The sequence below is a fragment of the Halomonas sp. NYA30 genome, assembly GCF_976980765.1.
Window position 1 is genome coordinate 4,469,719 of record NZ_OZ334477.1, and the last position, 56,717, is coordinate 4,526,435.

Consider the following 56,717-nt stretch of genomic DNA (forward strand, 5'->3'; position numbering starts at 1 on the left):
AGGTACTCCTTTTTCTCGACACTGTTTTAACCAACTATACAGCGTCGCGTCAGAGATGCCTTCTTCAGTGGCAACTGACACCACACTACGATTGTGGGGCGGCAGTAACTTTTTCAAGACAGCCGCTTTACGCTCTTTAGAATAACGTGGCACACGTGCTCCATGCCGCTCCCTCTGGATGTGATTTAGGCGATATTGCCAACTGGACAACTAGGCTGACAGAGGGGGCGTAGAGTCTCATGGTCATTGAAATCTTCGTAACCAGCCGCCACACCGAATACGCGTTGACGAACCATGATGTCGAGCTTATGACGAACCTGTTCCGGTGCGCGGGGATCATGAAGCACGGAGGCCAAGCGGTGCGTCAGACGATGTTGTTTATCGACTTCCCGTAGCAAGAGCAATCCAGCATCGGAGGTGATGTGGCCCCCAGAGAAATCGGCTTCAATTTGCCGGCGTGAGAGTGGCGAGAAGGTCAGTTTTTCAGGTACCATTTTGGAAGCGGCGGTTGGTGTTGGTTTTTGGTGTAAGGCCCTGAAACGTTAACACTTTCAGCCGCTTTCTTTTATACCCCGTGAGAAATCCAGGCTAGGGTTTGTTCATTGTTTGTGAAGCGCCCAGTTAACGAGCGCCATCTTGGCATGGCACCAAGATGTCCTATCAAGACATTAGTCATCACACTCAAGCGACCAACAAGATTGAACTGTTGAAAGATATAACCACTGCGTCGTCGGTAATCTCGACCTTGGTCCACAAAGCGCCCTTGACGCTGTAGCACGTGCCCTAGTACTTCGACTTGGCCTGGAGATTGCCGATCAGCTTTAGTCAAGCCAATAAGATGCCTTAACAAAGTTGATTTGCCTGATCCAGATGGGCCAATGAGTGTTACGATTTCTCCTTTATCAATGGTGAATTGAATCTGACTCAATGCCTCATGAGTTCCATAAGTTTTATTAATCCCTTCTACCTTAATGGTTATCGTCATGTGCTTATCTCATTGTTTAATATCGGTATGTCTTGTTGGCTAATGAAAAATTCGTATAGTATTCGGGTCTATATAGGTAGATTATTATTTAATAACAAAGTTTTATTTTTTAATTTTTTTTGATAAGCTGCTAAAGCAATTCCAGCGAATATAAAACATGAACCGAATACTCTGTTGATAAGCTTCATTCGTGGCTCAGACTTTATGAAGCTCTTTAAGTGGCTTGCCAACGCTGCGTAAAAAAGCATAACGGCTAGATCAACTATAAGAAGGGTTGCGGCCATTAAGAGAAGCTGAGTCTCATGTGATGTATTATTACTAGATAAAAACTGAGGGAATAGAACGACTAGGAATACTGTGGCCTTGGGGTTTGTTAAGTTAACAAATGCAGATTGCCAAAATTTCTTTCTTTGGTTTTCTACCTTGTTTTCAATTGTTACCGAATTTTCTGCTGATTTCCATTTTTGGATACCTAGCCATATTAAGTATAAAATGCCACCCCATTTTATTATTAAGAATGAAACTGTGGATGAGGCAATGATAGCTCCAAGGCCAATAGCTACAATAAAAATCTGTATGCCATACCCGAGCTGCAAACCAAAAATAGTAGGAATTGCGGATTTAAAGCCGTAGTTCATACTGCTGTTCATAGTTTTAATAGCTCCCGCGCCTGGCGATAAGCTAATCAAAATTGAAGCCATTAAAAATGTTAGCCATATACTAAAACTCATATTCACCTCTAGCTTATATCTGATGAAGTCTATTTATAGCTAGCATGATAGTGAAATTTTTCAAAATAATTACAATAAAAAGACTATCAAATTTTCTAAAAATGACTAGCTGAGAATTTTTCTAAAATTATTTTATGTGTCGTTTCAATTAATTTAATTTAAAACAGAAGATTAAGGTTTTTTGTATGCTTTTTTTAAGTTGTCGGCTAACAAGCAGGTAAGAAATTTCTTACATGTGTAGTCTTTAGCTTATGAAATTTTAAGATATAGCTTACAAAAAGCAGATTGAGGGCACGAGCGGGTTGAGATGCGCAGTAAAGAGTAATGTGGGTTATAAGCTTCAGTGAGCGCTATTGGCAGGTTTAAGCCGCTGTATTGCTGGCGGTGGGCGCTTCGCTTCCCACTAATCGATTTGCCGCCTCGCCTAGCGGGGCGAGCTGCTCTGTAATAAGACGGAGCTGGCTCTGAATAGGGCGATAAAGGGTGACGGTTTTTTCATCCGCCATAGCGGTGTTCTGCCCTTCCAATTGGGCTAACAGTTCAGCGGCTTGATCCGCTAGCGCCTCTATCGGCTGGCGTTTATTCAGCTGTTCTGCGATCTGGCCCAACAGCTCTCCAATGCGTTTTGCTACCGGCACCAGCGTGGCGTCGTCTTCATCGTCTGCCAACTGATGGCGGTGGGCGCCTAGCGCTGAAAGGTGGCTAAGCAGGGTGTTGGAGAGCACTAGAAAACGCAGCCCGTTATCCGCATCCAGCTTCCGGTAGTGCCCCGGCTCGTGGAGCATATTGGTGAGCAGGGTGGAGAGTGCCGCGTCAGCGTTATGAGCATTGCGCCGGGCTAGGCGATAGGCCAAGTCATCCTGCTTGCCTTCCTCGTACTGATGGATAATCTCTTCCAAGTAGCGGCGGTGGTTATTCAGCGCGTTGGCGGCCTCGCGGTAAAGCCTGCGCCCATGCCAGTCGGGCAAAATAAAAAACACCGCTAAGCCTGCGATCAGCGAACCAATCAGGGTATCGAATAACCTGGGTAAGATTAGGTCATAGCCGTCGCCCACTTGGTTAAAGCTGCAAAGTACCAGCAGGGTGATCGAGGCGGTGGCGACCACGTAGTGTTTTTCGCGATTAGCGAAGAACGCCACCCCAGCGGCCACGGCGATCATGCTCTGTACCAGCGGGTGCGGAAAGAGGCTGATCGACGCCCAGCCCACTACCAAGCCAAGTACCGTGCCCATTATCCGTTGGGACAAAAAACGCCGTGTGGTGGCAAAGTTGGGCCGGCAAACAAATAGGGTGGTGAGCAGAATCCAGAAACCCTGTTCGGGATCGATCCATTGCAGGACCCCGTAGCCAGTCATTAACGCAATCGAGAGCCGCACCGCATGGCGAAAGGTGGGCGAGCCAAGGGTAAAATTCAGGCGCACCCGCTTCCACGCTTCCAGCACGCTGGAGGGCGAGCGGTCATACAGTGAGCTATCGCGACGATCATCGCTGACACCAGGGTTATGGGCACTGGCAAGCTGGGTTTCCAACGTGGCCAGGTTCTCTGCTAGCGCGCTTAATGGATAAAGCAGCGGGCGCCACTCGGGCTTACCTCGGTCGCGTAAGTTCTCTATTGAAGCGTGTAAATCGGCCAGCGCCTCTTCGCTCTGCTGGTGGTCAAACGGCCGGTTGAGCAGCAGCGATTTCGCCAGTTGGCGGCAGGAGCGCCCCTGCTGATCCAGCAGCCGCTGGCAGCGAAATAGTACATCGTGGTGGAAAAATGCTTTGCTGAGCGCGCTGTAGGGGTAGTGGGTGGAGCTAGCCCGTTCGTGAATATCCTGGGCAATAAAGTAAATACGCAGGTAGCGGTTGAGCTTGCGGTCACCGCGCTGGCCTTCAAGCCGCCTAAAAATCATCTCTTTGGCTTGATTAAGGGCATCGACGACTTTGCCATTTTGGCGCGCTAGCGCTACCCGGCGGGCTTCCACGTCTACACCCCGCACCGGCTCAAACAGCGCCGATTTCAGAATCAAAAACTCGCCCAGCGCTTTGTACACCCGCGCCATGCTTTGCTTCACCGGCTGGCGCGAAAACAGCGCGCACCACACCACCGAGATTAATCCGTACCAGACGGCCCCAGCCAACAACAGCAGTTGGCGTGCAGCCACGTCCTCATCCACGCCGCCGTGCTGCTCGATGTTGATCATCGAGTAGATCGAGAGTATCAGCGTGCCCGAGGCAATGGTGGCGTAACGCTGCCCAATGGCGCCGAGCATAATCAGAGTGAAGGTTGAAACGCCCAGGCCAACCACAAACAGCCACGGCCAGGGAAACAGCCACTGGACAATAAAAGACGCCGACGTAAAACACACCAGCGTGACCAGCAGGGCTTGAAAACGGCCTTGCCAGCTGTCGTCAGTTTCCGACAGCGCGCAGGCGATAATGCCCAGAAACAATGGAATAACTAGCGCTACATCGCCCATTAAACCGCTAAACAGCAGCGCACCGCTGAAGGCTATAAACACGCGCAGGCTGTAGGCGAATTTATCCAGCGTCCAAAGGCGCCGTAGCGGTAAAGAAATGGGCATAGAGGCTCTTATAAGGGATGTTAGACTTTAGTATAAATGCGTCAGGGCTAGATGTCGCTACCTCGGCTCTCAACGTTTGAGCATATAAAGTCGCTATTAAATTTTTATCAGTCGAGATCGTAGGGCTGATGCTGTTCCATTAAGGCAATAACTCACACAAGAGCGGCTATTGGCTGTTATGTTCGGCGACTCTTAGTGTTAGCGGGTGTGGCGGCGAGTTGGTTGGGCTGTGAGGCGGCATTTTTAGCGCTGGCAGGAGGGCCGAGGTAGCCGTGAACGTGTAGGTGGCGAGCAAAGACCCCAGCAGCAGCACTTTGCTGCGGGGGTCATCGCGCTACAAATACTTGAGCAGCTTCTGCAGCTTGTTCATATCGGCGGAGTCGCCCACTAAACGCACGTTGCCACTCATCATGCCGTCAAGAAAGGCCTGCTGAGTTGGCTTTTTGAGCACTTTTAACGCGGTGGCTTGGTCTCGGAAACGCAGTTCAAGGTCTAAGTCGACGGGCAGCCCTTTACCGGTGCTGATGCCTTTCGGCGTCATACGGTAGTGGCGGGCTATACTTAGATCTTCCGTGGCAATTCCCCAGTCCAGGCCGCGCATGCGTTCTAACTGTTCACGAAAGCGCGGCTTGCGGCGCAGGGCACGTTTGAGCAATATGCCCAGCAGCCACAGCGTCAGCTTGAGCTTCATTAGGAAACGGCGTCCTTAAGTCCTTTACCTGGCTTAAAGGCAACATTTTTGCTGGCCGGAATTTGTAGTGGGGCACCGGTTTGTGGGTTTTTACCGGTGCGTGCTGCGCGCTCACGTACCGTAAAGGTACCGAAGCCGATCAGAGCGACATCTTCGCCCTTAGCAACGCTGTTAGTGATTTCATCCAAAATAACGTTCAGTACTTGGCCTGCTTTATCTTTTGACAGGTCGGCACTTTCAGCGATGGCAGCAGCGAGTTCTGGTTTGCGCATAAGAAATCTCCCTTTATTAAACAATCGAACTTTTGTTAAAGAATCGAGCGTAAAGCAAATACAGGTTATTGGGCGCGTCAACAGCACTAGGTTTGTTCTCTAGCCTAGTCGTGAACGCAACGAAAATCAGCCTAGCAGCGTAGGTGCTGCTCTGGAAAGCTCCACTTTCCTTCTCACGCAGCCCCCTGTCAACGCAAAACCAATCAAACGTCCGTCTTTATTTTCGGCTAGCGCACTGATATCACCACCTTCGCCTTCAATTCGCCAGCGTTCAGGTGGGGTGGTTGGCGGGTAGGCGACCACTGGCAGCAGAGGGGTTTTAACGACTATTGGCCAAGCGCCAAAGCTGACCGACGTGGGAGTGCCCGCAAGCGTTGCCGCCAATGCCTTGGCGCTCGCTTGCAACGGCTGCACGTACATTGCATTAACGCCATCGACGCAGGCGACATCGCCCAGGGCGTAAATATCGGGGTGTGAAGTGCGCAGTTGGCGGTCAACTTGTATGCCGCTCGGCGAGACGCTAAGACCCGCGGCTTCGGCAAGCGCCGTACGCGGCGTTAGGCCAGTTGCCATTAGTACGAGATCGGCGCTGATAGCTTCGCCGTTATCCAACCGTAATACGATGTCGTCACCGCTGCTGGGTGCTAGTGAATCTATCGTGCAGCCTAAGCAGAGCCGGATGCCTGCCTCATTGAAGGCATCGCCCAGGGCGTTACCCAGTGGCGCGGGCAGCAGGCGGGGCAGTAGCGTAGCTTCAGGCGCTATGACGCTGACGTGATGACCTCCGGCGTGCAGATCATTTGTAAATTCACAGCCGACCAGCCCGGCGCCAACAATCGCCACCCTTGCTGGGCCTTGGCCTAACGCCTGATGAAAGCGTCGGTAGTCGTCTAGGTCGTTAATGGTGAAGCAGCGTGGGGCTACGCTGGGATCGATGCTGAGTGGCACTTTGGGCGCAGCGCCGGTGGCTAGTACCAGTGTGTCGTAGCTTAGTTTTTCAGAGCTAAGTTTTTCAGAGCTTAGTTTTTTATAGTTGGGCACTTGTCCAACGTCGAGAAGAAGTGTCCGGTTATCCACATCTAGTGCCGCCACGGGGGTGTGGGTAATGATGCGTGCGTTTAACTCATCGCCCAGCTCGGCAGCGTTTCGCTGGGCCAGTTTGTCGGGCGCTAGGCCTTTAGCGAAGCCGGTGGAGAGTAACGGTTTGCTGTAATCGTCACCGCTGTCAGCACTAATCAACGTGATTGACCGCTGATCACCGAGACGGCGCAGTGCGCGGGCTAAGCCAATCCCGGCCATTCCCGTGCCAATAATGACCAGCGCAGCGTGGGATGAAGAGAGCTCTGGTTGTGAGGGGGGCATGCAGACACCAAAAAAGTCGCTGAAACAAAAGCCTGTTAGTGCTGCATGTTACACTAGCCGACCCGTTTATTGCCCTGGAGAACTTGATGACGCCTGCAGCTTTTCGGCAAACTCCTCACTTTTCGCGCTGGCGACCTGTTAGTGCGGCGCGACCTGCCATGAGTACTTCCTGGTGGCAGTGGGTTGCCTCAACCGACTCATTAACCGCCCGTTTAATAGTCGCAGGAGGTGAAAAGCAGTTTCGCGTTCGACTGCTACGCCAGGGCGTAGGCTGGCCGCGAGAGGATGAGGCACGGGCGTTGGGCATTGCTCCCAAACGCTACGCATGGCTGCGTGAAGTAGCGCTATGTTTAGATAATACACCGTGGGTGGTGGCGCGCTCCGTCGCCCCGCTCACGCAGTTAAAGGGCCAGCGTTTGGAAGGGTTAGGTGAGCGCTCGCTAGGCAGTTGGTTATTTCGTCAGCCAGGTTTAATTCGCGGGCCGCTTGAGGCCACCTCCCATCCCCCCTTATTTGCTTGTATGAACGGTATCGAAAGTGACTGTACCTGGGGCCGACGCTCGGTGTTTTATCACGGCGGGCTGTCGTTATTGGTGCAGGAGTATTTTTTGCGTGCGATGGCGGATGACCTTGATCTGCCATCGCGCTAGGCTAGCGCCTGCATCTTATTTTTCGTGAGGTAAGCATGGATCGTTCACTGTTGCGGCCGAAGGGATGGGCTCGCGTGGCAGATTTTATACAGCTGATGCGTTTGGATCGACCCATTGGCACTTGGCTGTTGATGTGGCCGACGCTTTGGGCGCTGTGGATTGCCGCTGAAGGGGTACCCGGCCGTGATGTGCTGCTGATTTTTGTGGCCGGTGTTTACGTCATGCGCGCGGCTGGCTGCGTGGTGAACGATTATGCTGATCGCCATTTCGATGGCCATGTGAAACGTACTAAGCATCGCCCGCTCGCCACAGGTCGAATCAGCGAAACCGAGGCTCAATTGCTGTTTATTGGTTTGGTGGCCGCAGCGTTTATTCTGGTGTTACTGACTAATTGGTTTACGGTTCTGCTCTCGCTGGGTGGGGTATTTCTGGCGGTTATTTACCCGTTCATGAAGCGTTATACCCACTTTCCCCAGGTGGTGCTGGGGGCGGCATTCTCATGGGCAATTCCAATGGCCTTTGGCGCCGTGCTGGGCCATGTGCCGTTGGAAGCGTGGCTGCTTTTCTGTGCAAACGTGCTATGGACGGTGGCGTACGACACGCAATATGCCATGGTCGATCGCGACGATGATTTAAAAATTGGCATTAAATCGACAGCCGTGCTGTTTGGCGACGCGGATCGCCTGATAATCGGCCTACTTCAGGTAGCCACCCTGGGGTTGCTGGCATGGGTAGGCTGGCGGGTCGGGTTAGGTGGGTTCTTTTGGCTAGGGCTCGCTGCAATGGCGGCGACTTTCCTGCATCAACAGCGCTTAATTCGTTATCAGGAGCGAGATCCCTGTTTCCAGGCGTTTCTGAATAATCACTGGTCGGGGCTGCTGCTTTTTGCTGGTATTGCGCTAAGTTGGTGGCCTGCGGTGGGTCAGTAACTGCCATTGTCATGTAACTGTCATCAAGTCATGGTGTTATCGTCACTGACATGTCATTGAACTGTTTTCTTTGAACTGGCTTTTTTGCACACCGTGAGGCTCTGGTATGACCGCCAAAACCGTTCTGATTGTCGATGATGAATCGTCGATTCGCGAGATGATCGCGGTAGCGCTGGAAATGGCTGACTACCGTGTGCTCGAAGCAGATAACGCCCAGGATGCTCATGCCATGGTGGTTGACCACCAACCTGATTTATTGCTGCTTGACTGGATGATGCCCGGCACTAGCGGTATTGAACTGGCTAGGCGGTTGAAGCGCGAAGAAGCCACCGCCGAGATCCCCATTATTATGCTCACCGCTAAAGGCGAAGAGGATAATAAAATCCAAGGGCTTGAAGCCGGTGCCGATGACTATATCACCAAGCCCTTTTCGCCCCGCGAATTGGTGGCACGGTTAAAAGCAGTGCTGCGCCGCGCGACGCCGCGTGGCGTTGAAGATCCGATTGAGATTAATGGCCTGCTGCTTGATCCGGTAAGCCACCGGGTAAGCGCTCACGGCAAAGCGTTGGAAATGGGACCGACCGAGTATCGTCTTCTGCAGTTTTTTATGACCCATCAAGAGCGCGCTTACACACGTAGCCAATTGCTTGACCAAGTATGGGGTGGCAATGTGTATGTCGAAGAGCGTACGGTCGATGTGCATATTCGCCGCTTACGAAAAGCGCTGGGCGATGTGCATCAAAACCTGATTCAAACGGTTCGGGGTACCGGATACCGTTTCTCTGCACGGGTGTAAATGTGCGCCTATGGAGCCGTGAACTGTGGCGTCTAGCGTGGCTGGCCACACTGGGTACTTGCTTAGGCTGGTTATTGGGCTCAGCAGGGCTAGGGCTTGCGGCAGGGCTTGCAGTATGTCTGTTTTATCACTTGCGGCAGCTACGCAAACTTTATTTATGGCTAACCCTACATCCTCACGATGAGCCTCCTGCCGCTCACGGTATGTGGGGTGAATTGTTTGATCGTTTATACCGCTATCAGAAAAGCCAGCGTATAACGCAAAGTCGGCTGCGCGCTACCTTGGCCCGTATTCAAGAGTCGTCTGAAGCGATGCGCGACAGTGTGGTCATGCTCGACCGCCACGGTGATCTGGAGTGGTGGAACAGCGCTGCAACGAACATGCTGGGGCTACAAACTGCCCATGATCGTGGTCAGCACATTACCAACCTACTGCGTGAGCCAAGCTTCATCCGCTACTTTAACGCGCGAGAGTATGGCGAGCCGCTAACGCTGACGTCGCCGATTGATGAGCGTCGAATCCTGCAGTATCAAATTACCCTGTACGGCGACGATGAACGGCTGGTAATGGCTCGGGATATCACGCGCTTGCACCGCCTGGAACAGATGCGGCGCGACTTTGTTGCCAACGTCTCTCACGAGCTGCGCACGCCGCTAACCGTCCTTTCCGGCTATCTGGAAACCTACAGCGATATTGCTGACCAGTTGCCTCCGCGTTTGGGTAAAAGCATCAACCAGATGCAGGAACAGACGCAGCGAATGCAAAATCTGGTCAATGATCTATTGCTGCTCTCCCGGTTGGAAATCGACCAGGGTGGGAAAGATCACCATCCGCTGTCGCTAGGGCCTTTGCTACAAAGCATTTGTGATGATGCGCTGGCGCTGTCGAATCAGCGTCATACCATTACTGTCGCGCTTGAAAGCGATGCACGCCTGCTGGGTAGTGAACAGGAGATTCGTAGCGCCATCTCTAACCTCGCCTTCAATGCCGTTCGCTATACGCCAGCAGGTAGCCACATCACCTTACGCTGGAAAGCTAGCGCGACTGGCGGCGGCTGTATTGATGTGGAAGACAATGGTGAAGGCATTGATCCCGTCCATATTCCCCGACTAACCGAACGTTTTTACCGTGTCGATAAAGGCCGTAGCACCGCAACTGGCGGCACTGGCTTAGGCTTGGCGATCGTTAAGCACGTACTATTACGCCACGATGCGCAATTACAGATTGAATCCCACCCTGGTAAAGGGGCGCTTTTTCGCTGCTCATTTCCCGCTTCACGTCTTGTATAGGGCTCCGTAAGCGACCTCTCGCACCATACCTGTAAAGGTGTGCAATATTGGCATGTAAGGTTGGTAAGAGTTTACTCATGTGCCATTTTTACACAGCTTTTAAGCTTGATATTTCTATTTTAACAAAGTGCTAGAGTTTGGTTGTATTTAAATAAATCATTGATTTATATGCTATTAATTATATTTTTTTGGTTTTTGGCATGCCCGCTGCATTGTTAAAGATAAGGAAGACGACCGCAGGAAATGCTGGCTTTTATAATAAGCCCTTCTTTCTTAACCAAGCGGTAATAAACAGCGATCGGAGGTGGAATATGATGTCCAAGGATTTACTCAAGAAAGCTGGCATTTTAGGTGTATCTTTTGGTTTGATGGCAAGCCCGTTAGCATTTGCTCAAACAGATGAAAATTCAGCTATTGATGAAAATCAGGGAATTACAGCTGAAGAGCAACCAATGGATCCCCAAGGCACTGATAGTTCAGACGGTCATAATACCAAAGACATGACTAATGATTTAACCCATGACGAAGGTGATGAAGCCAGCGACATGGATCCTCAGTCAAGCGGTCACTCAGATGATGCTGAGTATGACGACGATGAGCTTGTAGAAGAAAACAGCGGTAGCTAATTGTTAATTATCATTTAGATATCAAAGAATGTCCTTTCAACGGATGAAAGGGTGATTGACAGGATGTTATAAAGGCAAGGATGCTTTTCAGGTTCAAGGATGAATCACTAGGAAATCAAACGTTAGTCAGGGTTAATTCCAAGGTTGGAGTCCCGCACAAGGAGTGGAAGCTAACGTTAGTTATTACCTATAGTCTATTCTGATATCGGACCCCGCCAGTCGGGGTCTAATTTTTTTCTGCCTGCTTTTTGTGGGCATTTCGCTATTTTTACCTACCTACCTACCTACCTACCTACCTACCTACCTACCTACCTACCTACCTACCTACCTACCTTTTTGAGTGCATATCGGGAGCTATTCTCGCCCCTTTCATCCATGAGTAGTCTATTACTCGATAACGTAGACCGGCGCGATGAGGTTAGCTTTAAAAGTAATTTCTAACATTAGCGTTTGAGGATAAGTGTGCCATAAAGGCACAGACAATTTTGCGCATGTGTCATTTGTGCACATGTATTTTGCGCGATTTTGTTTTTAGTGGCTTAATATTGTGCGCAAACAATAATAAATAAGTAATTGTTTTTGTTTAATTTTATTAAATTTAGTAGAAGTTGGCACTGTATGTGCTTTATCAGGGCAGTGAGGTCACCGCAGAGAGAAGCAAGCCAGCAGGCCCTTCTTTCTTCACTTCAGCGGTATTAAGCAGTCATTTGGAGTAATTAACTATGTTTAACGTTCTTGTTAAAAAATCAGCTGTTGTAGGACTTGCATTCGGTTTGCTGGCGAGCCCAGTTGCATTCGCAAATTTTTCCATCAAAGCTAATCAAGATCTGTCTGTTAATGATGAACCAATTCAGGCTCAATCACAGCGCACACATGATCAAGCAGATTTTACCCCATCTGATTTAATGTACGACGAAGGTGATCGTCCTAATGTTATTAAGGCAGAATCCCATCGTACTAGTGTTCAAGCAGAATATACCGCTAAAGATTTGACGCATGACGTAGGCGATGGAAACGTTTGGTAACAAAAGTTTGCAATTAAGCAGGAATGTATTACGATTGAGGTGTGAGTTAACCACGCAGAAGCGTGTCACACCGATAGGGATATAGGTCGATTCAAGGAATGAATCAAACGACAATCAAAACGCTGGTCAGGGTTAAATTCCAAGGCTGGAGTCCCGCAAAAGGAAAGGAAGCTAGCGTTAGTTATTGTCCAGATATTGTGTCCTTAGACCCCGCTTATGCGGGGTCTAGCTTTTCTGGTATATCGAAATTTGTTTTCGGTTATCCGCTTCAAGATACTACGTGCTGTTGTGGTAGATATTGTCTCTCCCTGCTGCTTCACGCAGTATGAATGCCGTTACAGTGAACAAATTTTCGTAACTTGTTGTGCTGTGTGCTGTGTGCTGTGTGCTTCAGTTGCTTCAGTTGCTTCAGTTGCTTCTGTAACAGGAGTCACATACGCAATTATTGCACAAGTATTTTTGACAAAAATAGATTGCGAGAGTTTTAATTGTGTGTTTTTTCAAGCTATTGGTTTTTTATAAATTAATATTTTAATTTATTGTTTTGGTACGATGCGTGCTTTGGTAGCAACAAGTAGAGGGCTTGTACGAATAGTTCGTCGAACGTGGGCAGTTTTCATACAAGGCCTAACAAGCACTTGTAACAGTAAAGAAGTAATAGCCGCTCTTATGAATCATGAGTGGTATTTGGTGATAATCAGGAGAACGTCATGTTGTTGAAAGAAATGGGTAAAAAAGCAGCAGTTGCAGGTATTTCCTTTGGCTTAATCGCTAGCCCATTGGCAATGGCGCACTCATCCATTGAACTGAACAAAGATCGCTCAGCTGGGCAGGATGTGATCGATAAACCACGTACGTCTTCTGGCAATACCCGGCAACCTGCTACCCGTGACTTAACGCGTGATGATGGTGATAGCCTTGATTTTTCTCCCTCTAGCAGGGCATCGGATGCACCTGAGAGCAACGGGAGCAACCCCCGTGGGGCCAATATCAGCCCGGAAGACTTGACTCGGGAAGAGGGTGATAGCACTGACTGGTAATGAGTATTCGAATGTAGCGGCTAACATACAAAGCCCCGCTTAAGCGGGGCTTTGTAGTTTATCTCAATCACAAAATAGTTTTCAGTGGTGGTGATACCCATCCGCGGCTTCACTACCTTCCTGGGCGCTTTGTACCCAGACCTCAATGTCCACATCACCTTGTTCAGCAAAGGTTAGCGTGATGGGAAATCGGTCACCTTCTGTCAATGGTTCGCTTAACCCAATCAGCATTAAGTGAAAGCCACCGCCAGGACGCATGGTGTATGTTTCCCCAGCCTCAATAAGAAGCTCGCCCACATGACGCATCCGCATCATGTCGCCGTCCATTCGCATATCGTGAAGCTCCACTTTTTTGCTTGCAGGGCTGCTTGCGCCAATCAAGGTAACCGGGTCTGAAAAGGCGGTGATATCCACATAGGCGGCCCCATTGGCCGCACCCGGAGGGGTCGGTATGGCAAAGGGGTGTGCGATACGCATTGTGTTTGTTTGTACGTCGTGAGCTATCGCTACTGACGCCACCATAGAGAGAGTGCTGACTAAACACACACCCAGCCAAGCGATGGGTTTGAACATACGTTTATTCCTTTATTGTTGATTGAATGCAGGAGAGCGATTTAAAACGTAAAAGTAGCAAAGTAGCCGAGCATAAGTAATAAGCGCTACTGCGGCGCGATGCCACGGGCATCTCCATGCACATCTCTGTAGTGATCATCCCAGAGCAGTACGGCACCCGCTACGGCGCCGGGAATCAGAAAGAGATTGGCCAGCGGAATCCAGGTGATGAGCGTGACTAATCCCCCAAAGCTTAAGCTTTGCCACCAGCGTTTCGAGAGCCGTTGGCGCATATCGGCAAACGTCACCTTATTGTTATCCATTGGGTAGTCTAGATAAGTAATGGCCATGATCCAGGCGGAGAATAGCGCCCACAGCAGGGGGGATACTAAGTTCAGCCCTGGGATCCAGCTAAGCACAAACAGACCGGCGGCACGGGGCAAAATATAGGCGAGCTTAACAAATTCGCGGACAATGGCATCAATGGCTGTTTTAGTAAGGTTGCGGTCATCAATCGGTTCACGGCCAGTCATTTGGGTTTCGACTTTAGCGGCCAAAAAACCGTAAAAAGGCGCGGCGATCAGGCTGGTCACCAGCGTGAAGGTAAAAAACACCACTACTAACAGGCTAATCACGAAAAGAGGCCAGATAAGCCAGGAGAGCCAATCAAGCCAGGTTGGCACCATGTTCATCCAATGATCTAGCCAACCACCGAAGCGGTTGAGCACGAAGCTGAACATGCTGACGTAAACAATCAGGTTGACTAAAATAGGCAGAAAAACATAGCGGCGCATACCTGACTGATACACGCAGCGTGTACCTCGGCTAAGCGCAGTGACAGCATCCAGCATGTTGGGGGAACTCCTTGTGATTCAAACGTCCAGGCAGCTAGGCGGCCTGGACGTATTGCAGGAGGAAACCCCTTTCAGGTCAAGACTTTTTTAGCACTTGCGGGTCCAGGTTGTCGGGGTCGCTGTGGCGGATATCCAGCCCTTTAACAAGATAAACCACGTACTCAGCAAGATTGTCAGCGTGGTCGCCCACGCGCTCTAGAGCGCGCAATACCCACATGATGCTGAGTACGGAGGTAATCGAGCGTGAGTCTTCCATCATAAACGTCATTAGTGAACGCATTGCGCTGCTGTACTCATCGTCAACCAGCTCGTCTTCACGCACTACTTGCATCGCAAGGTCGGTGTCAAAGCGGGCAAAGGCGGTGAGCGCATCGCGCAGCATTTTGCGCACATGCTCGCTGATGTGGCGCACTTCTACCAAACCACGAATGGTGCTGGTACTTTCACTCAGCAGCAGGGCGTTACGGGCGATTTTGCTGGCCTCATCGCCGATTCGCTCAAGATCAGAGGTGGCGCGGATAACGGCGAGCACCAGGCGTAGGTCGGACGCTGCAGGCTGTCGCCGCGCCAGTACCCGGGTGCATTCGTCGTCGATTTGCAGCTGCAGATCGTTGACCTGACGATCATTGTCGCGCACTTGTTCGGCTAGGCGGGTGTCGCCTTCCAGAAGCGCAAAGACGGCATCCTGCACTTGCTTCTCTACCAGACCGCCCATGGCCATCAGATGGGTTTTTAGCTCTTCCAGCTCCTGGTTGAACTGGCGAGAGATATGCTGGCTGTGAGAGTCGCTAGTAATATCCATGGAGCACTCCTGACGTTTCAGTCGCTAAGGCCTAGGTAATGCGGCCGGTGATGTAGTTTTCGGTGTGTTGCAAACGGGGGTTGGTGAAGACCTGATCGGTAGGCCCGTACTCAACCAGCTCACCTTGATGCAAAAAGGCGGTGTAGTCCGATACGCGCGCCGCTTGTTGCATATTGTGGGTGACCAGTACCAGCGTTAGCTCCGACTTTAGATTACGGATCAACTCCTCAATCTTGAGCGTTGAAATCGGGTCTAGCGCTGACGCGGGTTCATCAAGCAGCAGCACATCGGGCTGTACTGCTAAGGTGCGGGCGATGACTAGGCGCTGCTGCTGTCCACCGGAAAGCTGCCAGGCGGAGCGGTGCAGGCGGTCTTTCACTTCATCCCATAGCGCGGCGGAGGTTAATGCCCACTCAATAATATCGTCCCTTTTGCGCTTGGGAAGGCGCTGCTGTAACCGCAGGCCAAAGGCCACGTTTTCATAGATCGACATAGGGAAGGGATTGGGGGTTTGAAACACCATTCCTACTCGCCGCCGCAGCTCGGTCACGTTCGTTTGCGGGTCGTGAATGTCCTGCCCTTCCAACGTGATTTTGCCACTATGGGTCACTGTCTCATTGAGATCGTGCAGCCGATTAATTGCCCGTAACAGCGTTGACTTACCGCATCCCGACGGGCCAATGAAGGCCGTCACACGATGTCGCGGAACAGTGAGGGTTAAGTCGCGCAACGCCGCTTTCCCCGCATAGGCGAGGCTTAAGTGATCAATGCTCAGGCAGCTGTGCTCGGACGAAAAGTGCGCCACTGGTACCTGAGCGGTATTGGCTGAATGTAAAGGCGCTAGCATTCGTTTCCCCGTTGACGCCTAAGATAATGACGCAGAAATATGGCAGTTAGATTAAGCACTAGCACAATCAACACTAAAAGTAGCGCCGTGGCGTAAACCAGCGGGATCGCGGCCTGCACATCTTCGCCGTGAAAGGCGGTATCAAATAAATGATAGCCAAGGTGCATGAACTTGCGCTCTAAATGTAGGTAAGGAAATTCGCCATCAATGGGCATTTGTGGCGCTAGCTTGGCAACGCCGACAAGCATCAGTGGCGCCACTTCGCCTGCCGCGCGGGCGACCGCTAAAATAACGCCTGTCAGCATGGCCGGTGCCGCCATGGGCAGTACGATGCGGGTAAGCATCTCAAGGCGAGTAGCCCCGAGCGCCACGGCGCCTTCGCGCTGGGCCTCAGGAATCCGCGCGAGCCCCTCTTCGGTTGCCACAATTACGACGGGTAGGGTAAGCAGGGCGAGGGTTAACGAGGCCCACAGCAGGCCGCCGGTGCCAAACGTGGGCGAAGGCAATGTATCGCTGAAAAACCACTCATCCAGCGAGCCGCCAATGCCGTAAACGAACACTCCCAAGCCGAAGACGCCATACACGATGGACGGCACCCCCGCTAGATTGCGCACGCCAATACGCACCAGTCGCGTCAGCCGCCCCTGGTGGGCAATTTCATTAAGATAAATAGCGGCCAGCACGCCAAAAGGCGTGACCATGACGGACATTAAAATCACCATTAGCACGGTGCCAAATATCGCCGGCCACACGCCACCGTCGGTATTGGCTGCCCGGGGTCCTTCGCTGAGAAACCGCCAGACCCCATCGCCCCAGACATGGGTTTTCTGCAACCAGCTCATCGCATTTGGGGCTTGAGCGCTGACGACACTGGCCATCGGTTGGCGCAAGGTTTGGCCATCCACGGTGGTGAGCAGCAGCTGGCTCTCTTGACGTTGGCTAGCGGGAAGCGCTAATAAAGTCGTTAACCGTTGCCAGGCAGCATCGCCCTCCCAGCGCTGGTCGTCTTGCTCAATGGCCACCAAGCGGCCAATAAAATCCCCCCAGGGGCTTCGCTCCAGGCGAATCAAGTCAGCTGGCTGCGCGCGTTCGGCAATCTCATCAATCGCCACCCAGCGCCAGCGGGCGCCCTCAATGTCCTGATTGCCGGTAAAGTACAGCCGTTCATCTCCCGCTTGCTGGGGGAGCTCGACCTCGCGCACGGCATGGCCAGCAAAGGTGTCACCCGAACGCAGAGTGACCTCTTCAAGCGTCGCGGGCCAGAAATGTCCAAGCCCGCGCACTAACAATAGCGCCAGTAGAGCACCCAGCATCAGCAAGGATAGCGCTACGCTGGCCGCGCATAGCCAAGGCCATAAGTCATTCAGCCAGTTAAAACGAGGGCGGCGAGAGGCGGTGTTGACCGTGCCAGCTTTCATGAAGTGCCTCCCATCTGGCGATAACGGCGGCGCAGGCGCTGGCGGACAACCTCGGCTAGGGTGTTAACCAGGAACGTGAAGATAAACAGCACCAACGCGGCAAAAATCAGCAGATGATAGGTTTGGCCGCCGGGGGACGCTTCAGGTAGCTCGATGGCAATAGCCGCGGCCATGGAGCGCATACCTTCAAAGGGGCTGGTGCTAAACAGCGCGGTGTTGCCACTGGCCATCAGTACAATCATGGTTTCGCCCACTGCACGGCCTGCGCCGATCATCACCGCCGAGAAAATACCTGGTCCCGCCGCCGCCAGTGCCACCTTCCACAGCGCCTGCCAACGGCTGGCGCCAAGCGCCTGGGCGCCCTCTATCAGGGTCGAAGGCACATCGGCAAGGGCATCTTCTGCCAATGAGTAGATGCTGGGGATAACGGCAAACCCCATCGCCAGACCGACAATCAGGGCATTGCGGGTGGCGTAATCCATCCCAAAGCGCTGGTCGAGCAACTGACGCAGATCCCCGCCCAGCCACAGCTGCTCCATCCACGGCGCAAGCCATAGCGCTATCGCCACCATCAGAGCAAGCCACGGTATTAGCCAGAGGCCTGCCCAGGAGAGCGGCAAACGGCGCTGCAGGCGGGCTTTGACCAGTTGCCAGAGCAAGCCCGCTAGCCCGGCACTGAGAGGTAGCCAGATTATCAGTACCAAAGCGCTGGCTAGGTGTCGCTCTACCCACGGTGCCAAAATGAGCCCGGCAATAAAGCCCACCACCACGCCGGGAATAGCCTCCATCATTTCGAGCGCGGGCTTGATACGCGCACGCAAGCGCGCTGACATAAACAACGCAGAGTAGATTGCCGCCCCTAAGGCGACGGGAATCGCAAACAGTAGCGCGGCCAGCGCGGCTTTAAGGGTGCCCCACGCCAGCGGAGAGAGCTTGGCCAGGGCCAAGCTCTCTCCAATCGCCAGTAGTGGCAGCGTTTCCCATATCAGAAAAACGCCGATAGCGAGAATCGCCAGCAGCACCCCGACACCACCAGCGGTGATTAACCCGGTGGCCACACGATCCTGAAGCAAGCGCAATGGCTGCCGAGAAGAGGTTAACCGAGGTGGGGTCATGTCGCTATCATGACAAAACTAGGCATGGCAAAACCGGGGTGATCACAGTACTGACCAGCATGTATTGAAAGAGTGAGTCGTGAAGAGAGCTTATAGTGAAAACGGTGCATAGAATGACTTCCTATTCTAAGACGATTATGTGTCAATTAGATGACAGCGGCTTACCACCTTTGCTGCGCGTCAAGGACGCTTGGGGTTAAGGGGACAAAACCGGATGCGCGTGCAATTTGCTGGCCTTCATCGGACATTATCAACGTCAGTAGAGCCTGCTCGGCCGGCGGTAAGGTTGCCCCGGGCGGCAGGTTCACGTAGAGGTACAGGTAGCGCGACAGAGGATAATCACCGCTCTGTATCGCTGCTTCATCGGGCGGTATGGCGATGCCGTCATCGTCATAAAGGCTTACTGCGCGCACGGCCGGCGTTAGGTGGTTAAACCCGGCGTATCCCATTGCATTGGCAGACTCGCCGACTGCAGCGACGACGGCCGATGAGCCGGGGTGTTCGCTAATATCGTTGCGAAAGAGGCCGCCGCACAGCGCCCGTTCTTGAAATAGCCCGTGAGTGCCGGAGGCAAGGTTGCGCCCATGTAACGCAATACTGCCAAATGACCACTCACGGGTTGCCGGAAGTTGCTCCCAGCGCCGTATCGGCGCCTCGGCACCGCAGGCACGCGAGGTCGAGAAAATCGCATCGACCTGCTGGCGGGTGAGCGCGCGCAGCGGGTTATGGCGATGGACGACCACAATCAGCGCGTCTCGGGCAACCTTTAACTCCAGCGGCGGGTAGCCGTAGCGGTCAATGAAATTATTACGCTCTTCAGTGCTCATCGGCCGCGACATCGGCCCCAGCCGGGTGGTACCTGCCATTAGCGCGGTTGGGGCGCTGGCCGAGCCGCTGGCTTGAAATTGCAGCTTTACCTCTGGGTAGCGGGAAGTCAGTGTTTCGCCCCAGCGCAGCATGAGCCCAGCCATGGTGTCAGAACCGACGGCACCTAACGTGCCGGTTATCGGCAGTGATTGCCCCCAAGTAGGTGGCGTCACCAGCAGCAGGGCCATCATCACCCAGCAACCTGAGGTGTGCCGTAGCGATAAAAGGTAGCTTCTATGAGATGAAAGAGTATGCACTGGAGTATTCAAACAAGCGTCCTCTTATGGTTAACTGAATCCATTCACTTGTGTTGCGACGCAGCAACGCCCCTTGGCAATGTGCCTTACTGCAACGTTTACAACAATAAACTGACTAAGCGACGAACCCATGACTCTTCTGGAAACCGATTTGGATGACGTACCGGCCCCTCAAGGGCAGCTTACTTTAAAATTACTGGCTTCCCGCCAAGATACCAATCTTTATGGTGATATACCCGGTGGTTGGCTAGTCAATCAAATGGACCAGGCAGCTGAGCTTGCAGCCTGCCGCGAAGCGGGTGGGCGAACGGCCACCGTGGCGATTGAAGCCATGGATTTTTTAAGCCCGGTGCGCGTCGGCTCAATGGTCAGTGTCTACACCCAGGTACAAGAGATCGGTCATAGCTCAATCAAAATTGATGTGGAAGTATGGGTACGCCCGCCCCATGGGCAACGGATTGAAGAGCGTCAAAAGGTGACAGAGGCGCGTTTTGTAATGGTCGCATTAGACGATAACGGACGGATCCGAGCGGTACACAGCGAATAGCCCTTCTTATCAACCCCTTCAATGTTCCCCCCTTAAATAGCAAAAGGGCGCTCAGTGCGCCCTTTGCCGTACTTGCTGCTTACCTGACTGGATAATCAGGCACCTACGTTGTCGCGGTTCTTGAGATAGGCGTATTCACCCACGTCGCTAAACGGACGCAGTAGTTTCTGAAACGCCGAGTAAGATTCATACACGCGGCGGGACTCTTCATCGTCCTCGATTTGGCGCTGGATGGCATCCTGGGAGGAGGTGTAAAGCGCTGCCATCACGTCTTCAGGGAAGGTGCGCAGCTGAACGCCATGCTCATCGACCAATGCTTCTAGTGCCTGGGCGTTGCGGAAGGCGAATTCGCTGATCATCGCTAGGTTAGATGCACGTGCGGCTTCGCGAATGACGTCCTGCAGGTCTTCCGGCAGCGCGTTCCAGGCATCCAGGTTGATCGTGCCTTCCAGTACCGCTGAGGGCTCGTTCCAAGCCGACGTGTAGTAGTAATCAGCAACCTGATGCAGACCGAACGCCAAATCGTTATACGGCCCCACCCAGTCAGCGGCATCCAGAGCGCCAGTTTGCAGCGAGGTAAAAATTTCGGATCCCGGTATGTTGACGGTGCTGACACCGATGCCGTTCATGGCTTCACCCGCGAGGCCTGGCAGGCGTAATTTCAGCCCCTGCATATCGTCTAGCGAGTTGATCTCTTTCTTGAACCAGCCCGCCATTTGCGTGCCGGTGTTACCGACAGCAAAGGGTTTCAGGTTGTGATTGGCGTAGATTTCGTCCCACAGCTCTTGGCCGTCACCATGGTACAACCAGGCATTCATTTCGGTGGTGGTCATGCCGAACGGTACAGCGGTGAAAAATTGTGAAGCAGCCACTTTGCCGCGCCAGTAGTAGGACGCAGAGTGACCCATCTCAGCGGTTCCCGCCGCCACGGCGTCGAATACTTCAAGCGCGGGAACCAGCTCACCCGCGCCATGGACGCGAATCTGCATACGGCCGTTGGAAAGCTGCTCGACCCGGCGGGCAAAATCATTCGCACCGGTACCCAGGGCGGGAAAGTTTTTCGGCCACGAGGTGACCATGTCCCAGGTATAGGTCTCTTGAGCGCGTACGCTAGAGGTAGTTACGAAGGGGGCGGCAGCGACACCCGCAGCGCCTAGGCCAACGGTTTTGAGGAAGTTACGGCGTTGCATGTGAGCAAAACTCCAAAAGTCATTATCTGTTTTTATAGGGCGCTAAGTGCGCCGTGTCTGCTTGTTAGTATGCTTTATAGCGAATTTAGCTCGCAAGCCTTCTGACTAATCATCCGCTGCGTCTTTCATACTGTTGCCGTGGCGCACCAGCCAATAGCAACCGCCTAACGCCAAGACCGCGACCGATAGCGCACCAATTTGCCAAGGGTCGATGACTTCCATATCCAGCACCATAAACTTGCGCACCAGCGCCATAATGGCAATCAGCACGACGATTTCAACGTGAATGAAGCCTTTCCCGCTGGTCATTGTGCGGATAATGGAGTTGTTGAACTCCATGGCAATCAAGACGGTAAGAATCATGTCGAACAAGGCTTGAAACACGCGGTAGTCAAAGGGGTCGCGGCTTTGAATAAACAGCAGCTGTACCACATGAATGACCAGATAATACATGGCGACCAGCACAGCGCCGCCGATGGCGAGGGTCAGTACCATCGATACTAAGCGTTCAAAACGCTGGTAGCCGCTGAGTGCCTGCCAGCCGTTACTCACTTCTGGAAATAGGCGTTTTAAGCGCTGTTTCATAATGACCTCTACTTGGCGCCTGGGCGCATTCAATGGGACGTAAGTGAACAGATCGCTATAGCGGCGTCAGCTTAGCAAAGCCAAGTACCAGCCATTTTACCCCTTCGCCTTCAAAGCTGACCTGTACACGGGCGCGGGCACCTTCGCCTTCCGCGTTGAGAATAATGCCTTCGCCGAATACCGGATGCTCAACCCCCTGGCCGACGTGCAGGCTGGGCAGATCGCCGCTGCTCTCAACGCTTTGCTGAGCAAAGGAAGTGCGCGACGCGGTCACTGGGCGTGAAATATGCCCGCGCAGGCGGACTTCTTCCAGCAGGTGTGGCGGTAGCTCGCGCAAGAAGCGTGAGGGGCGTGGAAACACTTCTTTGCCGTGCAGACGGCGTGTTTCTGCGTGGGTCAGGTAGAGCTTCTGCATGGCGCGAGTGACGCCGACGTAACACAGCCGGCGCTCCTCTTCGAGCCTGCCCGGCTCTTCCAGGGACATCTTGTGCGGGAAAAGTCCCTCCTCGACCCCGGCAATGAACACCACGGGAAACTCCAGGCCTTTGGCGGAGTGCAACGTCATTAACTGCACACTGTCTTCGAACTCTTCAGCTTCATGGTCGCCAGCGTTAAGGGCGGCTTCAGAGAGAAATGCTTCCAGTGCGGCCATGCCTTCGCCCGCTTCAGGGGCTTCAAAGACATCGCCTTGGGTAAAGGCGCGGGCAGCAGTGACCAGCTCTTCCAAATTTTCGACGCGGGCCTGGCCTTTCTCGCCGCGTTCACTTTTGTGATGCTCGATTAACCCCGTATGAACGGTAACGTGATCGATAATCTCGTGCAGTGCCATGCCGGAGGCGTCGTTATCGAGCTGCTCGATCAGGTTGGCGAAGGTTTGCACGGCATTGGCAGCGCGGCCTTTCAAGGTGCCGTCGTTAATCGCATCGTGGAGTGCCTGCCACAGCTGAATACCTTGTTCACGGGCACGCAGGCGGACAATCTCGACCGTGCGCGTGCCGATGCCACGAGTGGGGACGTTAATGACCCGCTCAAGGGAGGCATCGTCATCGCGGTTGAGCATCAGGCGAAGGTAAGCCAAGGCATTTTTGATTTCTAAGCGTTCATAAAAACGGTGGCCACCGTAAATACGGTAGGGCATGCCTTGGCGAATCAGGGTCTCTTCCAGCAGCCGCGACTGGGCATTGGAGCGGTAGAGAATCGCGATATCCCGGCGGTTAAAGCCTTCGTCGACCTTCTCTTTGATGGTATCAACGATATAACGCGCTTCTTCCAGGTCGTTAAACCCGGCGTAGATCGAGATCGGCTCGCCTTCGATGCCATCAGTCCACAGGTTTTTACCCATCCGCTCGCTGTTGTGGCTGATCAGCGTATTGGCGGCTTCCAGAATCGCGCTGGTGGAACGATAGTTCTGCTCTAGGCGCACGGTATGGGTTTGCGGAAACTCCTGCTCAAAGCGGCTGATATTTTCCACTTTGGCGCCGCGCCAGCCGTAGATCGACTGATCGTCATCACCGACGGCGGTCATCGGTGTCTTCATGCCGGTGAGCAGTTTTAGCCAGGCGTATTGCAGGGTATTGGTATCTTGAAACTCATCAACCAGTACGTGGCCAAAGCGCTCTTGGTAGTGTTTTAACAGTACTGGGTTATCGCGCAGTAACTCCAGGCTTCGCAGCAGCAGTTCACCGAAATCGACCAGGCCGCCGCGCTCGCAGGTGAGCTGGTAACGCTCGTAGAGCTCGACCATTTGCCCCATGTAGGCATCGCCATCGACGTTGACCTGATGCGGGCGCAGCCCTTCTTCTTTGCAGCCGGAAATAAACCCCTGCACCTGGCGCGGCGGATAGCGTTCGGCGTCGATCGAGTAATCTTTCAGCAGCCGTTTGACTAGGCGTAGCTGATCGTCGGAATCGATAATCTGGAAGTGCTGCGGCAGCCGAGCGTCCTGCCAGTGGGTGCGCAGCAGGCGGTGGGCAATGGAGTGAAAGGTGCCCACCCAGACGTGGCGCAGCGAGAGGCTCAGCAGCGTCTCAAGCCGCGTACGCATCTCTTTGGCGGCTTTATTGGTAAAGGTGACCGCCAGCAGCGCGTAGGGAGACAACCCTTCGGCCTGCATCAGCCAGGCGATGCGATGCACCAGCACGCGGGTTTTGCCGGAGCCTGCGCCCGCGAGCACCAACAGGTTACCTTGGGGGGCGCTCACTGCTTCGCGCTGGGCGGAGTTGAGCTGATCGAGAATCGCCGTGACGTCGTCCATAGTAGCCGCTGCCGGATCAAAAAATAGGCGGCTAGTCTAGCACAGCCAGCAAACTGGCTGTGTATACAGGTTAACGATTAAGGATCTTCCGGAAAGCGCAGCGTATTAAGGCTCTTTTTAACCGCTTTGAGCTGTTCGGCGAGTTTTGGGCCGCGGGTTTTAGCGACCCCGACGGCGAGCACATCAATCAGCACCAGATGGGCAATGCGTGAGCTAAGCGGCGTGTAGATTTCGGTGTCTTCGTGGACATCAATATACAGCGGCAGACTGACTTCTTCGGCGAGCGGTGAGCCGCTGGGACAGAGGCCAATCACCGTCGCGCCTGCCTCTCGGGCCAAGCGCACGCTGGCGACTAGCGCTTTGGTACGGCCGGTTTGTGAAATTGCCACCACCACATCGCCATCGTTCAAGGTCACTGCCGACATATTCTGCATATGGGGGTCGGCGTAGGCTGAGGTGGAAATTTGCAGCCGGAAAAACTTGTGCTGGGCGTCAAAGGCGACCGCGCCTGAGGCGCCAAAGCCATAGAACTCCACGCGATTAGCCATCGCTAGCGCATTAACCGCTCGGCCCAGGGCGTCGTTATCTAGCCGGTCACGCACAGAGAGCAGCGTGCCCACGGTCGAGTCAAAGATGCTATGGGAAAACTCAGCGACCGAGTCGCTATCGTTCATGGAAAACTGTGCAAACTGACTGCCGCTGGCCAGCATTTGTGCTAGCTGTAGCTTGAAGTCCTGAAAGCCGTTACACCCCAGCGCACGGCAAAAGCGCACCACGGTCGGTTCGCTGACGGTGGCTTCAGTGGCCAAATCCACAATACGCATGTGGATAACCTCTTCGGGGTTGCGCAGTACAAACCGTGCCACTTTTTGCTCGGAGCGTCGAAAGTGCTCCATGCGGCGTCTCATTTCATCGAACAGGGCGCGACTCACGTTCAGCTCCTTGGCTCTTCAGCACACACTTGGCTTACTTCTAGCATTTGCCACAGTATGCCTGACTGATAGCGCAAATGGGCATGAAAAGCGTTGTTTAAGGTTAGCGTTAAAATGCCGTTAGGCACTTTTTTTAAGAATGTTCATCATTTTGTCAAGTAGGTTATAGTAAGAAGTGAAGTGCCGCACTGCATCAAACAGTCGTCACGGATGCAGGTGGACGAAGGCATATTCACCTGGAGGAACGTCGATTATGAGAAACGTCGAACGCATCACCTCGGTTAAAAGCGAACTGCTCGACATCTTTATGAGTATGCAAGTAGATGAACATGCCCAGCGTCAGCGCAGCGCTGCCCAGCGTAGCCTAAGAGCGCGTCGTGGGATTGAATTGCATCGAGAATTTCAGAAGCTATCGCGGGACATCGCCCCCTTGCCCGATGAAGATCGGCAAGAGAGCGAATTGCACTGAGGTTGACAAACAGTAGAATAGTGGCGGCTTACCTTAAATAAGCCCTGTCACGAACACTGCAATAACGCCAGCGGGTGCTACATAGCGCGCGATGATGTTCCATACGCTTTTACCGGTCGCTGAAAGTTCAAGCTCAGCTTCGACACTTTTGCGATCTAGGCACCAAGCGGCGAAGAGAATCGCGCCTAGCCCGGTTAGCGGCAGCATTATTTTGCTGGTCAGTGTATCAAGCAGATCGAACACGCCTAGCCCAAACATGAGCGGCTCGCTCCATACGTTGAACGATAGCAGGGCCGCAATGCCTAGCAACCAAGCCCCTACGCCGGCTACAACCGTTGCCATAACACGGCTGAGCGGGGTGCGCTCTTCAACGAACTCAACCACCGGCTCGAGCAGTGAAATCGCCGAGGTTAGCGCTGCAAACGTGAGCAGCAAGAAGAACATCAAGCCTAAGATCAAGCCGCCATCCATATTGCCAAACGCTAGCGGTAGAGTGACGAAAATCAGCCCAGGGCCAGAAGCAAGATCCAGGTTGTTGGCAAACACAATCGGGAAAATGGCTAAACCGGCGCCTAGGGCAATGACGGTGTCCATGATGATGACCGTGCGGGCGGTTTGCAGCAGGTTGATCTCTTTGCCCAAGTAAGAGCCGTAAGCCATCATGATGCCCATACCCAGTGAGAGGGTAAAGAAGGCGTGCCCCAGGGCGGCCAGCACGGTTTCTGCTGTGAGCTTGCTCCAATCTGGGTTGAACATATACGTCAGTGCTTCGCCAAAGTGGCCGGTCGACATGCCGTAACCGATCAGTACGACGAGGAGCATTGCGAGTACTGGCATCAAAATGCGTACAGCACCTTCAAGGCCCTTAGTAACACCTCGGGCGACAATCCCAATCACTAGCAGCATAAAGATCGAATGGCCCAACAGCAGTAAGCTTGGGTTACTCAGCATGCCATTAAACAGGGCGCCAATCCCGTCGGCGTCTTGACCGCTAAAGGCACCGCTCACTGAGTTAACGGTGTAGTAGAGCGACCAGCCACCAATCACGCTGTAAAACGACAAAATCAAAAAGGCCCCAACAATGCCGCTAATGCCGACAATGGCCCATGCTTTTGGCTTGTTTGCGGTGCGGGCCAGTTCTGACATCGTGCTGGCAGGGTTCTTCTGGCCACGCCGCCCCAGTAGCCACTCGGAGACGAGAATAGGCAAGCCAATCAGCGCGATACAAAGTAAATACACAAATACGAAAGCAGCGCCGCCGCTTTCACCCACCATATACGGAAATTTCCAGATATTCCCTAGACCCACCGCTGAACCAGCGGCGGCCAGCACAAAGGTCATTCGCGATGACCACTGCGCATGCGCAAGCTTCGCCATACATCACCCATTAAGTCGATTGTTGTGTAAGTCACTACGTGTTGAGCACGCTAGTTTTCGGAAAATGGAGTCATTGCTGACGTCCTTTTCCAAAAGTAAGCGCAATTTATCTGATCAACCGCAAGCATGCCAGTTAGCTCACCTAAAAAGGTGGTCTAAAAGAGTTGGCTTTGCTTTTCACCGGCAAAGGGCTCAAGCGGGGGTAAGGGCGTCTGTTCTCCGAGGGCGTTATAAAGTAGCCGAGCCATGTGAGGAGACTCACGGTTATCTGCAGTATGCACAAATAAGAAAGGGGTTTTCCCCTGATTTATCCACAGCTTTAGACGAGCCTTCCAAGCGGTGAAGTAGTCACTATTTATTGTTTTGTCAATATGGCCAATAAATCGAATCACCGGATAATTTGCCGTGGAAAGCACGTGTAGTGGGAGTTTCGGCTTTTCTTGCTGGGCATGAGCCAGGCCCATATGGTCATTTGACGGGGTTGAAAAGAGCGGACGGACATCAAGCATCACGCGGTTGGCCGAATAAGTTATCAACAGGCGGTTAAGAGCAATTTCAGCGGCCCCTTTGTGGAAAAAATCAGGGTGTCGTACTTCTACCGCGCAAGGCAAATGAGCAGGCCAATCGGCGAGCAACGCTTCCAGTTGAGGGAGCTCTTGAGGGCCAAAATCGCGCGGTAGTTGAACCATGGTGGGCCCAAGGCGATCGTGCAGCGGTTCAAGGGCGGCTAAAAATGCCCATGCGTCTTCTAAATGGGTAAGCCGTTGATCGTGAGTGACGGTTGCCGGTAATTTAAAACAAAAACGAAAGTGGGGTGGCGCCTGGCGTGCCCAAGCGGCGACTGTTTCCGGTTTTGGAATGCCGCTATAAAACGTAGTGTTACCTTCAACGCTCGAAAACACCGCGGCATAATCGCTTAATAGCTCGGTTTTGGCATGGCGCGGATAAAGACTGCCGAGCCAGTCTTGATTGGCCCACATGGGCAAACCTAAATAAAGCGGAAGCGTCATTGATGGCGTGCCTAGGTTCATAAGATCAAGCACTAATGTAACAGTTTAAAATACCTACTCGTTAAGGTGAGGGGGCTTTTAGGTGTAGCAAGGTGCGGAAAAAGTGAAATTGTTAAGGCACCGATAGCGCTACTATGTAGGTATAGCCTTTTATGGGCAGATGTAGCCGTTTATAAATAGGACAATTCCATGAGTTCAGCGTACGTTAGCAGTGATGAAATCCGCGACCATTTTTCCAGCGCGATGTCAGCGATGTATCAGCAGGAAGTGCCGCAATACGGCGCCTTGTTATCGCTGGTCGAGGCTGTTAATCGAGAGGTGCTAGCTGCTAATCCAGAACTTAACGGTGCGCTGCAGGAGGGCGACGAGCTGGCCCGCATCAATGTTGAACGCCACGGCGCGATTCGCGTGGGCAGCGCTGACGAGCTTGCCATGCTACGGCGAATGTTCGCGGTAATGGGAATGGAGCCGGTGGGCTATTACGACCTGGCGGCGGCGGGCGTGCCGGTGCACTCCACGGCATTTCGTCCGGTCGCCGATCGTGCGCTCAAGCGTAATCCCTTTCGTGTCTTTACCTCTCTACTGCGCCTTGAACTGATCGAAAAAGCCGAGCTCCGAGAACAGGCAAGCGCAATTCTAAGCTCGCGCGAAATTTTTACCGCCAACGTGAAAACCCTCATTGAACGCTTTGAGCAGCAGGGCGGACTTAGCGCCGCCGATGCCGAGCAGTTCGTTCAGGAAGCGCTGGAAACGTTCCGCTGGCATGACAACGCCACGGTCGATTTGGCGACTTATGACCGTTTGCATAATGAGCATCGCTTGATCGCCGACGTGGTCTGTTTCCGCGGCCCACACATTAATCACCTAACGCCGAGAACGTTGGATATTGATGAAGTACAACGGCGTATGCCAAGCGTGGGCATTGACCCCAAAGCAACCATTGAAGGTCCACCCCGTCGCGACTGCCCGATACTCTTGCGTCAGACCAGTTTCAAAGCATTAGAAGAGACCATCGCTTTTGCGGATGCCGCCGAGGGCAAGCACACCGCTCGCTTTGGCGAAATTGAACAGCGCGGGATTGCGTTAACCAAAAAGGGGCGCGAGCTTTATGACCGCCTGCTCGCGGCTGCGCGGGAGAATGCTCCGAAGGCCGCGGATAATGATGCTCATCAGGCGCATTTAGCGGAAGTGTTTGCCGCGTTCCCCGATGATTACGCCACGTTGCGTCGTAAAGCGTTAGCATTCTTCCATTACCACGCGGTGCAGGGAGTGCCGGTGCAGGGGCCAGTTTCGATAGAGCAGGTGGATAGCCTGATTAAGCAGGGCGCCCTTTCAGTCACACCGATGATTTATGAAGATTTCTTGCCTGTCAGCGCGGCCGGCATTTTTCAGTCTAATCTGGGCGAAAGCAGTCGCGATAACTACGGCAGTAGCGCCAGCCAACAGCAATTCGAGCAGGCTTTAGGGGCTACCGTCATTGATGAGATTGAGCTTTACACTCAGCGCCAACAAGCATCGCTTGAACAGGCGCTGGCGCAATTGGCGAATTAGCAGCTGATAGTGGTGCGAATAAGGCGCGCTTTTGACTGGAGCAGGGGCAGGTATTCTTTGAGCAGTGTGTCTAGGTCGATACGTGCCGCGTTGGTACTAATATTGATAGCGCCCAGTAGTTTGCCGTTTGCATCAAAGGCTGGCACTGCCAATGAGCGCAAGCCGGAGTCGAGCTCCTGATCGGCAACGGCGTAGCCTTGCTGGCGCGCTTTATCGATACACTTTTTAAGCTCACCTTTTGTTGTGAAGGTTTTATCGGTATAGCGCTGCAACGTTAGCCGCTCTAGCAGTCTGTCGGACTTGAGGTTAATGGATGAGCTGAGGCGTGGGTTCTTCACCCCCCCCTGTGTTGGTGTTGGTGCTGTTGTGTGGCTCTTAACCTGCCCCTCAGCTTCTGCAAGGCGGTTCTGACGCCTTGCCTGCTGGCCGGTTGGGCGCGGCGAGCCCTCAGCCCGCCGTCAACCGGTGCATCCGCTTGATATTCCACGCCATGGTGGCCAATCGCCACTCGCCGCTGACCTTATCCAGTCCGCGTAGCGAGAACTGCCGGAACCCCATCACGTGTTTGATGATCCCGAAGACCGGCTCCACCGTGTGCTTGCGCAGCGCATAGAGCGCTCGGCCCGCCTGCGTCTTCAAGCGGTGTGCCATCTGTTCGACGGGGTCCTCGCTCTCCGGGGCAGGCGGATCCGCGGCGAAACGTTCAAAGACCGGAAGGTGATGGACGTCTCGCTTCATCGCCAACAGCGGTTCGATACCATGGTCATGGCAGGCCTGGATATTGCTGGCACTGAAGTAGCCGGTATCACCCAGCAGGTGGTCAGGTTTTCCCAGCGTTTCCGGGTAACCTTGCCAGGCCGTCAGTAGCGGCATGACTTGCTGCTTGTCATTGGTCGCCTGCGTGACGTGGACATGGGTCACCAGCAGACTCTCGGTATCAACCGCGGCTTGGGCGTTGTAGCACTGATCAAACCCCTTGCCGGTGACCGGCATGATGCGCGACTGCGGGTCGGTGAAATTGATCTGATCCTTGTCACGCGGGCCACCAGTGGGCGGTTCGGGGTCACGCCCACGGGGCTTCTTGCCGGCCTTGCGCTGCGCCTCCCGCCGCGCCACCTTTTCCTGATAGGCGGCTTGCTCGGTGGCGTCCCGCTCCTCGGCGCGCGCCTCGATCTTGGCCTTCGCCTCAGCGATGGCCGCCAGGCGGGCTTCACGGCGGGCAATCTCGGCGGGGATATCCATGCCGTCGGCCGCGTCCTCCTTGTCCGCCGACTCGGCCCGCTCGGTCAGCGCTTTCACCTCTGCCCTGAACTGTGCCTCCAGCTTCTTGGCATGGCCATACGACAACGCCTTGTGCTTGCTGGCGTTGGCCTTGAGCTTGGTGCCGTCCAGGGCGATGGTGCCAAGCTTGAGCAGCTTCATCTCGCGGGCCAGCAACAGCACCTGCACGAACAACTGTTCCAGTTCCGGCAGAAAGCGGCGGCGAAAGGTGGCCAGCGTGTCATGGTCGGGATGGGTATTGGCGGCCAGGTAACGGAACGCCACCGAGTCATAGGTGGCGCGCTCGATCTTGCGGCTGGAGACCACCCCGGTGGCGTAGCCGTAGATCAGCAGGCTCAGTAGCACCGCCGGGTGATGTGCCTTGGAACCCCGCCCCATGTAACGCCGGGTCAACGTCGAGAGGTCCAGTTGTTCGACAACATCGACAACGAACCGCGCCAGGTGACCATCGGGCAACCACTCGTCTACCGAAGGCGGCAGCAGGTAATCGGTCTGGCGATCCACAGGGATGAAGCGGCTCATGGCGATCTTCTCAGCTCGGCGATGACGGTGGTCAGTATCTCACGGTGCAACGGAAAGACCGACAGGCTGCTAGGTAAGCGTCCAATTCGGCTTCTGGTAATTGGGCGAGCAGAACGCGTCCCATGGAGGTATAGGCGGCCGGTAGACGAGTGCCAATCGACAAGGTGATCGCCATTAAACGGTGACGCGCCGCTGAACGCGCGACATAAATGACGTCATCGCCATCAAGCACACCCAGGGAAGAAGACTCCCCGCATTCGTTGGTGATCTCTTCCAGGTACTGTTGAATGGCGCTGCGGTAATTATTGGCGGACAAAAACGAGTAACCCAATTGCAGCACGCGTGGCGCTAACTCAAAGTAGCGCTGCTGTTTGCGGACATAGCCGAGCGCGTGCAGCGTCAGCAAAAAACGTCGTGCTTTCGCTCGGTTCATACCAGTACGCGCGGCTACTTCGCTAAGCGTCATACGGGGATGGTTTTCGTCAAATGCTAAAATAACCTCCAGGCCGCTCGCCAGCGCAGTCACGAAGTCGCGGTCATCAGGGGTTAATATTTCATCTTGGAGTTGTTCTTCCATCTGTGTCCACTCATAGAGGTATGCAACATTATAAAAGGCCAATATAGCATATTTGTTCGAATGGCGAACAAATATGCGCTTCCATGGCCTAAACAATACAGGTCAAGCGGCTAATAAAGCGGTATGATTAATATATTTACTTATTGGCATGTCGGAATATTACCAAAGGAGACCATTCAATGAGTCAACCAAAAGTAACAGTGCTTCACGGTCCGAACCTAAACTTGTTAGGCACTAGACAGCCAGAAATTTATGGCTACGAAACCCTAGAAGATGTCAATAAAGCTTTGAGTAAAACTGCGTTTGCAGCAGGTTGGGATATAGTTTGTTTCCAGAGTAATCATGAAGGTGAAATAATTGATGCGATTCATGCTGCGCGTCTAGATGGAACGCTAGCCATCATAATCAACCCAGCTGCGTATACGCATACATCTGTTGCTATATTAGATGCGCTCAACGCATTTGAAGGCAAAGTAATTGAAGTGCATCTCTCCAATGTTCATAAACGCGAGAGTTTCCGCCACCACTCCTATGTATCATTGAGAGCTGATGGCGTTATTGCGGGACTTGGAACTGGAGGGTATCAAGCTGCTTTAAATTTAATATTAAAAAATTAAAATATCTACCATAATTCTTATGTTTAATAATGAAGAATTTAAAATTTTGAGCTACCTAATGACATTTTCTAATAAGCTTTTATCTAAACCAATTTTTTCGTAATAGCTACGTGCAGCTTCTATTTTAGTAAAAACATCTTCGTACCCTGTTGCTCTCCCCATTTCATCTACATAGGTGTAACCACCTTTTACACTAAACCATGTAATCATTTCATTAACATCTTGAGGTACAAAAAGAGTATGAGTTTCTCCTGGTGGCTCAAAAACAAAAGAACCTTCTTCTGCAACCCAGTCGTGTTCAAGGTAATACCATTTGCCTTTGAGTATGAGAGCCTGCACATCTCCAGAATGACGATGACGTGAAAGAACCCCACTTTTTCTCACTCTTAATAGATTAATATAGTACCCACCACTAGCATGGAGCAGTAAAGGCTTAAAAGATACAAAATTAGTAGTAGGCACCCATAAATTGTCATCATTAACCCACTCACTGAGTACATGGGGAATCATGAGGTCGGAGCTCATATAACTAGGCTGAGGAAGTTGATAAGGAATAGTGTTCATATGAAGTTCATCATTCATTTTTTAACCTAACTAATCTAATGTGAAGTGAGTCGCTTAAAGCTAATTTTTTTCTAAAAATTTAATAGTTTTATCGAATATTTTTTCCATGCTTTTCTCTAAAAGTGCAAAGTGAGTCCCATCTTTTATTCCAACGTAAGTTTTTTCAGGGCTTTGAATTGAATCGTAAAATTCTCTAGACGATTTTTCGGTTGATGTTAAATCATGACTAGCTCTAATAATTAGTGACGGAATTTTTATTTTTTTAGGGCAATGCATATTTGTGTTAGAAAAAATATCAGCCAAATCTGCTAGTGGGCCTGTAGGCACAAGAAATGACGAGTTTAGTGTTTTAGAGTTCCGCATTGTGTTATTAATAATTGACATTAAAGCTTTATTGTTTCGCCAAGCTGATTTATCGATAACCGGTATTTCTTCATCCCATCTCGAAATGAAGCTATTAGTGTCAACAAAAACATACCCTAATTTTTCACCATTATCATTTATAGGTATAGATTCGTATTTTGTTTTCCAATAATTTGCTGCTTTACAATCATAGCTAATAGGGGCATAAAATACTGCTTTACTAATATTGTGAGTATTTTCAGTTAAAACTTTAGTCAGAACAACTGTCCCCCAAGAGCAAGCAACAACGCTTATCTTGTCATGAGAAGTAGTATGAAGAATATGATTTATCAGCTTTATAGAATGCTTAGAAATCTCACTAGCGCGTGTATCTGATATTTTCAGTAAATCAATATCAGCTTTTGACGATCCAAAGCCTAGTAAATCACAAGTGAAGACATGATAACCTAGGCTAGCCAAACGGTGGCACCATGAATATTGTTTATAGTCATTCACCCAAAGCTCAGAAGCAATCGTTGCCCCATGGATTAATAATATAGGTTGCTTTTGATGGTCAAAAGCTTTTTCACAATAAAACTCTCTGACGCATAAGTTATGTACATCATCAATTCTTAAACTATAAATTTTTTCTTTCATAGCAAGAAATCCAATTAAATAGTCTGTGAAATCATAGCTAATACCTAAAGAATGCTAGGTAAAAAAGTTATAATTGCTGGGAAGAAATAGAAAAGTAAGATTGACGACATAAAGAGTATTACAACCGGCCAAGAACTTTTGTAAATATCTGATATTAAAACACTGTCAGCAGAACCTTTTAAGGCAAATAATGTGTATCCAAAAGGTGGAGTTAAACTACCTACTGTTAAGTTGATCAAGAAGATAGTCCAAAACCATATAGGGTCGAAATCATATGCACTTACAACAGGCGCGTACAGAGGTATTGCCAATAATATAAAAGCAAATTGATCAATAAACATGCATAATATAAAAGGTATTAACATTAATACAAAAAACATCATCCAGTCACTAAGCTCTAATGTGCTAACGAAGTCAATCAAACCTGAAGTAGCACCCATGAAGGATAATAATTGGCCGAATAGTTTAGAACTTGCAACAATTATAACAATCATTAAGCTAATTTTTGTAGATGATTGTAAGCTTTCCCATAGCATTTTAAGGTGGAATGATTTGTAAATGGCGGCAGTTATTATAGCTCCTATAACGCCAGTAGCTGCCGCTTCTGATGGAGTCGCAACTCCGAGTAAAATAAGCCCCATAACCGAAAAAATAACAATAAAAAAAGGTGATACTTTAATTATTTCAATTAACTTTTCTTTTATAGAGTAGTTTTTTACAGTCTCATTGTTATCAGGTGAAAGCTCTGGGTTTCGTGCAACACGAATATATACATAGAGAATGAGTGAAATTAGAAGGCCAGGGATGATTCCCGCGATAAGTAACCCTGCAATTGACGTGTCACGAACTAACGAGCCTATTACGATTACGAGAAGGCTTGGAGGAATAATTGGAGCAAGAGATGCACCGCCAAGAATCGTAAAATTTGTTAAGTTAGTATCATACCCAAGTTTTTGCATTTGAGGTAATATAGAGCGACCTAACATTGCAGCTACTGCTGCAGCTGCACCTGAAAGCGCTCCAAAAATAGTCGATAAGGCGATAACTAAATAGTACATACGTCCATTAACACGGCCAATCCACTTATCAAGTGCCGATGACAAGACGTCGACTGAACCAGATCTGAATAAAATCTCACCCATAAGAACGAATAAAGGTATAGTAATAAAACTTTCTGAGGTTAAGGTTTCGTACATGCTGTTACTAAACATGCCAAAGCCTCTTTCTCCTAAAGTTACGAGCACACCTGTGACATTTGCAATTAAAAATGCAACAAAGACAGGGAGACCTGTTGCCATCAAGCCGAGTAAGAATAGAAATGAAACTGTAAGTATCCAATACCATTCCATCTTAAGCTCCTTTTCTATCTAAATAAATTTCAATTAATTGTCTTTTGAACAATATTATTAATTGTAAAACAGATAATCCAAGCCCAAGAGGAATAAAACTAAATACTATCCATTTAGATATTCGGAATGAACCTAATGTATTAATGCCAGTTTCAAACAGACGTGAGAATTCAATAAACGTAATATACGTAACGTATGAAACAATTAAGAAAGATACCGCGTAAATTACTAATTTTATCTTGTTGGCAATGCTTGGTGCAGAAAAATCTAAAATAATAGAAACAGCAATATTGCCATCCGTTCTTGTGACTTCAGGTAGAGCTAACATTAATGATGCACAAAATAGAAATGTTACCGTATCTGTTGCCCATGACGTAGGAGCAGCAAAAAAATAGCGCATTATAATTTCAAAAGAGAAAATAACAACGATTAGCCCTAAAGCTCGGTAATTTTCAACCCAGTTGTCCAAATGGCTGCCTCTAAGCAGCCCGTTTATTACGCTCAACTTCCTGCAGCTTGCCAGGGTTGAGCGCTACCGAACCAGGTACTTCCCAGTTTCGGGTGTTGCCTGACCAGCGCTGTGGATGTCGGCGCTTGGCGCTTTCATACACCGCTTTGCGATGTTCAAGGCGTTCTCGGTCGACACCTCGATGCCGATCAGCGGGCGTCACGTAGCGAAGGCCACTGTGCAGGTGCTTTTCGTTGTAAGCACGTTCGAACGTCAGCATCCAGTCACGTACCGCGTTTAGCGATGCAAAGCCCTTTGTAGGCCATGCGGGGCAATATTTGACGGTGCGGAACAACGCTTCTGAGTAAGGGTTGTCATTGCTCACTCTCGGTCGGCTGTAAGACATCAACATCCCAAGCTCTGTTAACCTCGCTTTCAGCGTATAAGACGTCATCGGCGCACCGTTATCCGAGTGCAGCACTGGAGGCTGGTGCCAGCAACCTTCGCGCAATAAGGCGCGTTCCAGCAGGTGTTTCGCTAACTCGCCTGATTCCGCATCGTGGACTTCCCAGGCGATGATTTTGCGACTGTAGATATCCATGATCAGGTAAAGATACCAGTGCTGGCCACGCACAACGGAAGAGCAGTAGCTGATGTCCCAGCACCAGACTTGGTTAGGCCCAGTGGCCGTAAAGCTCGTCGGCTCAGGCACTGGGCGACGTGGCTTCATGCGCCCGCGGTGGTGCTGCTGTTGGTGCTTTTTCAGTACCCGATAGAACGACGACTCGGAGGCCAAGTAGACCCCTTGATCAGCCAGTGACGGCACGATCTGAGACGGCGGTAGGCTTCGATACTCGGGGCGATTGCAGGCGTTTAAAATGGCCTGTTCCTCCTCATGAGTCAGCTGATGCGGCTGACTGCCTTGTACCGCGTGTAGACGCTGATCCTCAGCCACAGCGCCCTCCCCAGAACGCCAGCGTTTCAGCGTGCGCTCACTCACGTCGATAATCGCCGCTGCTTGATAACGGGAAGCGCCCCCGGTGACCGCTTCATCAAACAACGCAATGAGCCTTGCACGTTCCTCAAGCGGTGTCAGTCGTCCCCGCCGCTGTTCGGGTCTTCGCCGTACAAGGCGTCGAGCTTTTTTGAGAGCACCAGTAACGAGGTGGTTTCCGCTAAGGCTCTATCTTTGCGGCGCACTTCCGCTTTGAGCTGTTTGATCGTCTTACGGTCTTCTTTACGCTGCTTTTGTGCCGTTTTTTGCTGATCGTCTTGTTGACCAGCGCCCTGGAGACAAGCGGCTTTCCACTGCTGGATCTGCTCGGGATAAAGACCTTTTTCGCGGCAGTAAGCCCCAAGCTCTGTTTCTGACAGGGTGGCAGTTTCGATGACCACCGCGAGCTTGGCGTCTGGCGACCATTCGCTGTCGCTTTGGGTGTAACCCGGCACAGGTACTCCTTTTTCTCGACACTGTTTTAACCAACTATACAGCGTCGCGTCAGAGATGCCTTCTTCAGTGGCAACTGACACCACACTACGATTGTGGGGCGGCAGTAACTTTTTCAAGACAGCCGCTTTACGCTCTTTAGAATAACGTGGCACACGTGCTCCATGCCGCTCCCTCTGGATGTGATTTAGGCGATATTGCCAACTGGACAACTAGGCTGACAGAGGGGGCTGGGGTGTTAGCTAAACTTTTTTCGGAAGCGGTCGAAGCTGCTGACGCAGGACCCATGGAAGGAGTACGCGTTACTGGTGCTGGACGCATTGAGGAGATCATATTTGGCTTGATTCCTCAGGTTCTGCCGTTGTGGATCTCTGTCAGCCTTTACCGATTCGAATCCAATATACGCTCCGCAACAGTGCTTGGAATGGTAGGTGGTGGTGAACCGCCCCGGTTATTCCGGAGACCGGTTTGTTTGAGTCAGGCAGCTTCACCCGACTCCTCCAATTGACGATAATACGTCCTTTCTCGTTCTGCTGGTGGAACGTTTCCGATGGGTTCCAGCAGTCGGCGGTTGTTGAACCAGTCAACCCACTCCAGCGTGGCATACTCAACGGCATCCAGTCCCCTCCATGGGCCACGATGATGGATCACCTCCGTTTTGAACAAGCCGATGATGGTTTCAGCCAGCGCATTGTCGTAGGAGTCGCCGGTGGTGCCGACTGAGGCATTGATACCCTCGTCAGCCATACGCTCGGTGTAGCGGATCGAGAGATATTGGCTTCCCCTATCACTATGATGGATCAACCCTTGTCTGTGTTTTCGTGCCCACAGAGCTTGCTCCAGAGCGTCCAGCACCAGCGCCGTTCTCATCGACGTCGCTACACGCCAACCCACGATACAGCGTGCATAAACATCGATAACGAACGCAACGTAAACGAAGCCAGACCAGGTAGCGACATAGGTAAAATCGGCCACCCAAAGCTGATTAGGACGCATGGCCGTAAAGTCACGTTTCACTAAATCAGGTGCCCGTTTCTGGCCGGGATCACTGATGGTCGTGAAGGGGCGTTGGCCTCGCACCACGCCGCGAATTCCTAGGCGGCGCATGAGCCGTTCTACAGTGCAACGAGCAACATTAACGCCTTCACGGCGGAGTTGCCGCCAGACCTTACGGGCACCGTAGACGCAGAAGTTTTCTTCCCACACGCGCTGAATCTCAGCGGTAAGAAACGCATCCTGCCGATACCGGTCTGCCCGCCGTTCAGGATCAGCTTCAAGTGCCTTGTGGTGGTAATACGTCGATGGGGCGATTGGCAGTTGACTACAAATCGACTCGACCCCGAACTGAGCACGATGCTCGTCGATAAATGACACCATCAATTGGGTTTGCGGTCGAGCTCCGCCTGGGCGAAAAAAGCAGCCGCCTTACGGAGAATTTCATTGGCACGCTTCAATTCGGTGTTTTCACGCTCTAGCTGCTTGAGCCGTTCATGTTCAGACAGGTTAACCGAGCTGTTTTCCTGCGTGAGTTCTGTGCGTTTGCACCAGGCTCTCAAAGTCTCTGGTGTACAGCCGAACTTGCTGGCAATGGAGCAGATCGCCGCCCACTTGGACGGGTATTCGCCTTGCTGTTCAAGGACTAATCGAACAGCTCGCTCCCGGACTTCTGGGGAATATCGTTTTGGTGAGTTCATAACTCCATCCTCTCAAGATATGGAGTCTCCGGTAAAGACGGGGCGGTTCAGTGGTGGTATTGGTGTGGCTCTATGGGAAACTATGCGTGGCTTCCAATACACAGAGACCGCTACCATCATGCTAGTAATAATATTCTCAGTAACGCTGTTGGACATGGTTTCTCAATGGGTTAGAAAACGATTTATTTAAAACGTTCCTTGAATCACATAGAGCTAACAAGTTTAATTCAACAGGCCTAGACAATGGAATACTTAATTACAGCAACTGATTATAAGCTTTTAGAAATAACCAAGCTTGCTGCGAAAGAGGCAGGAGCTATTCTAAAAGAAGGGTATTATTCTGAAGAAAGAATTAACTTTGAGCGCAAGGGAGCATCAGACTTTGTTACTGCTTACGATAGAGCTGCGGAAAAATGTATAATTAATCGCATCAGCAGCTCATTTCCAGAAATTGCATTTATAGGAGAAGAGAGTGGTAATACTCCTGGAAATATGAGCGATTACACAGTCATTATTGACCCTCTAGATGGCACTAACAACTTTCTTCATGGCGTGCCACACTTTTCTGTATCAATTGCTGTGACTAAGCACAGTAATCTTTTACTGGGTCTAGTATATCAGCCTTTGCTTGACGAAATGCTTTGGGCAATCCGAGGCGATGGGGCTTATATGAATGAAAGACCAATAAGAATACATAGCGCCCGCCCTCTTTCAGAGATGATAGTAAGCACCTGTCTTCCATATCATGCTAAAGGTGACTGCTCTACTGCCCTAAATCAGCTCACGACATTAATGCCAATGGTCGCTGGAATTCGCAGCCCAGGATCGGCAGCACTTGAAATCGCTTATACCAGTATCGAACGCTTTGATGCTTTTTGGTCTCAGGGGGCTCGACTGGATTTCTGGGACATTGCTGCGGGGATAATTATCGCTCGCGAAGCAGGCTGTATAGTAACCGACCTTAGTGGTGATTCTAATCCTACCTCATGGGAAAGCCTGCTAGCAGCACACCCAGATAGGCATGGTGAATTACTTAATCTTTTGAATTCGTTAACTTAGATATAGCTACCTTTTTATATGAATTTTAAAAGCCTATAGCTAGTTATTAAAGCAACCATCATTACTAATTAATAAATAAGTCTATTCCAGGCTAATGCATTTTTCACCTTTGTGACTGTTGATTACAAACAAAACTCTTCCATAAAAATTAAACCTGCCCATAGCGCCCTGCGGCTTCGCCTAACCAACGGCGTACCAGCACGGCGGTAATCTCAGGATTGCCCTGCAGCGTTTGGGCCATGGCGCTGACGCGTTCCAGAAGGTCGGCATCGCGTTCCAGGTCGGCGATTTTCATCTGCGCCAGGCCGGTTTGGCGGGTGCCGAGCACTTCGCCCGGGCCGCGGATTTCCAGGTCTTTCTCGGCGATGCGGAAGCCGTCGGTGGTTTCGCGCATGACGGCCAAACGCTGGCGCGAGCTTTTCGATAGCGGCGGATGGTAGAGCAGCACACAGAAGCTTTCGGTGCTGCCCCGCCCCACCCGGCCGCGCAGCTGGTGAAGCTGTGAAAGCCCCAGGCGCTCGGGGTTTTCAATAATCATCAGGCTGGCATTGGGGACATCAACGCCCACCTCGATCACCGTGGTGGCCACCAGCAGATCCAGCTCGCCAGCCTTGAAGGCGGTCATCACTTCGGCTTTCTCGCTCGACTTCATGCGCCCGTGCACTAACCCCACCGCCAATTCGGGCAGCGCTAAGGTCAGCTCATCCCGGGTGACTTCGGCGGCCTGACACTGCAATACCTCGGATTCATCAATCAGCGTGCACACCCAATACGCCTGACGGCCTTCGCTGCAGGCTAACCGAATTCGCTCAACCACTTCGGGGCGACGCTCGTCGGGCACTACCACGGTTTTCACCGGCGTACGGCCGGGGGGAAGCTCGTCGATCACCGACACATCCAGATCCGCATAGGCGCTCATGGCCAGGGTGCGCGGAATCGGTGTGGCGGTCATGATCAGTTGGTGGGGCGTTAGGCCGCCCGCTTCACCTTTCTCACGCAGCGCCAAGCGCTGGTGCACCCCAAAGCGGTGCTGCTCGTCAATAATCGCCAGCCCTAAGCACTCAAAGTGCACGTCGTCCTGAAACAGCGCATGCGTGCCCACCACCATCCGCGCCCGCCCATCGGCAATCGCCGCTTTGGCATCCAGTCGCGCTTTGCCTTTGAGCTTGCCCGCCAGCCACGCGACTTCAATCCCCAGCGGCTCAAACCAGGCTTTGAACGAGCGGTAGTGCTGCTCGGCGAGGATCTCTGTCGGTGCCATGATGGCCGCCTGGCAGTTGCCCGCTAGCGCCGAGAGCGCGGCCATGGCGGCCACCACGGTTTTACCCGAGCCGACATCGCCCTGAATCAAGCGCAGCATCGGCGCGGGGCGGCCCAAGTCGTGGCTGATCTCTTCCAGCACACGGCGCTGGGCGCCGGTCAGCGCAAACGGTAACTGGGCCAAAAAGCGCGCCTGCAAGCTGCGCCCAGAGGGTAGCGTTGGCGCGCCATCGGCCTGAATGCGCAGGCGCACCTTGCGCAGGCTAAGCTGATGGGCCAGCAATTCTTCCAGCGCCAGCCGCCGTGTGGCCGGGTGCTGGCCGCTGGCCAGTTGTTCGATATTCACATCCGGCGGGGGCTGGTGCAGCAGGTGAAGGCTGGCGTGCAGGCCAGGTAATTGAAAGCGTTGAAGCAGCGTCTCGGGAATCACATCAGGCAGCGCCTCGGGGGAGTTATCCAGCAGCCCGAGCGCCTGCTGCGCCAGGGCGCGCAGCCGCGGTTGGTTCAAGCCTTCGGTGGTGGGGTAAATGGGCGTGAAATACTCTTCTACCGGCGTTTCACTGCCACCACTGAGGCGGTATTCGGGATGATAAATCTCTAACCCAGTGGCCCCGGCCCGCGCTTCACCAAAGGCGCGTACCAGTGCACCAGGGCGCAGCTGTTGCTGCTGGGCGGGCGAAAAGTGAAAAAAGCGCAGGCTCAGAATGCCGCTGGCATCACGCAGGCGCACCAACAGGCTACGGCGGCGCCCCTTTACTACGTCGCAGGCGGTTACTTCGCCTTCGATCACCGCCTCCTGCCCTGCCCGCAGCAGGCCAATCGGCGTCAGCCGCGTACGGTCCTGATAGCGCAGCGGCAGATGAAACAGCAGGTCGCTAACGCGCTCAATCCCCAACCGGCCAAGTTTCAGCGACAGCGCTTCGCCCACGCCTTTCAGCGCCGTGATGGGGGCGGCGAGGTCGCTCATGGGGCGCTGTTCACGGCCTGAGCAGGCTGCTGGCAGTGGCTGATCGCCTGAATCAACGCCTCGATGGCTTTAGGACGTGGAAAGCTCGCCCGCCAGGCAATGGCCACGGTGCGTGAGGGCGCTGGTGCCACAAAGGGGCGGCTGACCAGCATGGCGTTTTCATACTGATTGGTGCCCAGCGCCGATTGCGGCAGAACGGTAATGCCCAACCGGGAAGCGACCATATGGCGAATGGTTTCCAGCGAGCCACCTTCAGCAATCAAGGTATTGTTGGGGCTGTTGAGCTTTTGGGTAATCGCCGGGCAGGCTTCCAGAATCTGATCCCGGAAGCAGTGGCCTTCACCGAGCAGCAGCAGGCGCTCTTCGAGTAAATCCTCTTTATTGATCGCTTCGCGTGAAACCCAAGGGTGATTGGCGGGCATCAGGACTTCAAAGGCTTCGTCGTAGATCGGTTTAGTGACCACATCGGTTTCGGTAAATGGCAGCGCCACGATAATCACATCCAGCTCACCGCTTCTTAACTTGGCGCGCAGGGTGCCGGTCATGCCCTCTTCAATGTAGAGCGGCATCTGCGGTGCCGCGCTTGCCAGTGCAGGCACCAAATGGGGAAACAGATAAGGGCCAATGGTATAAATCGCGCCAATGCGCAGGGGGTTGGCCAACTGGTCTTTACCGCTACTCGCCAGCTCGAAAATCAGAGTGCTCTGCTCTAGCACACGCTGCGCCTGGGCGATGATCTTTTCGCCCAGTGGGGTGACTTGCACGGTAGATTTTGAGCGCTCGAATAGCGGCGTTTCGAGTTCTTCCTCGAGTTTTTTCACTGCCACCGAGAGCGTAGGCTGTGAAACGTGGCAACGTTCTGCCGCGCGGCCAAAGTGACGCTCCTGGGCGAGGGTTACGATGTAGCGAAGTTCTGTTAAAGTCATAGCGGTGCCAGTGGCATCCTCTCGTAGCAGCTCGTGACTAGGGTTTGTCGCGGGATGGAAAAGGACACGCAAGCTCTGCCAACCGTCCTCTTATCCGACAAGGTCACATTTCAATGTCATCGTTGGTAGAGACTTTGCATCTAATAGGGAATATTAATCAAGAGGAGTGAGCACGGTGAAACTAACCGTACTGATTATCGGCTGTGGCGATATAGGGATCAACCTTGGGCGCGAGTTGCTAGCCGAAGGGCATGACGTGATTGGCATGCGCCGCAACGTCGAGGCATTAAAAGGCACCGGCATCAAACCGTTGAAGCTGGATTTAAACGACCTCGAAGATGCCGCTGCCGACCGCCTTCCCCACGCCGACTACGTCGTCTATACCGTCAGCGCTGACCGTTTTGAAGAGAGCGCCTATCAAACCGCCTACCCTGAAGGGTTAAAGCGCGTGTTGAGCGTGATGGAACAGCACAAAACGCCGCCGCGTCGGGTATTTTTCGTCTCTTCGACCAGCGTACATGGCCAGCAGGAAGGCGAAGTCGTTAACGAAGAGAGCCCCGCCGACTCGACCAGCTTCTCGGGCACGCTGATGTGCGAAGCAGAACAGGCGCTCATCAACCATTCACTGCCCGGCACGGTCGTGCGCTTTTCTGGCATTTACGGCCCAGGGCGTGACCGCTTGATTCATCAGGTGGCTGAGGGCCGTGTGGCGGCAATCACCCCCGTGGTTTACTCCAACCGCATTCACCGTGACGACTGTGCTGGCATTATTGCCCATCTCATTCGTTATCAGGAGAGCGGCGAAACTCTGGAAGATATCTACCTGGGCAGTGACTGCGAGCCGGTCACTATGCATAACGTGATGATGTGGCTGGCCAAGCAGTTGAAAGTCGAGGCGTCCGAGACCATGCAGTCCCCGTTGCGCCGCCGAACCAGCAAGCGTTGCGATAACCAGCGCATCTTGAGCACCGGCTATCAGTTCCGCTTCCCTAGCTACCGCGAAGGCTATTCTCAGGTGCTTAAAGAAGGCGGCTTTCTAGAGGTCAATAACGTCTAACCTCTTGATTAATCGCCAATCACCATCACCGCTTCTGCTTCCACCTGGCTGCCTTTGGGCAGCGCTTTCACGCCAACGGCGGCGCGAGCGGGGAAAGGAGCGGTGAAGAACTCTTCCATGACCTGGTTAACGATCGCAAAGTTATCCAAGTCGACCAGGTAGAGATTCAGTTTGACGATATCACTGAGCGAGCCCGCCGCTTCTTCACACACCGCCTGCAGGTTGGTGAAGACTTGGCGTGCCTGCGCTTCAAAGTCGTCAGACACAATCGTCATGGTCGCAGGGTCCAGCGGAATCTGGCCAGAAAGATACACCGTGTTACCCGCTTTAATAGCCTGGGAGTAAGGGCCAATAGCTGCGGGGGCTTTGCTGGTGTTGATAACAGCCTTATTGCTCATGCGATGTCTCGCTCCTGTAATGATTCCTACCTAATGATTGAATACTAAAAAATAGTGTTCACTGCCGACGCTTTATCAGCATGACGTTATATTGGTTGTTAGTTGGCGAGTCGGGTGATTTTTCCCACGTTGGGAAGATTGCGGATACGTTTGATAATGCGTGCCAAGTGGACGCGCCCTTTTACCGACAGCGTTAAATTGACCGTGGAGAGGCGGGCATCGCGCTCCTCGATGCCAATACGCTCGATATTGGCATCGGCGTCGGTGACCAGGCCGGCAAGCTCGGCGACCAGCCCTCGGCGGCTCTCAATTTCGATCCGCAGCGCCACCGGGAAGTCCTCATCGATCGTGTCCGACCACTCCAACGCAAAGAGCTTATCGGGGTCGTTTTTATCGGCAAAGTTTTTACACTCGGCGCGGTGAACGACCAGCCCTTTGCCCGTCGAAAGATGGCCGACCACCGGGTCGCCCGGCAGCGGGTGACAGCAGCGCGCAAAGTTGGTCACCATGCCTTCACTACCGCTGATCACAACCGCTTTACTGCCTTCGATACCGGCAGGATGTTCATAGGTTTCATCGCCATGCGCGGCATCCACCAAACGGCGTGCCACCACGTGGGTCATGCGGTTACCCAGCCCCAGCGACTCCAGCAGTGACTCTTCCGACGATACATCCAACTCTTTGAAGGCGCGCTTTAACGTACTTTCGTCAAGCTCTTCGAGGCTGGTATCAAACGGCGCCAGGGCTTTATTGAGCAGCCGCCGACCCAACATGACGGCTTCGGTCTGCTGCTGGTATTTCAGTGCATGGCGGATCGCCGAACGCGCCTTGGCGGTGGTCACGAAATTAAGCCAGGCAAGGTTGGGACGCGCACCGGGGGCGGTGATGATTTCCAGCGTCTGGCCGCTCTCTAAGCGGGTCGAGAGCGGTGCCAAGTGGCGATCGATCCGACACGCAATGCAGTTATTGCCGATATCCGTGTGCACGGTATAGGCGAAGTCGATCACGGTAGCGCCCTGCGGCAGCTCCATAATGTCGCCTTTGGGCGTAAACACGTAGATATCATCAGGAAACAGATCGTTTTTGACATGTTCGATGAATTCTAACGAATCGCCAGCGTGGCGCTGCATTTCCAGCAAGCCTTTCACCCAGGCGCGAGCACGGGCGTGGCTGCCTTCGGCAATCGGGTGAGACGTCTGCCCTGCTTTGTAAAGCCAGTGGGCGGCGATGCCGTTATTGGCCATGGCTTCCATCTCACGGGTGCGTATCTGCACCTCGATAGGCATCCCGCGCGAGCCAAACAAGGTGGTGTGCAGGCTCTGGTAACCGTTTGCCTTGGGAATCGCAATGTAGTCCTTGAAGCGCCCCGGCACCGGCTTATAAAGGTTATGCACCACGCCTAAAATGCGGTAACAGCTGGCCACGTCTTCGGTAATGATGCGAAAACCAAACACATCCATGATTTCGGCAAAGGGCTTACGCTGGTCGCGCATCTTCTTATAGATCGACAGCAGATGCTTTTGGCGCCCAATCACGGTGCCATTGAGCCCATCTTCATCCAGGCTTTTTTGCAGCGATGACTGGATTTCACGCATGGCACTGCGCCGATGACCGCGCGCCTTGGCAACCGCCCGCTTGATGCGCTCGGCACGCATGGGATGGATGGCTTGAAAAGAGAGATCTTCAAGCTCAACGCGGATGGTATTGATACCTAGACGCCCGGCAATGCGGGCATAAATTTCCAGCGTTTCACGGGCAATGCGGCGCTTTTTATCAGGGCGCAAGGCGCCCAGGGTGCGCATGTTATGCAGCCGGTCGGCCAGCTTAACGATGATGACGCGGATATCCCGCGACATCGCCAGCACCATCTTCTGGAAATTTTCCGCCTGGGCGACGGCTTTGTCTTCAAAGGTGATCTGGGTAAGTTTGGATACCCCATCGACCAGTTCTGCTACCGGTTTGCCAAACTGAGCCTCCAGGGCCTTTTTGGAAACGCCGGTATCTTCGATAACGTCATGCAGCATGGCGGCCATCAGGCTTTGATGGTCCATGTGCATATTGGCAAGAATATTCGCTACCGCCAGCGGGTGGGTAACGTAAGGCTCGCCGGAACGCCGCCGCTGGCCGTCGTGGGCCTGCTCAGCATAATAAAAGGCACGTTTGACCTGCTGGATTTCATCCGGGGGTAAATAGCCGCCGAGTCGATCGGCCAGGTCATCAATGGTGAACATCTACCGCGCCTCTATCGGTTCGTTGCAACGTTAGTCGTCGATATGAGTAGGCGCCATGGCTGGGCGCGGACGCACAGCGGCTTCAACTGGCTCGTCCAGTACCGTGTGATCCACCAAGCCTGCGGCAATTTCACGCAGCGCCATGACCGTGGGCTTGTCATTTTCCCATGGCAGCAGCGCATCGCGGGAGCCACGCGCCAGCTGACGAGCGCGCTGGGTGGAAATCATCACCAGCTTGAAACGGTTTTCAACATTTTCAAGACAATCTTCAACGGTTACGCGAGCCATGGGAGCCTTCCTGTTATGACGGAACCGGGCCGACACCGTAGAGAACGGCGCCGACCCAGTGAAAAAAATGGTGCGACAAAAATAGTGCAACGCAATAGAAAGTAGTAGAACCTGATAGATTACTCGACCGCAGGCGCCTGTGACAAGAGTGCAGCTAACAGTGGCGCATGGCGCTCACACATTACCGGGCGGCTTAAACGTCGGCTGATGACTAATGATTGTAACTCTTGCAGCGCCGTCGTGAAGTCATCATTCACTACCAAGTAATCATATTCGTGGTAATGGGACATTTCGCTTATTGCATCGCGCATACGCCGGGCAATCACCGCATGCTCATCGGTGCCGCGGCTAGCAAGGCGCCGCTCTAACTCTTCGCGTGAAGGGGGAAGTATAAAAATCGACACCGCATCAGGCATTTGCTCACGCACTTGCTGGGCGCCCTGCCAGTCAATCTCCAGAATAACGTCCTGCCCAGCTGCCAGTAATACCTCGACCGCCTTCCGCGAAGTACCGTAGTAATTATCAAAGACGTTGGCATACTCAAAGAACTCGCCGTGCGCGATCATCGCTTCAAACTCAGCCACGTCGGTGAAATGATAATTCACGCCATCCACTTCACCCTCGCGCTTGGCACGTGTGGTATGCGAGACCGACACCTGAATCCCATCCAGACTTTCAATTAGCTCGCGCACCAAGCTAGTCTTGCCAGCACCCGACGGAGCAGAAACGATAAAAAGCGTACCTTGGGACATGAAGCGCGTTCCCCTCAGTTGGCAAAATAAGTAGCGAAAATAAGTAGCAAAGAACAGTAAAGCGACTGCAGCAGAGCAGTAAGGCTGCGCAGTATCGCACACCCATCGCTGCGACTGTAGCGTTGGCAGCGACATACAGGGAGGTAAGCATGCGCAGTACGCTATTTATTTTAGGCCTGATTGCACTGGGTGTAGCCCTGCAAAAAGGCATTATTGAGATTCCCCGCCACTGGGCGCCCTGGGCTCCGCTACATATCGACGACCCCCTCACACCGGTCACTCAACTGAAGCTTAACCGCTTAGCGGATGACCGCGCCGGGTGTTTAGCAGCATTAGACACGGTGCCCGAAGGCGAGCTGCGCTACACACCACTGGCCGATTACACCCCCACAGCAAGCTGCCCGCTTTCCAATATCGTGCGTATGCAGTCAAGCGATGTCGCTTTTAATCGGAGCTTCGTGGCGTCCTGCCCCATGGCGCTGGCATGGGTGATGTATGAACGCCACGCGTTACAGCCTGCCGCCGAGGAAATTATAGGCAGCCGGGTGAGTCAGGTTAACCATGTGGGTAGCTTTGCCTGCCGTAATGTTTATGGCCGTGAAACGGGCAGGCGCAGCGAACACGCCACCGCCGAAGCGCTGGATGTGGTGGGGTTTCAGTTTGAGAATGGTCAGCGTATTTCGCTGATCAACCACTGGGATGATGAAGGTGCAACGGGGGAGTTTTTACGCGCCGCACGAGACGGTGCCTGCGAAACCTTCGGCAACGTATTAGGGCCTGACTACAACGCCGCGCATGCCGATCACTTTCACATGGGCATGCGCGGATTTAGACTGTGTCGCTAAGAGATCAACCATTACTTATTCGAGGTTGATGTCATCTTCATCCGTGGCTGCACCGGTAGCGGCGCCAATACCACCGCCAATGACAGCCCCTTGCGTCATGCTACCGCCTGTTGCTGCCGCCGCACCAGCCCCCACGGCCGCGCCTACGCCAGCACCACTAGCAGCCCGCTCGCCGGTAGAGGTACCGCAGCCTGCCAAGCCGATAGTCAACGCTACCACTGCGCCTAGGGTTACTATGCGTGTCGTTTTAAATACCTGAGTATGCATACTCATCTCCTTATGGGTTGCTGCTTTTACACCTTAGAGAGGATTCGCCGTCTTTGCCATATTAATTATCACTGTTCGATAACTATGCAAAGTTTATGCATAATTAGCCAACGCTAGACACGCTGGGCCACGGCGCCATAGGTGCGTTGTTCCAGCCAGCGCCCACCCGCAAAAATGACCAACCCGCAGAACGCTAATCCAGCACCGACTAAGCCGGTGCTTGACCAGCTAAAACCAGCGCTGATCGCCAACCCCGCCAGCCACGCACCTAAAGCATTAGCGCCATTAAAGGCCGCATGATTGAGTGAGGCCGCCATGGTTTGGGCATCTTCAGCCACATCCATTAAGCGGGTTTGCAACGAAGGTGCCAGCGCCATGCTGGTACCCACCAGGCCAACAAACAGTAGTCCCGTCCAAACATTATTCGCCGCGAAGTAAAACAACCCCTGAACCACCCCACACCACAGCAGAATGATCGGGATCGCACGCATCAGGTTTTTATCTGCCATACGCCCGCCGATTAAATTACCGGCAATGGAACCCAAGCCAAAAATGACCAGCACCAACGGCCCCAGCGATTCGCTCATGCCCGCCTGCTGGGTTAACGTCGGCATCACATAACTAAAGATGGCAAACATACCGCCGCAGCCAATGCAGGCGAGGGCTAACGCGACTAATACACGCTGTTTTAATAATGCGGAGAGTTCACGCAGAGGGCTCGCAAACGAATCAACTGGCTGAATCGGCACATAAAGTCTGATCAACAGCGCCGTTAGCAGCGCAATGCCACCAACGCCTACAAACGCGATCTGCCAGCCAAACAGATTTCCTGTCCAGGTGCCCAACGGCGCTCCAATCAAAATCGCCACCGTTAAGCCCATCATCACCCGCGAGATAGCCCGCGCCCGCTGGTCGACCGGCACCGCCCCCGCCGCCACCAGCGCTGCAATGCCAAAATAAGCCCCATGCGGTAAGCCAGCCAGAAAACGCAGGCCTACAAATGACCAAAAGCCTGGCGCCATGGCACTGGCGATATTGCCTACTGCAAATACCAGCATCAGTACAATCAACAGAAGCCGCCGGGGCGCCCGTGCAGCCAGCGCCGAAATCAGCGGCGCGCCGACCACCACACCCAGGGCGTAGCTACTAATTGCATAGCCCACCTGGGGCACGGTCACGGCTAAATCGCCCGCCACGCGGTTCATCAAGCCCATGATGACAAACTCGCTGGTGCCGATACCAAAGCCACCCAGCGCCAACACAAATTCAGCCAAGCGCGGGTTACGCGCCAGCCCTTGAGACGACGATGCTGTCGTATCCTGCATGCTTATCTCCTTGGGATATCGCACTGGTGGCATCTCGGTTAGCGTTAAATGATCGCAGGATTAGACGAAAGTAGAAACACACGGCGCTCAAAAAGTTAGCGGGCAAAGAAGATAAGCGCCGCGGTTTCCCACTTCTACGCTCGCTTTGCTAGTGTGAGGCTTTTACTAAACGCGTGAGGCAATGATGACGCCCGAAACCATTGAACAAGCCATGCAAGCATTAGCTCAGGCCGACCCAGATATTGCCCGCGCCTACCCATTGGTCGGGCCTCCTGGCCCACGCCAGCGCGACCAAGGCTTTGCAACGTTTTTCAGTACGATCGTCAGCCAACAGCTATCCACCGAAGCAGCCCGCGCCATCATGGGCCGCGTCAATACACTGTTGCCTGAGCTGCACGCCAAGGCAGTGATGGACGTGGAGGGCCAAGCACTGCGCGATGCGGGTCTCTCCTGGCGTAAGATCGAGTATGCCAAGGGGCTGGCGGAAGCGGAACTTGCAGGCACTTTTAGCGCCGATGGGCTTGAGCACCTGAGTGATGAGGAAGTGATTGCTGCGATTACCGCGCTGCGCGGTTTGGCTGCTGGAGTGCCGAGATCTACCTGATGTTCTCGCTCAAACGCCCGGATGTCTTCCCCGCCGATGATCTTGCCCTGCGGGTAGCGCTTGGCCGCCTAAAAGGCATGGACGACAAGCCCACGCCCAAACAGGCGCGCCAGCTAGTCGAACACTGGGCGCCCTGGCGAAGCGTGGGTTCGCTGTTTCTATGGCACTACTATCGCGGCGAGCCGCTTTAAACAGTAGGCTCAGCCTGAAAACTGGCTGCGCTCGACCATACGGCGTTAAAAATCGTCTCAAAGTACTCATTTACACAACGTAAACTCCGTCTTTTCACCGATTTTTGCCTTGTCTGGCCTTCGCTCGCCGACTTTTCAGACAGAGCCTAAGCATCCAGGCCGCCAAATTTGCCGTTCTGATAGTCCTCGACCGCCTGGACAATCTCTTCGCGGGTATTCATCACGAAGGGGCCGTGGGAGTAGACGGGCTCATCAATCACTTCGCCATGGCCAAACAGCAGACGCGCATCGCTGCTGGCTTCGATATCTAGACTACTGCCGTCGCGATCCACTTCGATCAGATGGTGAGGCTGCACCGGCTCACCGCCCACTTCGACATCACCATTCACAACGTAAAGAAACACCTGCCGCCCAGGGGCAACGGGCAGCTGTTCATGGGCGCCAGCAGGCAACTTCAGCGTCGACATAAACACGCCGGTTAACGTTTCGATAGGGCCAGCCTGGCCCTGCCACTCACCTGCCATCAGGTTCAGCTCACCGCCGCCGGGCAGCGCAATGGCAGGTATGTCCGCCTGTTGCAGCCCCACATAACGTGGCTCGCTCATTTTCAAATGCGCTGGCAGATTGACCCACAACTGCAGAATTTCCAGCGGGCCACCTTCGCGCAGAAACTCCGGCGGCGAGATTTCCGCATGCACAATACCGCTGCCCGCGGTCATCCACTGCACGCCGCCCGCGTGGATCACGCTTTGATGGCTGGCGCTGTCCGCATGGGCCAGCGAACCTTCCAAAATAAAGGTGACCGTTTCAAAGCCACGGTGTGGATGAGGGCCAAACGGCAATCCACGGTTATTGGCCGGGTACGTCTGCGGGCCGTGATGATTCAAAAACAGAAATGGATCGAGTTGCTCTAACTGCGGCCCCGGCAGCGGGCGCCGGGTAACTAAATCGCCGATATCATCGCGCTTGGCCGGATGCTGAGCGATCACGCGGCGTGCTGATTGAATAGTGTCTGATGGCATATTTTGCTCCTTATCAATACTGCCCAGCGTAAAACCTCAACCCAAAGATGAGGAGCGAATAATTTGCCTCGTTTCATTGAAGGAAATTGTTATCTCAAGTCTCAGCGGTTTCCTCAAAACTCGGTCACCACCGTCACGCCCGCCCCTTCAAATTTATCCATGTTCATCAGCGCATCAATCGACTGCTCAAGATTGATGCGTTTGCCAATCAGCTTTTCCGGCGCCAGCTTTCCTGACTCGATCATCGCCAGCATGGCGTCATAGCGATGCGCCTGCATGCCATGGCTACCCAGTATCTCAAGTTCGTTGGCGATCACCTTGCTCATGGGAATGGCGGGCGTACTGTTCTCGGCTAACATCAACCCAACCTGAACATGCTTGCCACGTTTACGCAGATTGCTGATGGAGTTAAAGCAGGTCGTTGGGTGGCCCAGCGCATCCAGCGACACGTGAGCGCCTCCCCGGGTTATCTCCGCCACCGCTTCGACCACATTGGGTACCTTGGCGGCATTCACGGTGGCAGTGGCGCCCAACTGACGGGCAAGATCAAGCGCCTCTTCTGAAATATCGATAGCGACCACGTTGGCGCCAATCGCATTGGCAATCATCACAGCAGAAAGCCCTACACCGCCACAGCCGTGAACCGCCACCCACTGGCCTGCCGCTGTTTTGCCCTGATCTACCACTGCCCGAAACGACGTGACGAAACGGCAACCCAAGCTCGCCGCCGTGGCAAAATCGAGGGTTTCCGGCAGCGCGACTAAATTCACATCAGCGTAGTGAATGCCCACATACTCGGCAAATGAGCCCCAGTGCGTAAAACCGGGCTGAAACTGGCTATCGCACACCTGATGATTGCCGGAGTGGCACTCAGGACAAGTGCCGCACCCACCAACGAAGGGCACCGTCACACGGTCACCAATACGCCACTTTTTGACGTCTTTACCCACGGCTTCCACAACGCCAGCAAGCTCATGCCCCGGCACATGGGGAAGCTGGATATCCGTGTCATGCCCTACCCAGCCATGCCAGTCACTGCGGCAAACGCCGGTCGCCCTGACGTTCACCACCACGCCATGCGGCTCAGGGGTAGGGTCAGGTAACTGCTGGATGCGGGGAGGGGCGGAAAATTGCTCAAAAACAACGGCTTTCATAACGAATTCCTAACCTGAATCTTTTTACTTTATAACGGCTCCCGCAGACAGGAAGCAAATTACTGACCGCTAACGCTCAACCGCCCCACTACCTGAAACGAATCATCCGTTGGATGCACCACGATCATCTCACCCGAGCCAACACCGCTGCCCACCAACGCCGTGATGTTCACCTGATGGGTGACCAGCAACAAATTGCCCTGCCCCTGCCAGGCAGCGATCTGCTCTTGAGCCGTTTGGGTGATGGAAGCCTGATCACCGCGCCCACGAAAAAACGAATCCAGCCAGGGAGTAGGCGTTACAGGCCCCAGCGCCATCAACTCAGCAGTATCCAGCGCCCGGCACCAGCGCGATGAATACACCGCCTCAATGGGAATATCTCGCGCACGAAATTCACGACCCGCAGCTTGTGCATGGGCGCGACCCTGGGCAGAGAGATTGCGTTGGGTATCGCATCGGGAAATCTCAAAACCCGGCGGGTCACCAATGCCAGGCGCCAGGGAGTGGCGCATGAGGATTACTAAGCCGCCTTCTTGAAGTGCTTCCCAAGTGGCGTCGTTTGCCTGGGCGCTGATGGGTAGCGCACCCAGTACACCGAGCAGTAGCGTTAAGGTGAGGTGGCGTAGGGTGGGCATGGGGAAACCTCATTGGCTGTGCCATATAAAATTAAGAACTAACGGAAAATCGGCCTCACACTCAAGCGTTATCGCTCGCCCAAAAAGTTATAATCAGCTCCAATTTTCAAAGCGACAAGCTGATACTGAAGCAACCCATTAGCTTTATGTGCTGTTTGATTGCAAAGTACACGACATTTTAAGCGTGTGGCGTCTCGCTTGGCGCCAACACGACCGTAATGTAAGGATCCCAAATGGCTATTAAGAAGAACGAGCTTTATTCATCCCTTTGGGCAAGCTGCGATGAACTGCGCGGCGGTATGGATGCCAGCCAGTACAAAGACTATGTGCTGACCCTGCTGTTTATGAAATACGTTTCAGACAAATACAAAGGTGACCCCTACGGCATGATTGTGGTGCCACAAGGAGCCAGCTTTGACGATATGGTCGCGCTGAAAGGCGATAAGGAAATTGGCGACCGTATCAACAAAATCATCAGCGCACTGGCCGAACAGAACGAACTAAAAGGCGTGATTGATGTGGCCGACTTCAATGATGAAGACCGGCTGGGTAAAGGCAAAGAGATGGTGGATCGCCTAACCAAGCTGATCGGCATTTTTGAAGGCCTGAACCTGTCCGCCAATCGCGCCGATGGCGATGATCTACTGGGTGATGCCTACGAATACCTGATGCGCCACTTCGCCACCGAATCAGGTAAATCCAAGGGCCAGTTCTATACGCCTTCGGAAGTCTCGCGCATTCTGGCGAAAGTGATCGGTATTAAACCCGATATGCTGCCCAGCACTACTGTATATGATCCAACATGCGGCTCGGGCTCACTACTGCTTAAAGTTAGTGATGAGGCACCGCGGGGGCTGTCTATTTTCGGCCAGGAAATGGACAACGCGACAAGCGCCCTCGCGCGCATGAACATGATCCTGCATAACACTGCCACGGCCAAAATCTGGCAAGACAATACGCTGAGTGCCCCTCAGTGGAAGGATGCCAATGGTCAGCTGAAAACCTTCGATTTTGCCGTGGCCAACCCACCGTTCTCCAACAAAAACTGGACGAGCGGCCTCAATCCCAACGAAGACGAGTTTGGCCGTTTTACCTGGGGCATACCGCCGGAAAAAAACGGCGACTACACCTTTCTACTGCACATACTGAAAAGTCTGAAAAGTACCGGCAAAGGCGCGGTCATTCTGCCCCACGGTGTGCTGTTTCGGGGCAATGCCGAAGCCCGTATTCGTGAAAACCTCATCAAGCAGGGTTACATCAAAGGCATTATTGGCCTGCCCGCCAACCTGTTTTACGGCACCGGCATACCGGCCTGTATTATCTTGATTGATAAAGAGAACAGCCACGCGCGCAGCGGTATCTTTATGGTCGATGCCAGCAAAGGCTTTATGAAGGAAGGCAACAAAAACCGCCTGCGCAGCCAGGACATTCACAAAGTGGTAGATGTTTTCAACAAACAGCTCGCTCTGCCACGCTACAGCCGCATGGTGCCACTAGCTGAAATCGCCGCTAATGAGTACAACCTCAACATTCCGCGCTACATCGATTCAAGCGAGCCGGAAGACCTTCACGATCTCAGCGCCCATTTGCAGGGCGGTATACCGACACGCGACGTCGATGCGTTAAACGACTACTGGCAGGTGTTTCCCGCCATGCGCGCCACGCTGTTTGCCGATGAACGCCCCGGCTACTGCCGCTCGCTAGTGGCCGCCACTGAGGTGAAAAGCAGCATACTCAACCACCCGGAATTTACCGCGTTTGCCCGCCAAAGCCTGCAGCCGTTTTCACGTTGGCGTGAGCGTGCGGCCCTGAAACAAATAAGCATTGGCGACAAACCAAAAGAGCTGATTCACACCATTAGCGAAGACCTGCTTGAAAGCTACACCGGCCAGCCTTTATTGAGTAAATACGACATCTACCAGATCCTGATGGACTACTGGGCAGAAGAGATGCAGGACGATGTCTATGTGCTGATACAAGATGGCTGGTCAGCCGGTAGCGTCATGCGCAAACTGGTGGTAAAAAAAGGCGAAAAGCTAAAAGAAACGCCAGACCTCATCATCAATAAAACCAAATATAAGGCCGAGCTTATTCCACCTGTGCTGATCGTTGCGCGTTATTTCTCGGACGAACAGGCCCACATTGATACGCTGCAAACCGCCGTAGACACCGCCACACAAGCGCTGGAAAGCTATATTGAGGAAAATAGCGGGGAAGATGGCCTGCTGAACGATGCGCTGAACGAGAAAGACAAGGTCACCAAGGCCACGGTTACAGCGCGCCTAAAGCTTGCCACCGACCCCGATGAAAAGGCAGCGCTCAACCAGGCTAAAAAGTGCTTTGATGCCGAAGCCAATGCTAAAAAAGCACTCAAAGATGCCCAAGAAGCGCTGGATATTGCGGTGTTCAAGCACTACCCAACGCTTAGCGCAGCCGAGGTCAAAACGCTGATAGTCGAAGATAAATGGCTCGCTACCCTGCAAAGCCAGATCGAGGCAGAGATCGAGCGCGTGACCCAGCAGCTTGCCAACCGCGTGAAACAGCTGGAAGAACGCTATGCCGAGCCGCTCCCCACCATCACCCAGTCGGTTGAGCAGTTAAGTGACAAAGTAGCGCAGCATTTACGCGCCATGGGGCTAAGCCTATGA

The 56,717-nt window shown here is 53.0% G+C and carries 53 protein-coding genes, 5 pseudogenes and 1 other annotated feature (2 of these 59 only partly in view); of the genes and pseudogenes, 17 read left to right on the forward strand and 41 right to left on the reverse strand.

Annotated elements, in window-relative coordinates; translation table 11 throughout:
• The 8 genes and pseudogenes from ACWI0H_RS20730 to ACWI0H_RS20765 form a co-directional block, all read right to left on the reverse strand.
• Window positions 1-153, reverse strand: a pseudogene (locus ACWI0H_RS20730) (IS3 family transposase); it reaches 1,418 nt to the left of the window's first position.
• A 74-nt stretch (window positions 154-227) separates the two neighbouring features.
• Window positions 228-494, reverse strand: a pseudogene (locus ACWI0H_RS20735) (transposase); the annotation flags it as partial.
• 71 nt (window positions 495-565) lie between these two features.
• The gene (locus ACWI0H_RS20740) at window positions 566-985 is read right to left on the reverse strand and encodes an ATP-binding cassette domain-containing protein (RefSeq protein WP_485874421.1); all 420 of its coding nucleotides are present in this window, start codon (window positions 983-985) and stop codon (window positions 566-568) included.
• A 68-nt stretch (window positions 986-1,053) separates the two neighbouring features.
• Window positions 1,054-1,716 carry a homoserine/homoserine lactone efflux protein gene (gene rhtB, locus ACWI0H_RS20745; RefSeq protein WP_485874422.1) on the reverse strand — a complete coding sequence of 221 codons (663 nt, stop codon included), beginning with the start codon at window positions 1,714-1,716 and terminating at the stop codon, window positions 1,054-1,056.
• Between the two features lie 362 nt (window positions 1,717-2,078).
• Complete coding sequence (yccS, locus tag ACWI0H_RS20750; protein ID WP_485874423.1) at window positions 2,079-4,283, reverse strand: YccS family putative transporter; 2,205 nt, start codon at window positions 4,281-4,283, stop codon at window positions 2,079-2,081.
• Between the two features lie 334 nt (window positions 4,284-4,617).
• A complete protein-coding gene (locus ACWI0H_RS20755) occupies window positions 4,618-4,974 on the reverse strand; it encodes a hypothetical protein (protein WP_008957129.1) in 357 nt (118 codons plus the stop codon).
• A complete protein-coding gene (locus ACWI0H_RS20760) occupies window positions 4,974-5,246 on the reverse strand; it encodes an HU family DNA-binding protein (protein ID WP_007112276.1) in 273 nt (90 codons plus the stop codon). The genes ACWI0H_RS20755 and ACWI0H_RS20760 overlap by 1 nt, the downstream gene beginning before the upstream one ends.
• A 126-nt stretch (window positions 5,247-5,372) precedes the next feature.
• Window positions 5,373-6,608 (reverse strand): NAD(P)/FAD-dependent oxidoreductase, encoded by a 1,236-nt coding sequence (locus ACWI0H_RS20765; protein WP_485874424.1) that lies wholly within the window; start codon window positions 6,606-6,608, stop codon window positions 5,373-5,375.
• A gap of 86 nt (window positions 6,609-6,694) precedes the next feature.
• Here ACWI0H_RS20765 and ACWI0H_RS20770 point away from each other — a divergent pair, with 86 nt between their 5' ends.
• The 7 genes from ACWI0H_RS20770 to ACWI0H_RS20800 all read left to right on the forward strand — a co-directional run bounded on the left by ACWI0H_RS20770 (window position 6,695) and on the right by ACWI0H_RS20800 (window position 12,963).
• Window positions 6,695-7,258, forward strand: a complete 564-nt coding sequence (locus ACWI0H_RS20770) for a chorismate--pyruvate lyase family protein (RefSeq protein WP_485874425.1) — start codon at window positions 6,695-6,697, stop codon at window positions 7,256-7,258.
• Between the two features lie 35 nt (window positions 7,259-7,293).
• Window positions 7,294-8,187, forward strand: coding sequence for a 4-hydroxybenzoate octaprenyltransferase (gene ubiA / locus ACWI0H_RS20775; RefSeq protein ID WP_485874426.1), 894 nt, complete (start codon window positions 7,294-7,296; stop codon window positions 8,185-8,187).
• Between the two features lie 106 nt (window positions 8,188-8,293).
• Window positions 8,294-8,983 (forward strand): phosphate regulon transcriptional regulator PhoB, encoded by a 690-nt coding sequence (phoB, locus tag ACWI0H_RS20780; RefSeq protein ID WP_008957133.1) that lies wholly within the window; start codon window positions 8,294-8,296, stop codon window positions 8,981-8,983.
• Window positions 8,984-8,985: 2 nt separating this feature from the next.
• Window positions 8,986-10,272, forward strand: coding sequence for a phosphate regulon sensor histidine kinase PhoR (gene phoR, locus ACWI0H_RS20785; RefSeq protein WP_485874427.1), 1,287 nt, complete (start codon window positions 8,986-8,988; stop codon window positions 10,270-10,272).
• A gap of 311 nt (window positions 10,273-10,583) precedes the next feature.
• Window positions 10,584-10,898: a hypothetical protein gene (locus tag ACWI0H_RS20790; RefSeq protein ID WP_035586473.1), complete on the forward strand. Its 315-nt coding sequence runs from the start codon at window positions 10,584-10,586 to the stop codon at window positions 10,896-10,898.
• 722 nt (window positions 10,899-11,620) lie between these two features.
• A complete protein-coding gene (locus ACWI0H_RS20795; protein ID WP_485874428.1) occupies window positions 11,621-11,923 on the forward strand; it encodes a hypothetical protein in 303 nt (100 codons plus the stop codon).
• 710 nt (window positions 11,924-12,633) lie between these two features.
• Complete coding sequence (locus ACWI0H_RS20800) at window positions 12,634-12,963, forward strand: hypothetical protein (RefSeq protein WP_008956459.1); 330 nt, start codon at window positions 12,634-12,636, stop codon at window positions 12,961-12,963.
• Between the two features lie 81 nt (window positions 12,964-13,044).
• Here ACWI0H_RS20800 and ACWI0H_RS20805 read toward each other — a convergent pair whose 3' ends face one another.
• The 7 genes from ACWI0H_RS20805 to ACWI0H_RS20835 form a co-directional block, all read right to left on the reverse strand.
• Window positions 13,045-13,536, reverse strand: coding sequence for a copper chaperone PCu(A)C (locus ACWI0H_RS20805; RefSeq protein WP_485874429.1), 492 nt, complete (start codon window positions 13,534-13,536; stop codon window positions 13,045-13,047).
• A gap of 86 nt (window positions 13,537-13,622) precedes the next feature.
• On the reverse strand, window positions 13,623-14,366 hold the full coding sequence (cysZ, locus tag ACWI0H_RS20810; RefSeq protein ID WP_485874430.1) for a sulfate transporter CysZ: 744 nt from the start codon (window positions 14,364-14,366) through the stop codon (window positions 13,623-13,625).
• Window positions 14,367-14,445: 79 nt separating this feature from the next.
• Window positions 14,446-15,171, reverse strand: coding sequence for a phosphate signaling complex protein PhoU (phoU, locus tag ACWI0H_RS20815; RefSeq protein WP_008956462.1), 726 nt, complete (start codon window positions 15,169-15,171; stop codon window positions 14,446-14,448).
• A gap of 31 nt (window positions 15,172-15,202) precedes the next feature.
• Complete coding sequence (pstB, locus tag ACWI0H_RS20820) at window positions 15,203-16,018, reverse strand: phosphate ABC transporter ATP-binding protein PstB (protein WP_485874431.1); 816 nt, start codon at window positions 16,016-16,018, stop codon at window positions 15,203-15,205.
• Window positions 16,012-17,436 (reverse strand): phosphate ABC transporter permease PstA, encoded by a 1,425-nt coding sequence (gene pstA, locus ACWI0H_RS20825; protein ID WP_485874432.1) that lies wholly within the window; start codon window positions 17,434-17,436, stop codon window positions 16,012-16,014. Before pstA ends, pstB begins: the two co-directional genes overlap by 7 nt.
• Complete coding sequence (locus ACWI0H_RS20830; protein ID WP_485874433.1) at window positions 17,433-18,551, reverse strand: ABC transporter permease subunit; 1,119 nt, start codon at window positions 18,549-18,551, stop codon at window positions 17,433-17,435. The genes pstA and ACWI0H_RS20830 overlap by 4 nt, the downstream gene beginning before the upstream one ends.
• A 161-nt stretch (window positions 18,552-18,712) precedes the next feature.
• Window positions 18,713-19,609 carry a PstS family phosphate ABC transporter substrate-binding protein gene (locus tag ACWI0H_RS20835; RefSeq protein WP_485874434.1) on the reverse strand — a complete coding sequence of 299 codons (897 nt, stop codon included), beginning with the start codon at window positions 19,607-19,609 and terminating at the stop codon, window positions 18,713-18,715.
• A gap of 196 nt (window positions 19,610-19,805) precedes the next feature.
• Here ACWI0H_RS20835 and ACWI0H_RS20840 point away from each other — a divergent pair, with 196 nt between their 5' ends.
• Window positions 19,806-20,222: an acyl-CoA thioesterase gene (locus tag ACWI0H_RS20840; protein ID WP_008956467.1), complete on the forward strand. Its 417-nt coding sequence runs from the start codon at window positions 19,806-19,808 to the stop codon at window positions 20,220-20,222.
• Window positions 20,223-20,317: 95 nt separating this feature from the next.
• Here the strand turns inward: ACWI0H_RS20840 and ACWI0H_RS20845 are convergent, their stop codons facing one another.
• From ACWI0H_RS20845 to hexR, 4 genes are all read right to left on the reverse strand, one after another.
• Window positions 20,318-21,412: a TRAP transporter substrate-binding protein gene (locus ACWI0H_RS20845; RefSeq protein WP_101146918.1), complete on the reverse strand. Its 1,095-nt coding sequence runs from the start codon at window positions 21,410-21,412 to the stop codon at window positions 20,318-20,320.
• Between the two features lie 105 nt (window positions 21,413-21,517).
• Complete coding sequence (locus tag ACWI0H_RS20850; protein ID WP_008956469.1) at window positions 21,518-21,997, reverse strand: phosphate-starvation-inducible PsiE family protein; 480 nt, start codon at window positions 21,995-21,997, stop codon at window positions 21,518-21,520.
• A 55-nt stretch (window positions 21,998-22,052) separates the two neighbouring features.
• Window positions 22,053-24,251 (reverse strand): DNA helicase II, encoded by a 2,199-nt coding sequence (gene uvrD, locus ACWI0H_RS20855; RefSeq protein WP_485874435.1) that lies wholly within the window; start codon window positions 24,249-24,251, stop codon window positions 22,053-22,055.
• 77 nt (window positions 24,252-24,328) lie between these two features.
• On the reverse strand, window positions 24,329-25,183 hold the full coding sequence (gene hexR, locus ACWI0H_RS20860; RefSeq protein WP_088698325.1) for a transcriptional regulator HexR: 855 nt from the start codon (window positions 25,181-25,183) through the stop codon (window positions 24,329-24,331).
• A 253-nt stretch (window positions 25,184-25,436) separates the two neighbouring features.
• On the opposite strand from hexR, the gene ACWI0H_RS20865 reads away from it, so the two are divergent.
• Window positions 25,437-25,652: a PA3496 family putative envelope integrity protein gene (locus ACWI0H_RS20865; RefSeq protein WP_008956472.1), complete on the forward strand. Its 216-nt coding sequence runs from the start codon at window positions 25,437-25,439 to the stop codon at window positions 25,650-25,652.
• Window positions 25,653-25,685: 33 nt separating this feature from the next.
• Here the strand turns inward: ACWI0H_RS20865 and ACWI0H_RS20870 are convergent, their stop codons facing one another.
• Window positions 25,686-27,029 carry a sodium-dependent transporter gene (locus ACWI0H_RS20870; RefSeq protein WP_485874436.1) on the reverse strand — a complete coding sequence of 448 codons (1,344 nt, stop codon included), beginning with the start codon at window positions 27,027-27,029 and terminating at the stop codon, window positions 25,686-25,688.
• 155 nt (window positions 27,030-27,184) lie between these two features.
• Window positions 27,185-28,039: a DUF72 domain-containing protein gene (locus ACWI0H_RS20875; protein ID WP_485874437.1), complete on the reverse strand. Its 855-nt coding sequence runs from the start codon at window positions 28,037-28,039 to the stop codon at window positions 27,185-27,187.
• Window positions 28,040-28,228: 189 nt separating this feature from the next.
• Here ACWI0H_RS20875 and hglS point away from each other — a divergent pair, with 189 nt between their 5' ends.
• The gene (gene hglS, locus ACWI0H_RS20880) at window positions 28,229-29,590 is read left to right on the forward strand and encodes a 2-oxoadipate dioxygenase/decarboxylase HglS (protein ID WP_485874438.1); all 1,362 of its coding nucleotides are present in this window, start codon (window positions 28,229-28,231) and stop codon (window positions 29,588-29,590) included.
• On the opposite strand, the gene ACWI0H_RS20885 is transcribed toward hglS, so the two are convergent.
• From ACWI0H_RS20885 to ACWI0H_RS20895, 3 genes and pseudogenes are all read right to left on the reverse strand, one after another.
• Entirely contained in the window at window positions 29,587-29,928 is a 342-nt protein-coding gene (locus ACWI0H_RS20885) for an IclR family transcriptional regulator domain-containing protein (protein ID WP_485874439.1), read from the reverse strand. The two genes, hglS and ACWI0H_RS20885, sit on opposite strands and share 4 nt — an antisense overlap.
• A 109-nt stretch (window positions 29,929-30,037) precedes the next feature.
• Window positions 30,038-31,393 (reverse strand): IS1182 family transposase, encoded by a 1,356-nt coding sequence (locus ACWI0H_RS20890; RefSeq protein ID WP_016913619.1) that lies wholly within the window; start codon window positions 31,391-31,393, stop codon window positions 30,038-30,040.
• A gap of 67 nt (window positions 31,394-31,460) precedes the next feature.
• Window positions 31,461-31,970 (reverse strand): annotated as a pseudogene (locus tag ACWI0H_RS20895) (IclR family transcriptional regulator domain-containing protein); the annotation flags it as partial.
• Window positions 31,971-32,149: 179 nt separating this feature from the next.
• On the opposite strand from ACWI0H_RS20895, the gene aroQ reads away from it, so the two are divergent.
• Window positions 32,150-32,587: a type II 3-dehydroquinate dehydratase gene (gene aroQ, locus ACWI0H_RS20900; protein ID WP_485874440.1), complete on the forward strand. Its 438-nt coding sequence runs from the start codon at window positions 32,150-32,152 to the stop codon at window positions 32,585-32,587.
• 51 nt (window positions 32,588-32,638) lie between these two features.
• Here the strand turns inward: aroQ and ACWI0H_RS20905 are convergent, their stop codons facing one another.
• From ACWI0H_RS20905 to ACWI0H_RS20930, 6 genes and pseudogenes are all read right to left on the reverse strand, one after another.
• Entirely contained in the window at window positions 32,639-33,169 is a 531-nt protein-coding gene (locus ACWI0H_RS20905; RefSeq protein WP_485874441.1) for a 2,4'-dihydroxyacetophenone dioxygenase family protein, read from the reverse strand.
• Window positions 33,170-33,211: 42 nt separating this feature from the next.
• The gene (locus tag ACWI0H_RS20910) at window positions 33,212-34,150 is read right to left on the reverse strand and encodes an alpha/beta hydrolase (protein ID WP_485874442.1); all 939 of its coding nucleotides are present in this window, start codon (window positions 34,148-34,150) and stop codon (window positions 33,212-33,214) included.
• A gap of 44 nt (window positions 34,151-34,194) precedes the next feature.
• Entirely contained in the window at window positions 34,195-35,499 is a 1,305-nt protein-coding gene (locus ACWI0H_RS20915) for a TRAP transporter large permease (RefSeq protein ID WP_485874443.1), read from the reverse strand.
• A 1-nt stretch (window position 35,500) separates the two neighbouring features.
• The gene (locus ACWI0H_RS20920) at window positions 35,501-35,968 is read right to left on the reverse strand and encodes a TRAP transporter small permease (protein ID WP_485874444.1); all 468 of its coding nucleotides are present in this window, start codon (window positions 35,966-35,968) and stop codon (window positions 35,501-35,503) included.
• Window positions 35,969-35,978: 10 nt separating this feature from the next.
• A pseudogene (locus ACWI0H_RS20925) lies at window positions 35,979-37,549 on the reverse strand (IS3 family transposase).
• Between the two features lie 322 nt (window positions 37,550-37,871).
• A protein-coding gene (locus ACWI0H_RS20930) for an IS3 family transposase (protein WP_230806374.1) occupies window positions 37,872-39,088 on the reverse strand; the annotation gives its coding sequence in 2 pieces (ribosomal slippage) (window positions 37,872-38,803 and window positions 38,803-39,088; 1,218 coding nt in all).
• Window positions 38,697-38,813, reverse strand: a sequence feature (AL1L pseudoknot). It overlaps the preceding gene by 117 nt.
• A 243-nt stretch (window positions 39,089-39,331) precedes the next feature.
• Between ACWI0H_RS20930 and ACWI0H_RS20935 the strand changes: the two genes are divergently transcribed.
• Entirely contained in the window at window positions 39,332-40,147 is an 816-nt protein-coding gene (locus ACWI0H_RS20935) for an inositol monophosphatase family protein (protein WP_485874445.1), read from the forward strand.
• Window positions 40,148-40,295: 148 nt separating this feature from the next.
• Here ACWI0H_RS20935 and recG read toward each other — a convergent pair whose 3' ends face one another.
• Window positions 40,296-42,374, reverse strand: coding sequence for an ATP-dependent DNA helicase RecG (gene recG / locus ACWI0H_RS20940; RefSeq protein ID WP_485874446.1), 2,079 nt, complete (start codon window positions 42,372-42,374; stop codon window positions 40,296-40,298).
• Window positions 42,371-43,300, reverse strand: coding sequence for a hydrogen peroxide-inducible genes activator (locus tag ACWI0H_RS20945; RefSeq protein WP_295712744.1), 930 nt, complete (start codon window positions 43,298-43,300; stop codon window positions 42,371-42,373). Before ACWI0H_RS20945 ends, recG begins: the two co-directional genes overlap by 4 nt.
• A 175-nt stretch (window positions 43,301-43,475) precedes the next feature.
• On the opposite strand from ACWI0H_RS20945, the gene ACWI0H_RS20950 reads away from it, so the two are divergent.
• Entirely contained in the window at window positions 43,476-44,357 is an 882-nt protein-coding gene (locus ACWI0H_RS20950; protein WP_290701217.1) for an SDR family oxidoreductase, read from the forward strand.
• 8 nt (window positions 44,358-44,365) lie between these two features.
• Here ACWI0H_RS20950 and ACWI0H_RS20955 read toward each other — a convergent pair whose 3' ends face one another.
• The 4 genes from ACWI0H_RS20955 to gmk form a co-directional block, all read right to left on the reverse strand.
• A complete protein-coding gene (locus ACWI0H_RS20955; RefSeq protein ID WP_290701214.1) occupies window positions 44,366-44,755 on the reverse strand; it encodes a RidA family protein in 390 nt (129 codons plus the stop codon).
• A 98-nt stretch (window positions 44,756-44,853) separates the two neighbouring features.
• The gene (locus ACWI0H_RS20960) at window positions 44,854-46,986 is read right to left on the reverse strand and encodes a RelA/SpoT family protein (protein ID WP_485874447.1); all 2,133 of its coding nucleotides are present in this window, start codon (window positions 46,984-46,986) and stop codon (window positions 44,854-44,856) included.
• 30 nt (window positions 46,987-47,016) lie between these two features.
• On the reverse strand, window positions 47,017-47,274 hold the full coding sequence (gene rpoZ / locus ACWI0H_RS20965) for a DNA-directed RNA polymerase subunit omega (protein ID WP_007112267.1): 258 nt from the start codon (window positions 47,272-47,274) through the stop codon (window positions 47,017-47,019).
• A gap of 119 nt (window positions 47,275-47,393) precedes the next feature.
• Window positions 47,394-48,026 (reverse strand): guanylate kinase, encoded by a 633-nt coding sequence (gene gmk / locus ACWI0H_RS20970; protein WP_485874448.1) that lies wholly within the window; start codon window positions 48,024-48,026, stop codon window positions 47,394-47,396.
• A gap of 149 nt (window positions 48,027-48,175) precedes the next feature.
• Here gmk and ACWI0H_RS20975 point away from each other — a divergent pair, with 149 nt between their 5' ends.
• Window positions 48,176-48,871, forward strand: coding sequence for an extensin-like domain-containing protein (locus ACWI0H_RS20975; RefSeq protein ID WP_336270392.1), 696 nt, complete (start codon window positions 48,176-48,178; stop codon window positions 48,869-48,871).
• 15 nt (window positions 48,872-48,886) lie between these two features.
• Here the strand turns inward: ACWI0H_RS20975 and ACWI0H_RS20980 are convergent, their stop codons facing one another.
• Window positions 48,887-49,138 carry a hypothetical protein gene (locus ACWI0H_RS20980; RefSeq protein WP_008957112.1) on the reverse strand — a complete coding sequence of 84 codons (252 nt, stop codon included), beginning with the start codon at window positions 49,136-49,138 and terminating at the stop codon, window positions 48,887-48,889.
• A 113-nt stretch (window positions 49,139-49,251) separates the two neighbouring features.
• Window positions 49,252-50,463, reverse strand: a complete 1,212-nt coding sequence (locus ACWI0H_RS20985; protein WP_336274666.1) for an MFS transporter — start codon at window positions 50,461-50,463, stop codon at window positions 49,252-49,254.
• A gap of 184 nt (window positions 50,464-50,647) precedes the next feature.
• Here ACWI0H_RS20985 and ACWI0H_RS20990 point away from each other — a divergent pair.
• Window positions 50,648-51,258: pseudogene (locus ACWI0H_RS20990) on the forward strand (DNA-3-methyladenine glycosylase family protein).
• Window positions 51,259-51,404: 146 nt separating this feature from the next.
• Here ACWI0H_RS20990 and ACWI0H_RS20995 read toward each other — a convergent pair.
• The 3 genes from ACWI0H_RS20995 to ACWI0H_RS21005 all read right to left on the reverse strand — a co-directional run bounded on the left by ACWI0H_RS20995 (window position 51,405) and on the right by ACWI0H_RS21005 (window position 54,069).
• A complete protein-coding gene (locus ACWI0H_RS20995; RefSeq protein ID WP_485874449.1) occupies window positions 51,405-52,280 on the reverse strand; it encodes a pirin family protein in 876 nt (291 codons plus the stop codon).
• 113 nt (window positions 52,281-52,393) lie between these two features.
• Window positions 52,394-53,434 (reverse strand): zinc-dependent alcohol dehydrogenase family protein, encoded by a 1,041-nt coding sequence (locus ACWI0H_RS21000; protein WP_485874450.1) that lies wholly within the window; start codon window positions 53,432-53,434, stop codon window positions 52,394-52,396.
• 59 nt (window positions 53,435-53,493) lie between these two features.
• On the reverse strand, window positions 53,494-54,069 hold the full coding sequence (locus tag ACWI0H_RS21005; RefSeq protein ID WP_485874451.1) for a histidine phosphatase family protein: 576 nt from the start codon (window positions 54,067-54,069) through the stop codon (window positions 53,494-53,496).
• A 233-nt stretch (window positions 54,070-54,302) separates the two neighbouring features.
• Here ACWI0H_RS21005 and ACWI0H_RS21010 point away from each other — a divergent pair, with 233 nt between their 5' ends.
• Window positions 54,303-56,717: a type I restriction-modification system subunit M gene (locus ACWI0H_RS21010; RefSeq protein ID WP_485874452.1), complete on the forward strand. Its 2,415-nt coding sequence runs from the start codon at window positions 54,303-54,305 to the stop codon at window positions 56,715-56,717.
• Window positions 56,714-56,717, forward strand: partial view of a PDDEXK nuclease domain-containing protein gene (locus tag ACWI0H_RS21015; RefSeq protein ID WP_485874453.1) — the 5' end (the start) only. Its footprint extends 1,043 nt past the window's final position; the window shows 4 of its 1,047 coding nt (coding positions 1-4); it begins with the start codon at window positions 56,714-56,716; its stop codon lies beyond the right edge, outside the window. Before ACWI0H_RS21010 ends, ACWI0H_RS21015 begins: the two co-directional genes overlap by 4 nt.

Coding starts and splice junctions, on each gene's coding strand:
- ACWI0H_RS20740 (WP_485874421.1), bottom strand. CDS start 985: ATGACGATAACCATTAAGGTAGAAGGGATTAATAAAACTTATGGAACT.
- rhtB (WP_485874422.1), bottom strand. CDS start 1,716: ATGAGTTTTAGTATATGGCTAACATTTTTAATGGCTTCAATTTTGATT.
- yccS (WP_485874423.1), bottom strand. CDS start 4,283: ATGCCCATTTCTTTACCGCTACGGCGCCTTTGGACGCTGGATAAATTC.
- ACWI0H_RS20755 (WP_008957129.1), bottom strand. CDS start 4,974: ATGAAGCTCAAGCTGACGCTGTGGCTGCTGGGCATATTGCTCAAACGT.
- ACWI0H_RS20760 (WP_007112276.1), bottom strand. CDS start 5,246: ATGCGCAAACCAGAACTCGCTGCTGCCATCGCTGAAAGTGCCGACCTG.
- ACWI0H_RS20765 (WP_485874424.1), bottom strand. CDS start 6,608: ATGCCCCCCTCACAACCAGAGCTCTCTTCATCCCACGCTGCGCTGGTC.
- ACWI0H_RS20770 (WP_485874425.1), top strand. CDS start 6,695: ATGACGCCTGCAGCTTTTCGGCAAACTCCTCACTTTTCGCGCTGGCGA.
- ubiA (WP_485874426.1), top strand. CDS start 7,294: ATGGATCGTTCACTGTTGCGGCCGAAGGGATGGGCTCGCGTGGCAGAT.
- phoB (WP_008957133.1), top strand. CDS start 8,294: ATGACCGCCAAAACCGTTCTGATTGTCGATGATGAATCGTCGATTCGC.
- ACWI0H_RS20790 (WP_035586473.1), top strand. CDS start 10,584: ATGATGTCCAAGGATTTACTCAAGAAAGCTGGCATTTTAGGTGTATCT.
- ACWI0H_RS20795 (WP_485874428.1), top strand. CDS start 11,621: ATGTTTAACGTTCTTGTTAAAAAATCAGCTGTTGTAGGACTTGCATTC.
- ACWI0H_RS20800 (WP_008956459.1), top strand. CDS start 12,634: ATGTTGTTGAAAGAAATGGGTAAAAAAGCAGCAGTTGCAGGTATTTCC.
- ACWI0H_RS20805 (WP_485874429.1), bottom strand. CDS start 13,536: ATGTTCAAACCCATCGCTTGGCTGGGTGTGTGTTTAGTCAGCACTCTC.
- cysZ (WP_485874430.1), bottom strand. CDS start 14,366: ATGCTGGATGCTGTCACTGCGCTTAGCCGAGGTACACGCTGCGTGTAT.
- phoU (WP_008956462.1), bottom strand. CDS start 15,171: ATGGATATTACTAGCGACTCTCACAGCCAGCATATCTCTCGCCAGTTC.
- pstB (WP_485874431.1), bottom strand. CDS start 16,018: ATGCTAGCGCCTTTACATTCAGCCAATACCGCTCAGGTACCAGTGGCG.
- pstA (WP_485874432.1), bottom strand. CDS start 17,436: ATGAAAGCTGGCACGGTCAACACCGCCTCTCGCCGCCCTCGTTTTAAC.
- ACWI0H_RS20830 (WP_485874433.1), bottom strand. CDS start 18,551: ATGACCCCACCTCGGTTAACCTCTTCTCGGCAGCCATTGCGCTTGCTT.
- ACWI0H_RS20835 (WP_485874434.1), bottom strand. CDS start 19,609: ATGATGGCCCTGCTGCTGGTGACGCCACCTACTTGGGGGCAATCACTG.
- ACWI0H_RS20840 (WP_008956467.1), top strand. CDS start 19,806: ATGACTCTTCTGGAAACCGATTTGGATGACGTACCGGCCCCTCAAGGG.
- ACWI0H_RS20845 (WP_101146918.1), bottom strand. CDS start 21,412: ATGCAACGCCGTAACTTCCTCAAAACCGTTGGCCTAGGCGCTGCGGGT.
- ACWI0H_RS20850 (WP_008956469.1), bottom strand. CDS start 21,997: ATGAAACAGCGCTTAAAACGCCTATTTCCAGAAGTGAGTAACGGCTGG.
- uvrD (WP_485874435.1), bottom strand. CDS start 24,251: ATGGACGACGTCACGGCGATTCTCGATCAGCTCAACTCCGCCCAGCGC.
- ACWI0H_RS20865 (WP_008956472.1), top strand. CDS start 25,437: ATGAGAAACGTCGAACGCATCACCTCGGTTAAAAGCGAACTGCTCGAC.
- ACWI0H_RS20870 (WP_485874436.1), bottom strand. CDS start 27,029: ATGGCGAAGCTTGCGCATGCGCAGTGGTCATCGCGAATGACCTTTGTG.
- ACWI0H_RS20875 (WP_485874437.1), bottom strand. CDS start 28,039: ATGACGCTTCCGCTTTATTTAGGTTTGCCCATGTGGGCCAATCAAGAC.
- hglS (WP_485874438.1), top strand. CDS start 28,229: ATGAGTTCAGCGTACGTTAGCAGTGATGAAATCCGCGACCATTTTTCC.
- ACWI0H_RS20890 (WP_016913619.1), bottom strand. CDS start 31,393: ATGAGCCGCTTCATCCCTGTGGATCGCCAGACCGATTACCTGCTGCCG.
- aroQ (WP_485874440.1), top strand. CDS start 32,150: ATGAGTCAACCAAAAGTAACAGTGCTTCACGGTCCGAACCTAAACTTG.
- ACWI0H_RS20905 (WP_485874441.1), bottom strand. CDS start 33,169: ATGAATGATGAACTTCATATGAACACTATTCCTTATCAACTTCCTCAG.
- ACWI0H_RS20910 (WP_485874442.1), bottom strand. CDS start 34,150: ATGAAAGAAAAAATTTATAGTTTAAGAATTGATGATGTACATAACTTA.
- ACWI0H_RS20915 (WP_485874443.1), bottom strand. CDS start 35,499: ATGGAATGGTATTGGATACTTACAGTTTCATTTCTATTCTTACTCGGC.
- ACWI0H_RS20935 (WP_485874445.1), top strand. CDS start 39,332: ATGGAATACTTAATTACAGCAACTGATTATAAGCTTTTAGAAATAACC.
- recG (WP_485874446.1), bottom strand. CDS start 42,374: ATGAGCGACCTCGCCGCCCCCATCACGGCGCTGAAAGGCGTGGGCGAA.
- ACWI0H_RS20945 (WP_295712744.1), bottom strand. CDS start 43,300: ATGACTTTAACAGAACTTCGCTACATCGTAACCCTCGCCCAGGAGCGT.
- ACWI0H_RS20955 (WP_290701214.1), bottom strand. CDS start 44,755: ATGAGCAATAAGGCTGTTATCAACACCAGCAAAGCCCCCGCAGCTATT.
- ACWI0H_RS20960 (WP_485874447.1), bottom strand. CDS start 46,986: ATGTTCACCATTGATGACCTGGCCGATCGACTCGGCGGCTATTTACCC.
- rpoZ (WP_007112267.1), bottom strand. CDS start 47,274: ATGGCTCGCGTAACCGTTGAAGATTGTCTTGAAAATGTTGAAAACCGT.
- gmk (WP_485874448.1), bottom strand. CDS start 48,026: ATGTCCCAAGGTACGCTTTTTATCGTTTCTGCTCCGTCGGGTGCTGGC.
- ACWI0H_RS20975 (WP_336270392.1), top strand. CDS start 48,176: ATGCGCAGTACGCTATTTATTTTAGGCCTGATTGCACTGGGTGTAGCC.
- ACWI0H_RS20980 (WP_008957112.1), bottom strand. CDS start 49,138: ATGCATACTCAGGTATTTAAAACGACACGCATAGTAACCCTAGGCGCA.
- ACWI0H_RS20985 (WP_336274666.1), bottom strand. CDS start 50,463: ATGCAGGATACGACAGCATCGTCGTCTCAAGGGCTGGCGCGTAACCCG.
- ACWI0H_RS20995 (WP_485874449.1), bottom strand. CDS start 52,280: ATGCCATCAGACACTATTCAATCAGCACGCCGCGTGATCGCTCAGCAT.
- ACWI0H_RS21000 (WP_485874450.1), bottom strand. CDS start 53,434: ATGAAAGCCGTTGTTTTTGAGCAATTTTCCGCCCCTCCCCGCATCCAG.
- ACWI0H_RS21005 (WP_485874451.1), bottom strand. CDS start 54,069: ATGCCCACCCTACGCCACCTCACCTTAACGCTACTGCTCGGTGTACTG.
- ACWI0H_RS21010 (WP_485874452.1), top strand. CDS start 54,303: ATGGCTATTAAGAAGAACGAGCTTTATTCATCCCTTTGGGCAAGCTGC.